Annotated in this window: 45 protein-coding genes; 31 read left to right on the forward strand and 14 right to left on the reverse strand. The window is 71.1% G+C overall.

Annotated elements, in window-relative coordinates; translation table 11 throughout:
- Positions 1-86 precede the first annotated feature (86 nt).
- The gene (locus ACFXB5_RS22660) at positions 87-2,048 is read left to right on the forward strand and encodes a TerD family protein (protein WP_385210723.1); all 1,962 of its coding nucleotides are present in this window, start codon (positions 87-89) and stop codon (positions 2,046-2,048) included.
- Positions 2,049-2,299: 251 nt separating this feature from the next.
- Complete coding sequence (locus ACFXB5_RS22665) at positions 2,300-3,304, forward strand: TerC family protein (protein ID WP_385210726.1); 1,005 nt, start codon at positions 2,300-2,302, stop codon at positions 3,302-3,304.
- A gap of 90 nt (positions 3,305-3,394) precedes the next feature.
- On the opposite strand, the gene ACFXB5_RS22670 is transcribed toward ACFXB5_RS22665, so the two are convergent.
- The 3 genes from ACFXB5_RS22670 to ACFXB5_RS22680 all read right to left on the reverse strand — a co-directional run bounded on the left by ACFXB5_RS22670 (position 3,395) and on the right by ACFXB5_RS22680 (position 6,233).
- On the reverse strand, positions 3,395-4,705 hold the full coding sequence (locus ACFXB5_RS22670) for an MFS transporter (RefSeq protein WP_385210808.1): 1,311 nt from the start codon (positions 4,703-4,705) through the stop codon (positions 3,395-3,397).
- A gap of 120 nt (positions 4,706-4,825) precedes the next feature.
- On the reverse strand, positions 4,826-5,482 hold the full coding sequence (locus ACFXB5_RS22675; protein WP_385210728.1) for an MBL fold metallo-hydrolase: 657 nt from the start codon (positions 5,480-5,482) through the stop codon (positions 4,826-4,828).
- A 4-nt stretch (positions 5,483-5,486) separates the two neighbouring features.
- Positions 5,487-6,233: a maleylpyruvate isomerase family mycothiol-dependent enzyme gene (locus ACFXB5_RS22680; protein ID WP_385210731.1), complete on the reverse strand. Its 747-nt coding sequence runs from the start codon at positions 6,231-6,233 to the stop codon at positions 5,487-5,489.
- 229 nt (positions 6,234-6,462) lie between these two features.
- Between ACFXB5_RS22680 and uvrA the strand changes: the two genes are divergently transcribed.
- The gene (gene uvrA / locus ACFXB5_RS22685; RefSeq protein ID WP_385210734.1) at positions 6,463-9,480 is read left to right on the forward strand and encodes an excinuclease ABC subunit UvrA; all 3,018 of its coding nucleotides are present in this window, start codon (positions 6,463-6,465) and stop codon (positions 9,478-9,480) included.
- A gap of 188 nt (positions 9,481-9,668) precedes the next feature.
- On the opposite strand, the gene ACFXB5_RS22690 is transcribed toward uvrA, so the two are convergent.
- Together ACFXB5_RS22690 and ACFXB5_RS22695 are read right to left on the reverse strand one after the other, a co-directional pair.
- The gene (locus tag ACFXB5_RS22690; RefSeq protein WP_385210737.1) at positions 9,669-10,619 is read right to left on the reverse strand and encodes a carbohydrate kinase; all 951 of its coding nucleotides are present in this window, start codon (positions 10,617-10,619) and stop codon (positions 9,669-9,671) included.
- Positions 10,616-11,674, reverse strand: a complete 1,059-nt coding sequence (locus ACFXB5_RS22695) for a LacI family DNA-binding transcriptional regulator (RefSeq protein ID WP_385210740.1) — start codon at positions 11,672-11,674, stop codon at positions 10,616-10,618. The genes ACFXB5_RS22690 and ACFXB5_RS22695 overlap by 4 nt, the downstream gene beginning before the upstream one ends.
- A gap of 252 nt (positions 11,675-11,926) precedes the next feature.
- Here ACFXB5_RS22695 and ACFXB5_RS22700 point away from each other — a divergent pair, with 252 nt between their 5' ends.
- The 13 genes from ACFXB5_RS22700 (at position 11,927) to pgi (ending at position 28,182) form a co-directional block, all read left to right on the forward strand.
- The gene (locus ACFXB5_RS22700; RefSeq protein WP_385210743.1) at positions 11,927-12,352 is read left to right on the forward strand and encodes a ubiquinol-cytochrome c reductase iron-sulfur subunit; all 426 of its coding nucleotides are present in this window, start codon (positions 11,927-11,929) and stop codon (positions 12,350-12,352) included.
- Between the two features lie 124 nt (positions 12,353-12,476).
- The gene (gene uvrC / locus ACFXB5_RS22705; protein WP_385210746.1) at positions 12,477-14,717 is read left to right on the forward strand and encodes an excinuclease ABC subunit UvrC; all 2,241 of its coding nucleotides are present in this window, start codon (positions 12,477-12,479) and stop codon (positions 14,715-14,717) included.
- Positions 14,714-15,649 carry an RNase adapter RapZ gene (rapZ, locus tag ACFXB5_RS22710; RefSeq protein WP_020872202.1) on the forward strand — a complete coding sequence of 312 codons (936 nt, stop codon included), beginning with the start codon at positions 14,714-14,716 and terminating at the stop codon, positions 15,647-15,649. Before uvrC ends, rapZ begins: the two co-directional genes overlap by 4 nt.
- Positions 15,646-16,665 carry a uridine diphosphate-N-acetylglucosamine-binding protein YvcK gene (yvcK, locus tag ACFXB5_RS22715; protein ID WP_201853456.1) on the forward strand — a complete coding sequence of 340 codons (1,020 nt, stop codon included), beginning with the start codon at positions 15,646-15,648 and terminating at the stop codon, positions 16,663-16,665. The genes rapZ and yvcK overlap by 4 nt, the downstream gene beginning before the upstream one ends.
- Entirely contained in the window at positions 16,656-17,645 is a 990-nt protein-coding gene (gene whiA, locus ACFXB5_RS22720; RefSeq protein WP_030840944.1) for a DNA-binding protein WhiA, read from the forward strand. Before yvcK ends, whiA begins: the two co-directional genes overlap by 10 nt.
- Before the next feature lie 324 nt (positions 17,646-17,969).
- Positions 17,970-20,936, forward strand: coding sequence for a M14 family zinc carboxypeptidase (locus ACFXB5_RS22725; protein WP_385210750.1), 2,967 nt, complete (start codon positions 17,970-17,972; stop codon positions 20,934-20,936).
- A gap of 176 nt (positions 20,937-21,112) precedes the next feature.
- A complete protein-coding gene (gene gap, locus ACFXB5_RS22730; RefSeq protein WP_037949670.1) occupies positions 21,113-22,117 on the forward strand; it encodes a type I glyceraldehyde-3-phosphate dehydrogenase in 1,005 nt (334 codons plus the stop codon).
- Between the two features lie 83 nt (positions 22,118-22,200).
- Positions 22,201-23,403 carry a phosphoglycerate kinase gene (locus ACFXB5_RS22735; protein WP_385210753.1) on the forward strand — a complete coding sequence of 401 codons (1,203 nt, stop codon included), beginning with the start codon at positions 22,201-22,203 and terminating at the stop codon, positions 23,401-23,403.
- Positions 23,404-23,408: 5 nt separating this feature from the next.
- Complete coding sequence (gene tpiA / locus ACFXB5_RS22740) at positions 23,409-24,185, forward strand: triose-phosphate isomerase (protein WP_385210756.1); 777 nt, start codon at positions 23,409-23,411, stop codon at positions 24,183-24,185.
- A gap of 113 nt (positions 24,186-24,298) precedes the next feature.
- Entirely contained in the window at positions 24,299-24,526 is a 228-nt protein-coding gene (secG, locus tag ACFXB5_RS22745) for a preprotein translocase subunit SecG (RefSeq protein WP_014059875.1), read from the forward strand.
- Positions 24,527-24,745: 219 nt separating this feature from the next.
- Positions 24,746-25,081, forward strand: coding sequence for an RNA polymerase-binding protein RbpA (locus ACFXB5_RS22750; protein ID WP_009718803.1), 336 nt, complete (start codon positions 24,746-24,748; stop codon positions 25,079-25,081).
- A 158-nt stretch (positions 25,082-25,239) separates the two neighbouring features.
- A complete protein-coding gene (locus ACFXB5_RS22755) occupies positions 25,240-26,478 on the forward strand; it encodes an MFS transporter (RefSeq protein WP_385210758.1) in 1,239 nt (412 codons plus the stop codon).
- A gap of 51 nt (positions 26,479-26,529) precedes the next feature.
- Positions 26,530-28,182: a glucose-6-phosphate isomerase gene (gene pgi / locus ACFXB5_RS22760; protein WP_385210811.1), complete on the forward strand. Its 1,653-nt coding sequence runs from the start codon at positions 26,530-26,532 to the stop codon at positions 28,180-28,182.
- 76 nt (positions 28,183-28,258) lie between these two features.
- Here pgi and pgl read toward each other — a convergent pair whose 3' ends face one another.
- From pgl to tkt, 5 genes are read right to left on the reverse strand one after another with little or no spacing between them, the layout of a single operon-like run.
- Positions 28,259-29,041: a 6-phosphogluconolactonase gene (gene pgl, locus ACFXB5_RS22765; RefSeq protein WP_385210761.1), complete on the reverse strand. Its 783-nt coding sequence runs from the start codon at positions 29,039-29,041 to the stop codon at positions 28,259-28,261.
- Positions 29,038-30,204, reverse strand: a complete 1,167-nt coding sequence (opcA, locus tag ACFXB5_RS22770) for a glucose-6-phosphate dehydrogenase assembly protein OpcA (RefSeq protein WP_385210764.1) — start codon at positions 30,202-30,204, stop codon at positions 29,038-29,040. Before opcA ends, pgl begins: the two co-directional genes overlap by 4 nt.
- Positions 30,201-31,724 (reverse strand): glucose-6-phosphate dehydrogenase, encoded by a 1,524-nt coding sequence (gene zwf, locus ACFXB5_RS22775; protein WP_201853479.1) that lies wholly within the window; start codon positions 31,722-31,724, stop codon positions 30,201-30,203. The genes opcA and zwf overlap by 4 nt, the downstream gene beginning before the upstream one ends.
- 4 nt (positions 31,725-31,728) lie before the next feature.
- Positions 31,729-32,847: a transaldolase gene (gene tal, locus ACFXB5_RS22780; protein ID WP_385210766.1), complete on the reverse strand. Its 1,119-nt coding sequence runs from the start codon at positions 32,845-32,847 to the stop codon at positions 31,729-31,731.
- A 44-nt stretch (positions 32,848-32,891) separates the two neighbouring features.
- Positions 32,892-34,970 carry a transketolase gene (gene tkt, locus ACFXB5_RS22785; protein ID WP_201853483.1) on the reverse strand — a complete coding sequence of 693 codons (2,079 nt, stop codon included), beginning with the start codon at positions 34,968-34,970 and terminating at the stop codon, positions 32,892-32,894.
- A 384-nt stretch (positions 34,971-35,354) separates the two neighbouring features.
- On the opposite strand from tkt, the gene ACFXB5_RS22790 reads away from it, so the two are divergent.
- The 3 genes from ACFXB5_RS22790 to ACFXB5_RS22800 all read left to right on the forward strand — a co-directional run bounded on the left by ACFXB5_RS22790 (position 35,355) and on the right by ACFXB5_RS22800 (position 37,978).
- Positions 35,355-36,305, forward strand: coding sequence for a heme o synthase (locus ACFXB5_RS22790; protein WP_385210769.1), 951 nt, complete (start codon positions 35,355-35,357; stop codon positions 36,303-36,305).
- 24 nt (positions 36,306-36,329) lie between these two features.
- Positions 36,330-36,755 (forward strand): hypothetical protein, encoded by a 426-nt coding sequence (locus ACFXB5_RS22795; RefSeq protein ID WP_385210772.1) that lies wholly within the window; start codon positions 36,330-36,332, stop codon positions 36,753-36,755.
- Between the two features lie 86 nt (positions 36,756-36,841).
- Positions 36,842-37,978: an amidohydrolase gene (locus ACFXB5_RS22800; protein WP_385210775.1), complete on the forward strand. Its 1,137-nt coding sequence runs from the start codon at positions 36,842-36,844 to the stop codon at positions 37,976-37,978.
- Here the strand turns inward: ACFXB5_RS22800 and ACFXB5_RS22805 are convergent.
- The 3 genes from ACFXB5_RS22805 to ACFXB5_RS22815 all read right to left on the reverse strand — a co-directional run bounded on the left by ACFXB5_RS22805 (position 37,948) and on the right by ACFXB5_RS22815 (position 40,745).
- Entirely contained in the window at positions 37,948-38,940 is a 993-nt protein-coding gene (locus tag ACFXB5_RS22805; protein ID WP_385210778.1) for a heme A synthase, read from the reverse strand. The genes ACFXB5_RS22800 and ACFXB5_RS22805 overlap by 31 nt on opposite strands.
- A 108-nt stretch (positions 38,941-39,048) precedes the next feature.
- Complete coding sequence (locus ACFXB5_RS22810; protein WP_385210781.1) at positions 39,049-39,822, reverse strand: ABC transporter permease; 774 nt, start codon at positions 39,820-39,822, stop codon at positions 39,049-39,051.
- On the reverse strand, positions 39,819-40,745 hold the full coding sequence (locus ACFXB5_RS22815; protein ID WP_385210784.1) for an ABC transporter ATP-binding protein: 927 nt from the start codon (positions 40,743-40,745) through the stop codon (positions 39,819-39,821). The genes ACFXB5_RS22810 and ACFXB5_RS22815 overlap by 4 nt, the downstream gene beginning before the upstream one ends.
- A gap of 195 nt (positions 40,746-40,940) precedes the next feature.
- Here ACFXB5_RS22815 and ACFXB5_RS22820 point away from each other — a divergent pair, with 195 nt between their 5' ends.
- The 11 genes from ACFXB5_RS22820 (at position 40,941) to dapD (ending at position 49,761) form a co-directional block, all read left to right on the forward strand.
- Positions 40,941-41,741, forward strand: a complete 801-nt coding sequence (locus ACFXB5_RS22820) for a helix-turn-helix transcriptional regulator (protein ID WP_385210787.1) — start codon at positions 40,941-40,943, stop codon at positions 41,739-41,741.
- A complete protein-coding gene (gene sufB, locus ACFXB5_RS22825) occupies positions 41,738-43,159 on the forward strand; it encodes a Fe-S cluster assembly protein SufB (RefSeq protein ID WP_044577211.1) in 1,422 nt (473 codons plus the stop codon). Before ACFXB5_RS22820 ends, sufB begins: the two co-directional genes overlap by 4 nt.
- Before the next feature lie 92 nt (positions 43,160-43,251).
- Positions 43,252-44,421: a Fe-S cluster assembly protein SufD gene (gene sufD / locus ACFXB5_RS22830; protein ID WP_385210790.1), complete on the forward strand. Its 1,170-nt coding sequence runs from the start codon at positions 43,252-43,254 to the stop codon at positions 44,419-44,421.
- Positions 44,418-44,741: a bifunctional 3-phenylpropionate/cinnamic acid dioxygenase ferredoxin subunit gene (locus tag ACFXB5_RS22835; protein WP_385210792.1), complete on the forward strand. Its 324-nt coding sequence runs from the start codon at positions 44,418-44,420 to the stop codon at positions 44,739-44,741. Before sufD ends, ACFXB5_RS22835 begins: the two co-directional genes overlap by 4 nt.
- Before the next feature lie 7 nt (positions 44,742-44,748).
- Positions 44,749-45,513, forward strand: a complete 765-nt coding sequence (sufC, locus tag ACFXB5_RS22840; protein ID WP_037949644.1) for a Fe-S cluster assembly ATPase SufC — start codon at positions 44,749-44,751, stop codon at positions 45,511-45,513.
- A complete protein-coding gene (locus ACFXB5_RS22845; protein WP_020872229.1) occupies positions 45,510-46,766 on the forward strand; it encodes a cysteine desulfurase in 1,257 nt (418 codons plus the stop codon). Before sufC ends, ACFXB5_RS22845 begins: the two co-directional genes overlap by 4 nt.
- 11 nt (positions 46,767-46,777) lie before the next feature.
- On the forward strand, positions 46,778-47,242 hold the full coding sequence (gene sufU, locus ACFXB5_RS22850; protein WP_020872230.1) for a Fe-S cluster assembly sulfur transfer protein SufU: 465 nt from the start codon (positions 46,778-46,780) through the stop codon (positions 47,240-47,242).
- Positions 47,239-47,577, forward strand: a complete 339-nt coding sequence (locus ACFXB5_RS22855; RefSeq protein WP_201853501.1) for a metal-sulfur cluster assembly factor — start codon at positions 47,239-47,241, stop codon at positions 47,575-47,577. The genes sufU and ACFXB5_RS22855 overlap by 4 nt, the downstream gene beginning before the upstream one ends.
- A gap of 128 nt (positions 47,578-47,705) precedes the next feature.
- The gene (locus tag ACFXB5_RS22860) at positions 47,706-48,026 is read left to right on the forward strand and encodes a multidrug efflux SMR transporter (protein ID WP_138911207.1); all 321 of its coding nucleotides are present in this window, start codon (positions 47,706-47,708) and stop codon (positions 48,024-48,026) included.
- Positions 48,026-48,595, forward strand: coding sequence for a TetR/AcrR family transcriptional regulator (locus ACFXB5_RS22865; RefSeq protein WP_385210797.1), 570 nt, complete (start codon positions 48,026-48,028; stop codon positions 48,593-48,595). Before ACFXB5_RS22860 ends, ACFXB5_RS22865 begins: the two co-directional genes overlap by 1 nt.
- 176 nt (positions 48,596-48,771) lie before the next feature.
- Positions 48,772-49,761, forward strand: a complete 990-nt coding sequence (gene dapD, locus ACFXB5_RS22870; protein ID WP_385210800.1) for a 2,3,4,5-tetrahydropyridine-2,6-dicarboxylate N-succinyltransferase — start codon at positions 48,772-48,774, stop codon at positions 49,759-49,761.
- Positions 49,762-49,828: 67 nt separating this feature from the next.
- Here the strand turns inward: dapD and ACFXB5_RS22875 are convergent, their stop codons facing one another.
- Complete coding sequence (locus ACFXB5_RS22875) at positions 49,829-51,655, reverse strand: endonuclease/exonuclease/phosphatase family protein (protein WP_385210802.1); 1,827 nt, start codon at positions 51,653-51,655, stop codon at positions 49,829-49,831.
- A 426-nt stretch (positions 51,656-52,081) separates the two neighbouring features.
- On the opposite strand from ACFXB5_RS22875, the gene ACFXB5_RS22880 reads away from it, so the two are divergent.
- Positions 52,082-53,593, forward strand: a complete 1,512-nt coding sequence (locus ACFXB5_RS22880) for a hypothetical protein (RefSeq protein ID WP_385210805.1) — start codon at positions 52,082-52,084, stop codon at positions 53,591-53,593.
- Positions 53,594-53,760 lie beyond the last annotated feature (167 nt).

A 53,760-nucleotide genomic window follows, 5' to 3' on the forward strand; every position in this document is an offset into this window, starting at 1 on the left:
GCTCGCCGGGCCGACGCGCTCACCGCACCACCGCATCACCACTCACACGTACGGCACACAGCGGAACACAACGAGGGGACGCAGCCATGACGGCCGAGCTGGTCCGAGGGCAGAACCACCCGCTGCCCCAGACCCGTTTGGAGATCCGGATCTCTGCGGGCAATCCGATCGTGGCCGGGGCGACACTCGGCGATGAGCGGGGCACGGTGCACGGCGCCGAATGGGTCGCGCATCCCGCCTCGCCCCAGCTGGCCGGGATAGAGGTGCCCAAACAGGCGGCGGCCGACCACCGGCTCGCCGTGGACCTCGGCGCGATGCCCGAGCACATCCACCGGGTCACCGTGCTGCTCGCGCTGCCGACCGGCGTCGGCGGCCCGGCCCGGTTCGGCGCCATGGCCGCGCCGTTCGTCGCCGTCACCGGCCTCGACGGCTCCGAGATCGCCAGCTACACCATCACCGATCTGGACTCGGAGTCCGCGGTGGCGGCCCTGGAGCTGTACCGCAGGCAGGACGCCTGGAAGGTGCGCGCCATCGGCCAGGGGTACGCGGGCGGGCTGGCCGCCATGCTGCACGACCAGGGGCTGGAGCAGGGCACCGACCTCGCGGCGCGGATCAACGAGGCGGTGGCCCGTGGCATGGCCCGCTCGGTCGCCCAGCCCCCGCCCCGCCCGGAGGGCGACGGCCGGGTGCGCACGGCCGCCGCGGGCGGCGGCACCGACCCGGCCCCGGCTCAGCCGCAGACCCCGCCGCAGCAGCCGCAGACCCCGCCCCAGCAGCCGCAGGGCACGCCCGCCGCCGGAGGGCCCATCGACTACCAGCACCCGAGCCGCCGTACGGCCGCGCCGCCCACACCCCCGCCCACGGCGCCGCCCGCCGCGCCCGGACAGCCCGCCCGGCCGGTCGCGGGCGACGCCTCCGGCTGGTCCATGGACGAGCGGCTCTACAACCAGGTCTGGGGGATGTTCGAGGACCTGGCCCGGACGACCGCCGCCTACCGCAGCGCGGTGGACTTCGCCGAGTCCCGCATGGAGCAGGAGCTGGACCGGGTGCTCTCCGACCCGCGCACCCGGGTGGGCCCGGCCGCCGACTCCGCGCGCGCCGAGGCGCGCGCCAAGCAGACCGACCTCGTCGAGCAGGCCCGGATCGCCCTCGACCGCGATCTGGCGCAGCTCATCTCCGAGGCCGAGGTGGTGGAGCCCGCGCTGCCGTACGCCTACGCCCGCTGGGACAGCCCGGTGTGGCAGGCGTATGAGGTGCCGATGGAGGTCCCGATGGCCCTGCGCCTGGGCGATCTGCACCTTCCGGAGCGCGCCGATCTGCGCATCCCCATGCTGGTGCGGCTGCCGCTGGAGCGGGGGCTGTGGATCGACGCCGGGCGTTCGGGCTCGTTCGACGGGCCGGCCGACTCCGGTGAGCTGCGCAGGCTGGCCGCGGACGCGGCGGTGGCGATCGCGGCGCGGATGCTGGCCGTCTATCCGGCGGGGGAGTTCGCGGTGCATGTGATCGACCCGGCGGGTTCGGCCGCGGGGTCGTTCGCCCCGCTGGTGGGGTCGGGTGTGCTGGCCGAGCCGCCGGCGGCCGGGGCCCAGGGGGTCTCGGCGGTGCTCGCCGCGCTGACCCAGCGTGTCGACCTGGTGCAGATGGCGATCCGCAGCCGGGCCACGGACGCGCTGCCGCCGGATATGGACACCGCCGAGCAGCTGCTGATCGTCCATGACTTCCCGCACGGCTTCGACGACCGGGCCGTCACCCAGCTGCGCTATCTGGCGGACGAGGGGCCCTCGGTGGGCGTGCATCTGATGATGGTCGCCGACCGCGAGGACGCGCGGGCCTACGGTCCGGTGCTGGACCCGCTGTGGCGGTCGCTGATGCGGCTCACGCCGGTGGCCGACGACCACCTCGCCGACCCCTGGGTGGGCCATGCGTGGACGTATGAGCCGCCGACGGTGCCGCCGGGCAGCCGGGTGCTGGACCAGGTGCTGGGGGAGGTGGGGAGGGCCGCGCAGGCTCTGAGGGCCGCGCGGGCCCGCCAGTCCTATGGCGGCTGACCAGGGCTGACCAGGGCTGACCGGGCTCTGAACAGGACTTTTGCCTTTCTCTTTACTCTCTCATGGGGATTCCTGTACTCTCTTTTACGCGGAGGGGAGTACTCCTTAGCGGTGTTCCCGTCACCACGGATTCCGTCCGGCACCAGGAGGCCGGACGGAATCCCGGGACTCCGGTCCATGGGCGGTCCATGGGCGGAAGAGACCTCCGGCAGCGACGACGCTGAGACTGCCGTACGAATGCCGGAGGAACCGTGGACGTATCCGTGACCATGTGGGGGCTGACGATCATCGGCCTCTGCGCCCTGATCGCCGTCGACTTCTTCATAGGCGGCCGCAAACCGCATGAGGTCTCCATGAAGGAGGCCGGGATCTGGACCGCCGTCTGGGTCGCCCTCGCCGGGCTCTTCGGGCTCGGGCTGCTGGTCTTCGCGGGCGGCCAGCCCTCCGGCGAGTTCTTCGCGGGCTTCATCACCGAGAAGTCGCTGAGCGTCGACAACCTCTTCGTCTTCGTCCTGATCATGGCGAAGTTCGCCGTGCCGACGATCTACCAGCAGCGCGTGCTGATGGTGGGGGTGCTCATCGCCCTGGTGCTGCGCGCGGTCTTCATCGCCGCCGGCGCCGCGATCGTCTCGACCTTCGCCTGGGTCTTCTACATCTTCGGCGCCTTCCTCATCTGGACGGCCTGGAAGCTCATCCAGGAGGCGCGGGCCGATGAGGAGGAAGAGGAGTTCGAGGAGAACCGGCTGCTCAAGGCGGTCGAGAAGCGAGTCCCGTCCACCGACCGGTACCACGACACCAAGCTGTTCATCGTGGAGAACGGCAAGCGGCTGATGACCCCGATGCTGATCGTCATGCTGGCGATCGGCACCACCGACGTCCTCTTCGCGCTGGACTCGATACCCGCGATCTTCGGCCTCACCCAGGATCCGTACATCGTCTTCACCGCCAACGCCTTCGCGCTGATGGGCCTGCGCCAGCTGTACTTCCTCATCGGCGGCCTGCTCAAGAAGCTGGTCCACCTCTCGTACGGGCTGTCGATCATCCTCGGCTTCATCGGCGTCAAGCTGGTGCTGCACGCGCTGCACGAGTCCGGGGTGCATGTCCCGGAGATCAGCATCCCGGTCTCGCTCGGGGTCATCTGCGCGGTGCTCGCCGTCACCACGGCCACGAGTCTGTACGCCTCGAAGAAACAGGCCCTGGCGGCGGCGGGGAGCGGGGAGGACCGGGCCCGGGACAAGGACAGCGTCGACGTCTGACGGCACCCGCGGCGTCACCGCCCTGACGGCGCCCGAGAGCGCCCGGCGGCGTCCGACAGCCGTCCACAGTCCCGGATCCGGGAGACGGGCTCACACAGCCGCCTCCCCGGCCTCCAGAGGCCGTACGGCCGACCGTCCACCATCCGGACGGTCGGCCGTCGGCCGTGTCTCCGGCAGCAGGGCGAAGCAGCCCAGGCTCAGCAGCGCCACGGCGGTCAGATACGCGGCGACGCCCCAGGGCGGGCCGTCGCCGTGGGAGACCGCCGTCGCCACGATCGGGGTGAGCGCCCCGCCCAGGACACCCGCGAGGTTGTAGCCGAGCGCCGCCCCCGTACAGCGCACCCGCGCCTCGAACAGCTCGGGCAGATAGGCCGAGGTCACGGCGAACATGGTGATGAAGGCGAGCAGCGCGCCCAGGAAGCCGAGGAACATCAGCGGCGGCTTACCGGTGCGCAACAGCGCGGCCAGCGGAAACATCCACACCACGATGGCCACGCAGCCCACCAGGCACATCGGCCGCCGCCCGAAGCGGTCGCCGAGATGGGCCGCCAGGGGCGTCAGGGCGCCCAGGACCGCCACGGCCGCCATGATGCAGCCCAGCAGGGTGGTGCGGGCGACCCCGAGCCGTTCCGTGCCGTACGCCAGCGACCAGGTCGTGACCGCGTAGAAGACGGCGTAACCCACCGCCAGCCCGCCCGCGGTCAGCAGGACCAGCCGCCAGTGGCCGCGCACCACCTCGGCCAGCGGCGCGGCGGCCTGCTCACCGCGCTCGGCCAGCTCCCGGAACCGCGGGGACTCGGTCACCTGGGCCCGCAGCAGCAGCCCGGCGCCCGCCAGCAGCCCCGCGCCCCAGAACGGCACCCGCCACCCCCAGGACCGGAACTCGCCATCGCTCAGCGTGGCCGACAGGGCCAGCATCGTGCCGTTGGCCAGCAGAAAGCCGATGGACGGGCCGACTTGCGGAAAGCCCGACCACAGCCCGCGCCGTGCGGCGGGCGCGTGCTCGGCGGTCAGCAGCACCGCGCCGCCCCATTCGCCGCCCAGCCCCAGCCCCTGCAGGAAGCGCAGCACGAGCAGCAGGACGGGGGCGGCGATGCCGATCGAGTCGTAGGTCGGGACGAAGCCCACGGCGACGGTGGCGAGACCGGTGAGCAGCAGCGAGGCGATGAGCACCGGACGGCGCCCGTGGCGGTCGCCGAGGGGCCCGAAGAGCATCGAGCCCAGCGGCCGGGAGATGAAGCCGACGGCGAAGGTGCCGAAGGCGGCGAGGGTGCCGGCCAGCGGCGAGAAGGTGGGGAAGAACAGCGGGCCGAGGACGAGCGCCGCGGCCGTGCCGTAGACGAAGAAGTCGTAGAACTCGATCGCGGTGCCGGCCATGGACGCGGCCGCGAGGCGGGCCATGGACGGTGAGCGGTCATGCTGCGGTGAGCGGTCGTGCTGCATGACGCGACAACCGGCCCGGCCCGCCGGGGGTCACGGGGCGTACGGAGGCGCGCGGCGCTCCGGGGCGTGCGAGCGCCGTTACCAGCCGCGCTCGCGCCACTCGCCGAGGTGCGGGCGCTCGGCGCCGAGGGTGGTGTCGTCGCCGTGGCCGGGGTAGACCCAGGTCTCGTCGGAGAGCTGGTCGAAGAGCTTGGTCTCGACGTCGTTGATCAGGCTCTCGAACGCCTTGGGATCCTTACGGGTGTTACCGACCCCGCCCGGGAAGAGGCAGTCGCCGGTGAACACGTGCGGATGGCCGTGCGGATCGTCGTAGATCAGGGCGATGCTGCCCGGGGTGTGGCCGACCAGATGGCGGGCGGTCAGCTCGACCCGGCCGACCCGCAGCGTGTCGCCGTCCTCGACCAGGACATCGGTGCGCGCCGGGATGCCCTCCGCGTCGTAACGGCCCGCGTAGGTACGGGCGCCCGTGGCCTCCATCACCTCGCGCAGCGCGCCCCAGTGGTCGGGGTGGCGGTGGGTGGTGACCAGGGACGCGATCCCGCTCTCGCCGATGAGGGAGAGCAGGGTGTGCGGCTCCGCGGCGGCGTCGATCAGCAGCTGTTCGTCGGTGGCCCGGCAGCGCAGCAGATAGGCGTTGTTGGACATGGGGCCCACCGCGACCTTCGAGATCATGAGATCGGGCAGTTCATGCACGTCGGCCGGTCCGCCGACCGTCACCACTCCGCTGTAGGTCATGGCCTCAGCCTAGTGCGGGCAGGGCGGGCAGGGGACCGTCGGGGCAGGATAGACCGGCGCCGTCCGTACGGCCGGTGAGCCAGCCCAGCAGGGCGGCGGGGGAGCCGGTGACGGTGACCGGGGATTCCCCGGGGGCGGCGGGGCGGCCGGTGTGCCGGACGTCCGCTTCGCCGGGCCCGGTGGCCAGTCGCAGCGGGGGAATATCCGGGTGCCCGGCGAACCTTGTACCAGTGAGCACGGTGAGCTGGCTCTCGACGAAGGTGGCGGGGAGATCCGCCACGGTGCGGCCGATGCCGAGATCGACATGGTGCAGCTCGACCTCGGTGAGGCGGCGCAGCGGCAGCCCGGCGGCCGGCTCCCGGACACCGCCGCGCAGGGCCACCTCGTACGGCAGGCGCTCCGGGGGCAGCGCGGCGACCGCCGCGTCGAAGCGGGCGGCGCTGGTGCGCAGGTCGTCCAGGTGGACGGCGAGCGGCCGGGCGGCATCCCGCCGGATGTCGGCGTCGCGCGTCTCCGCGTCGGGGTACATCGGAGTCTCTTCGCCGGTCCGGGCCCAGGTGAGGAGGTTCACCATCGCGTCCGCGTTGCGGGCCAGGTGGGCCAGGACATGGCCGCGGGTCCAGCCCGGGAGCTCCGATGGACGGGCGAGGGAGGCGTCGTCGAGGGCGGCGACGGCGGTCAGCAGCCGGTCCGTCGCCTCCTGAACGGCGGCGGCGTCCCGGGCGTAGTCGGCCCCGGCGTAGTCGGTCATGACCCGACCGTAGTGCGCACCACACGATCGGGTGAAGTCGGCTCCCGTGTCCCGCAAATCGAATGTGCGTGCTATAGGCTCGGCGTGTTGCATCCTTAAGACATCGTCGTCGTGCCCCCATACCCTGGGTTGGGGGCTTCGCTCCGCTCCGCCTCTGCTCCGACCGGCAGGGCCGCCCCGCGAGCGGGCTCGGCGCACCCCGACCCTCTCAAGAAAGGTGCCGACCGGCGTGGCCGACCGTCTCATCGTTCGTGGCGCTCGCGAGCACAACCTCAAGAACGTCTCACTCGACCTTCCTCGCGACTCGCTCATCGTCTTCACCGGGCTGTCCGGGTCGGGCAAGTCGTCCCTCGCGTTCGACACGATCTTCGCCGAGGGGCAGCGCCGGTACGTCGAGTCGCTCTCCTCCTACGCCCGCCAGTTCCTGGGGCAGATGGACAAGCCCGATGTGGACTTCATCGAGGGCCTGTCCCCCGCGGTGTCGATCGACCAGAAGTCGACCTCGCGGAATCCGCGCTCGACGGTCGGCACCATCACCGAGGTCTATGACTACCTCCGGCTGCTGTTCGCCCGTATCGGCAAGCCGCACTGCCCCGAGTGCGGCCGTCCGATCGCCCGCCAGTCGCCGCAGGCGATCGTGGACCGGGTGCTTGAGCTCCCCGAGGGCAGCCGCTTCCAGGTGCTCTCGCCGCTGGTGCGCGAGCGCAAGGGGGAGTTCGCCGACCTCTTCTCCGATCTCCAGACCAAGGGCTACAGCCGCGCCCGGGTGGACGGCGCCACCATCCAGCTGTCCGACCCGCCGAAGCTGAAGAAGCAGGAGAAGCACACCATCGAGGTGGTCGTGGACCGCCTCACCGTCAAGGACAGCGCCAAGCGCCGGCTGACGGACTCGGTGGAGACCGCCCTCGGCCTCTCCGGCGGCATGGTGATCCTCGACTTCGTGGACCTGGAGGAGGACGACCCGCAGCGGGAGCGGATGTTCTCCGAGCATCTCTACTGCCCGTACGACGACCTGTCCTTCGAGGAGCTGGAGCCGCGCACCTTCTCCTTCAACTCGCCCTTCGGCGCCTGCCCGGAGTGCACCGGCATCGGCACCCGGATGGAGGTCGACCCGGAGCTGATCATCCCGGACGAGGAGAAGTCGCTGGACGAGGGCGCCATCCACCCCTGGTCCCACGGCCACACCAAGGACTACTTCGGCCGTCTGGTCGGCGCGCTCGCCGACGCGCTCGGCTTCCGTACCGACGTGCCCTGGGCCGGGCTTCCGCAGCGCGCCAAGAAGGCGCTGCTCAACGGGCACCGGACCCAGATCGAGGTCCGTTACCGCAATCGCTACGGCCGCCAGCGGGCGTACACCACGGCCTTCGAGGGCGCGCTGCCCTATGTGAAGCGGCGCCACTCGGAGGCGGAGAGCGACGCCAGCCGGGAGCGGTTCGAGGGCTATATGCGCGAGGTGCCCTGCCCCACCTGTGAGGGCACCCGCCTGAAGCCGATCGTCCTGGCCGTCACCGTGCAGGACAAGTCCATCGCGGATGTCTCGGCGATGTCGATCAGCGAATGCGCCGAGTTCCTGCGCGGCATGGAGCTGAGCGCGCGCGAGAAGACCATCGCCGAGCGGGTCCTCAAGGAGGTCAACGAGCGGCTGCGGTTCCTGGTCGACGTCGGCCTGGACTACCTCTCGCTCAACCGCGCCGCGGGCACCCTCTCCGGCGGCGAGGCCCAGCGCATCCGGCTGGCCACCCAGATCGGCTCCGGACTGGTGGGTGTGCTCTATGTGCTGGACGAGCCGTCCATCGGCCTGCACCAGCGAGACAACCACCGGCTGATCGAGACGCTGGTGCGGCTGCGCGACCTCGGCAACACCCTGATCGTCGTGGAGCACGACGAGGACACCATCAAGACCTCGGACTGGGTGGTGGACATCGGCCCGGGCGCGGGCGAGCACGGCGGGAAGGTGGTGCACAGCGGGCCGCTGAGCGAGCTGCTGGTCAACCAGGAGTCGGTGACCGGGCACTATCTGTCCGGCAAGAAGGCCATCCCGCTGCCGGCGGCGCGCCGGTCCATGGACCCCAAGCGGCGCCTCACGGTCCACGGCGCCCGGGAGAACAACCTCCAGGACATCGACGTGTCCTTCCCGCTCGGGGTGCTCACCGCCGTCACCGGTGTCTCCGGATCGGGTAAGTCCACGCTGGTCAACGACATCCTCTACACCCATCTGGCCCGCGAGCTGAACGGCGCGCGGGCGGTTCCCGGGCGGCACACCCGGGTCGCCGGCGACGATCTCGTGGACAAGGTGGTGCATGTCGACCAGTCGCCCATCGGCCGCACCCCGCGCTCGAACCCGGCCACGTACACCGGCGTCTTCGACCATGTGCGCAAGCTGTTCGCGGAGACGATGGAGGCCAAGGTCCGCGGGTACCAGCCCGGGCGGTTCTCCTTCAACGTCAAGGGCGGCCGCTGCGAGAACTGCTCCGGTGACGGCACCATCAAGATCGAGATGAACTTCCTGCCGGATGTGTATGTGCCGTGCGAGGTCTGCCACGGCGCGCGCTACAACCGGGAGACCCTGGAGGTGCACTACAAGGGCAAGTCCATCGCCGAGGTGCTGGACATGCCCATCGAGGAGGCGCTGGACTTCTTCGAGGCGGTGCCCACCATCGCCCGCCATCTGCGCACCCTCAACGAGGTCGGGCTGGGCTATGTCCGGCTCGGGCAGCCCGCGCCGACCCTCTCCGGCGGTGAGGCCCAGCGCGTCAAGCTGGCGAGCGAGCTCCAGAAGCGGTCCACCGGCCGCACGGTGTATGTGCTGGACGAGCCGACCACCGGTCTGCACTTCGAGGACATCAGCAAGCTGATCAGCGTGCTCTCCGGCCTGGTCGACAAGGGCAACACGGTGATCGTCATCGAGCACAACCTCGATGTGATCAAGACGGCCGACTGGGTCGTGGACATGGGCCCCGAGGGCGGCAGCGGCGGCGGTCTGGTGATCGCCGAGGGCACCCCGGAGGACGTGGCCTCGATCACGGTCAGCCACACCGGGAAGTTCCTGCGGGACATGCTGGGCGACCGGGTGAGCGACGCCACGGTGCCCGCCGCGCGCAAGGGCGGCGTGACCACCAAGAAGGCGCCCGCCAAGAAGGCCGCCGCGAAGTCCACGGCGGCCAAGAAGACCGCGGCGAAGAAGACCGTGGCCAAGAAGGCGGCGGCCAAGACCACGGCCGCCTCCAAGCGGACGGCCGCGAAGTAGCCCAAGCCGCTGTGCCCGCGCCCCCCGCCCGAGATGACCCGGCCCGCGCCGTCCGCGGCGGCAACGGTGCGGCCCAATCCCCCCGGCCCCCCCCCACGCGCCGGCCGCCGACCCCCCCACCGCCGCGGGCCCCGCCCCGCCCCGGCCCGGCCCCGGGCGCGGCGCGAGCGGAGCCGGAACGGTTGGGCTCAGACCAGCTCGGACGCGTAGGGCGGCTCCGCGCCCGCGCGGGAGCAGGTGATCGCGGCGGCGCGGGCGGCGAAGCCCAGCACATCCCGCCAGGCCGCCTCGTCCAGCTTGGCCAGCGCGGGCGCCGACAGGGACTGGTGACCCGCCAGCCGGTGCAGCAGCGCGGCGTTCACGGTGTCGCCCGCCCCGATGGTGTCCACGATGTCCACCCGCTCGCCCGGCACCGAGATCACCGAGCCGTCCTGGCGCCGTACGCTCAGCCCCTCCCCGCCATGGGTGAGCACCACGGCCGCCGGGCCCGCCGCCAGCCACGCGCCCACGGCCCTCTCGACATCCCCCGCGTCCTCCGAGTCGGCCAGCCACCTGGCGTCCTCTATGGACAGCTTCAGCAGGCCGATATGGGGCAGCCAGCCGTGGAAGCGGGCCCGGTAGGCATCGGCGTCGGGGATCAGACCGGTGCGGATATTGGGGTCCAGCGTGGTGAAGACCCCGCGCGCGGCCTCGCGCCGCAGCAGCTCCTCGTACGCGCTCGCGCCCGGCTCCAGCACCAGCGAGCAGGTGCCCAGCGACAGCGCGCTCACCCCCTCGGGAAGGGACGGCGGCAGGGTGAAGAGCCGGTCCGCGGTGCCCTGCACATAGAAGCCGTACCCGGCCGAGCCATCGGCCCCGATGGAGGCCACGGCCAGGGTCGTGGGCTCCTCGCCGCGCTGCACCAGCGCGGTGTCCACGCCGTCCTTCCGCAGGCCCTCCAGCAGCGCCTCCCCGAAACCGTCCGTGGAGACCCGCGAGCAGAACGCGGTGGGCGAGCCGAGCCGCCCGAGGGCCAGCGCGGTGTTGTACGGGCCGCCGCCGCGCGCGGGCCGCAGCGCGGGCAACTGGCCCCCCGCCGCGGGGTTCGACGTGCGCTCGGGCACGAGGTCGATCAGGGCTTCTCCGGCGACGACGATCACGAGACGGGGTCCTTTCCGGCGATTCCGGGAGTTCCGGGGAGCGGTCGGTCGAGGCCTTCGGCCACACAGCCGCACGAGGTGCGGTGGACGAAGGCACAGGGCAGCCGGACGGTGCGCGGCGGCCGCCCCGGATTCTCCAGCCGCTCGAGCAGCAGCCGGACGGCGGTGGCGCCGACCTCCCGGCTGGGCTGGGAGATCGCGGTGAGCCCGGGGGAGAAGACATCCGCCCAGGAGAAGTCGTCGAAGCAGACCAGCGCGAGATCGTCCGGCACGCTCAGCCCTGCCGTGCGCAGGGCGCGCAGCGCACCGATGGTCATGGCGTTGTTCGCGGTGATGATCGCGGTGGGCGGCTCGGGGGAGGCCAGCAGCCGGTGGACGGCGTCCTCCGCGCCCCGCGCCTCGGAGTGGCCCTCGGCCAGCAGCCCGGGGCGGAACGGCAGCCCGTGCCGCTCCAGCCCGGCCCGGTAGCCCGCGATCCGCTCGGTGGTGGTGCTCAGCCCCGGCAGCCCCGCGACCAGTCCGATGCGGGTGTGGCCGAGATCGGCGAGATGGTCGACCAGCTGTTCGACGGGGCGGGTGTTCTCGGCGCACACCTGGTCATGGGCGTCGCCGACCAGCCGGTCGAGGAAGACGGCGGGGATCTTACGGCGGGCCAGATACTCCAGCAGCCCGGCGGGCCCGGCCGACGGGGCGACGAGCACGCCGTCCACCCGTCGCTCATGCAGCAGCCGGACGACGGTCAGCTCATGCTCGGGGTCGTCATGCGGATCGGCGATCAGCAGACCGTAGCCCCGCTCCAGGGCGCCGGCCTCGACGCCCTGGAGGATCTCGGTGAAGTACGGATTGCTGATCGCCGAGACGGCCAGGCCGATCGAGCGGGTGCGCGCGGTCACCAGGGAGCGCGCCAGCGTATTGGGGATGTACCCGAGCTCGTCGATGGCGTCCAGCACGGCCTTACGGGTGCCGGGGCGGACCGGTCGGGTCTCGTTGAGCACATGCGAGACGGTGGCCACGGACACCCCGGCGCGACGGGCGACATCGACCATGGTTGCCATCCGCTGCGGTCCTTAACGTCGAGATCGTCGGGGGAGTCGGTCCAAGGAGGAGCCGGTCCAGGGGGGAGCCGGTCCAAAGGGGGAGTTCGGGTCCGTCGGGCTGCCGAGCCCTGCCAGGGGCACGTAACGTACCGCATCGGGCGGCTGACGTAAACGTTTGCGCAAACGCTTACGTCCCCCCTGGGGGCGGTGGCGAACGGAAGGATCTGTGCCGGTATGGTCGGAGGGCCCTCACACCCTCAGGAGCCGCAGATGTCCAGCCAGCCCGCCTCCCGTCGAACCGTGCTGTGCCGCGCCGCGCTGGCCGGAGCCGCCGGGCTCGGGGTGGCGGCCTGCTCCCCGGGTGGATCGGGCAAGAAGGCGTCCCCGACGCCCACCGCCCCCGTCGAGCTCGGCTCGGCCGGTGTGGTGCCGGTCGGCGGCGCCAAGATCTACCGAGAGCACCGGGTGGTGGTCGCCCAGCCCGCCAAGGGGGAGTTCACGGCGTTCAGCGCGGTGTGCACCCACGCCGGATGCGTCGTCGACACGGTCGAGGACGGCAAGATCAACTGTCCCTGCCACGGCAGCCAGTTCGACGCCCGCACCGGCAAGGTCGTCCAGGGGCCCGCGGAGCGGCCGCTGCCGTCGGTCCCGGTCACGGCGAAGGGCGGACGGCTCATCGCGGGCCCCGACGCCTGAGGGGACGGCTCATCGCGGGACCCGACGCCTGAGCGGGCGGCGGAATCCCCAAATCCCCTGGACCTCACCGAACCGCGCCCCGAGGGCACCGGATGTGTCACTCCCCGCAAGTAGGGTGGTGACCATGGCCGACCCGAGCAGCTACCGCCCCAAGCCGGGACAGATCCCCGACTCGCCGGGGGTCTACAAGTTCCGTGACGAGCACGGCCGGGTGATCTACGTCGGAAAGGCGAAGAGCCTGCGCCAGCGGCTCTCGTCGTACTTCCAGGACCTGGCGAACCTCCACCCGCGGACCCGCACCATGGTCACCACGGCCGCCGCCGTGGAGTGGACCGTGGTCTCCACCGAGGTCGAGGCCCTGCAGCTCGAGTACTCCTGGATCAAGGAGTTCGACCCCCGGTTCAACGTCAAGTACCGCGACGACAAGAGCTACCCCTCCCTCGCCGTGACCCTCAACGAGGAGTTCCCCCGGGTCCAGGTGATGCGCGGCGCCAAGAAGAAGGGCGTGCGCTACTTCGGCCCGTACGCCCACGCCTGGGCCATCCGCGAGACCGTCGACCTGATGCTGCGCGTGTTCCCCGTCCGGACCTGCTCCGCCGGGGTGTTCAAGCGCTCCGCCCAGATCGGCCGCCCCTGTCTGCTCGGCTATATCGGCAAGTGCTCGGCCCCCTGCGTCGGCCGTGTCACCGCCGAGGAGCACCGCCAACTGGCCGAGGAGTTCTGCGACTTCATGGCCGGCCGCACCGGCACCTATCTGCGCCGCCTGGAGGAGCGGATGCACGAGGCCGCCGAGGACATGGAGTACGAGAAGGCGGCCCGGCTCCGTGACGACATAGGCGCGCTCAAGCGCGCCATGGAGAAGAACGCGGTGGTGCTCGCCGACGCCACCGACGCCGACCTGATAGCGGTCGCCGAGGACGAGCTGGAGGCGGCCGTCCAGATCTTCCATGTGCGCGGCGGCCGGGTGCGCGGTCAGCGCGGCTGGGTCACCGACAAGGTCGAGGCCGTCGACACCGCCGGGCTGGTCGAGCATGCCCTCCAGCAGCTGTACGGGGAGGAGCGCGGCGACGCCGTCCCCAAGGAGGTCCTGGTGCCCGCCGTGCCGGAACCGGCCGAGCCGGTCGCCCAGTGGCTCGCCGAGCGCCGGGGCTCCCGGGTCGATCTGCGCATCCCGCAGCGCGGCGACAAGAAGGACCTGATGGAGACCGTGCAGCGCAACGCCCAGCAGGCGCTCGCGCTGCACAAGACCAAGCGCGCCTCCGACCTCACCACCCGCTCCCGGGCGCTGGAGGAGATCGCCGAGGCCCTGGGGCTGGACTCCGCTCCGCTGCGCGTGGAGTGCTTCGACATCTCCCATCTCCAGGGCGATGACGTGGTGGCCTCCATGGTGGTCTTCGAGGACGGGCTCCCCCGGAAGAGTGAGTACCGCCGCTTCCAGATCAAGAGCTTCGCCGGGCAGGACGATGTCCGCTCCATGCACGAGGTCGTGAGTCGCCGCTTCCGCCGCTATCTGCAGGAGAAGCAGAAGACGGGGGAGTGGCAGGAGGAAGCCACCGGGGCTCCTGAGGTTTCCGGAGCCACCGAGGCATCCGGGATCGCCGGGGCTCCCGGGGCCACCGAAACATCCGGGGCTCCCGGGGTTCTCGGGGCTCCCGGGGTTCCCGGGGCCGTCGAGACTCCCGGGTCCACCGGGTCCACCGGGTCCACCGGGTCCACCGGGCAGCCCCTCGATGGACCAGACGGACCAGACGGACCAGACGGACCCGATGGACCCGACGGCCTCGACCAGGGGCCCTCCGGCCCGATCGACGAGGAGGGCAGGCCGAAGCGGTTCGCCTACCCGCCCCAGCTCGTCGTGGTCGACGGCGGCAAGCCGCAGGTGGCCGCCGCCCAACGGGCCCTTGACGAGCTCGGCGTCGACGATGTCGCCGTCTGCGGCCTCGCCAAGCGGCTCGAGGAGGTGTGGCTGCCGGACGAGGAGGACCCGGTGGTGCTGCCCCGCAGCAGCGAGGGGCTCTACCTCCTTCAGCGGGTCCGTGACGAGGCCCACCGCTTCGCCATCACCTACCAGCGCAGCAAACGCGCCAAGTCGTTGAAGGCCGGGCCGCTGGACACCGTTCCGGGCCTCGGTGACAGCCGTAAGCAGGCCCTGCTGAAGCACTTCGGTTCGGTCAAGCGGCTCCGCGCCGCCACCGTCGAGCAGATCTGCGAGGTGCCCGGCGTGGGCCGTAAGACGGCCGAGACGGTCGCCGCGGCGCTCGCCGGGGCCGCCCCGGCCGCGCCCGCCGTGAACACCGCCACAGGAGAGATCATTGAGGACGAGGCCGCCGGCGCGGCGTCGTCGAACGGGGGGACCAGACCATGACCGAGCACGAGAACCATGGAGACGGAGCGCAGGTGAATACGGGCACGTCGGGCGAGCCCGCCGAGGCGGCGGCCATCCCCGAGCTGGTGATCATCTCTGGAATGTCGGGCGCGGGCCGCAGCACCGCCGCCAAGTGTCTGGAGGACCTCGGCTGGTTCGTCGTGGACAACCTGCCGCCCGCGCTGATCCCCACCATGGTCGACCTGGGCGCCCGCTCCCAGGGCAATGTGGCCCGGATCGCCGTGGTGGTGGACGTCCGCGGGCGCCGCTTCTTCGACAACCTCCGCGAGTCCCTCGCCGACCTCGCAGCCAAGAACGTCAAGCGGCGCGTGCTGTTCCTTGAGGCGTCCGACGAGGCGCTGGTGCGCCGCTTCGAATCCGTGCGCCGCCCGCACCCCCTCCAGGGCGACGGCCGGATCGTGGACGGCATCGCCGCCGAGCGCGATCTGCTGCGCGAGCTGCGCGGGGACGCCGATCTGGTGATCGACACCTCCAGCCTCAACGTCCATGAGCTGCGCGCCAAGATGGACGCCCAGTTCGCGGGCGAGGAGGAGCCCGAGCTGCGGGCCACCGTGATGTCGTTCGGCTACAAGTACGGGCTGCCGGTTGACGCCGATCTGGTGGTGGACTGCCGCTTCCTGCCCAATCCGCACTGGGTCCCCGAGCTGCGCCCCTTCACCGGGCTCAACGAGGAGGTCTCCAGCTATGTCTTCAACCAGCCCGGCGCCAAGGAGTTCCTGGACCGCTACGCGGAGCTGCTCCAGCTCATCGCCGCGGGCTACCGACGCGAGGGCAAGCGCTATGTGACCATCGCCGTCGGCTGCACCGGCGGTAAGCACCGCAGCGTCGCGATGTCCGAGCGGCTCGCCCCGCGGCTGGCCGCCGAGGGAGTGGAGACCGTCATCGTCCACCGGGACATGGGGCGCGAGTGACCATTCGTAGCAACCGGCTGCGACGGCTGGTCGGGGCGCGGACGAACCGGGGTGCGCAGCCCAAAGTCGTCGCCCTGGGCGGCGGCATGGGCCTGTCGGCGTCGCTGGCCGCGCTGCGCCGGATCACCGGCGATCTGACCGCCGTCGTCACCGTGGCCGATGACGGGGGCTCCAGCGGACGCCTCCGGGACGAGCTGGGCGTGCTGCCGCCCGGCGATCTGCGCAAGGCCCTGGCCGCGCTGTGCGGCGACGACGACTGGGGTCAGACCTGGGCGCGGGTCATCCAGCACCGCTTCGTCAGCGAGGGCGATCTGCACGGCCACGCGGTGGGCAATGTGCTGATCGTCGCCCTGTGGGAGCAGCTGGGCGACCATGTGCAGGCACTCGACCTGGTCGGCAGGCTGCTGGGCGCCCACGGCCGGGTGCTGCCCATGTCGGCCGTCCCCCTGGAGCTCCAGGCGTACGTCCGGGGCCATGACCCGGCGCGCCCGGACGAGGTCTCCACCGTCGCCGGGCAGGCCACCGTGGCGCTCACCCCCGGCGAGGTGCAGTCGGTCCATCTGGTGCCGCACGATCCGCCGGCCGTCCCCGAGGCCGTCGAGGCGGTCATGGACGCCGACTGGGTGGTGCTGGGACCCGGCTCCTGGTTCTCCTCCGTGATCCCCCATCTGCTGGTCCCCGATCTGCTCAAGGCGCTCACCGAGACCAAGGCCCGGCGCGTGCTCTCGCTGAACCTCGCCCCTCAGCCGGGAGAAACCGACGGCTTCTCCCCGCAGCGTCATTTGGAGGTTTTGGCCCGACACGCCCCTAAACTCGCCTTCGACGTGGTGCTGGCCGACGAGGCCGCCGTCCCCGACCAGAGCAGTCTGTGCGACGCCGCCAAGCGGCTGGGCGGCACAGTCGAGCTGGCGCCGGTGGCCGCGACCGACGGTGCCCCGAAGCATGACCCGGAGCTTCTGGCGGCCGCGTACGACCGTATTTTTCGGATGCATGGAAGGATCGGCCCATGGCGATGACGGCAGCGGTGAAGGACGAAATCTCCCGGCTCCCCGTCACCCGGACCTGCTGCCGGAAAGCGGAGGTCTCGGCGATCCTGCGGTTCGCGGGCGGGCTGCACCTGGTCAGCGGGCGCATCGTGATCGAGGCGGAGCTGGACACCGGGATCGCGGCCCGCAGGGTCCGCAAGGACATCCTGGAGATCTTCGGCCACTCCTCGGATCTGGTGGTGATGGCCCCCGGTGGGCTGCGCCGCGGCAGCAGGTACGTGGTGCGGGTGGTGGCGGGCGGTGACCAGCTGGCGCGGCAGACCGGCCTGGTCGACGGCCGCGGCCGGCCGATCCGCGGACTGCCGCCGCAGGTCGTCTCCGGCGCCACCTGCGACGCCGAGGCCGCCTGGCGCGGGGCCTTCCTCGCCCATGGCTCGCTCACGGAGCCCGGCCGCTCGTCCTCCCTGGAGGTGACCTGCCCCGGTCCGGAGGCCGCGCTCGCCCTGGTCGGCGCCGCTCGCCGGCTGCAGATCGCCGCCAAGGCGCGCGAGGTGCGCGGGGTGGACCGGGTGGTCGTCCGGGACGGTGATGCCATCGGCGCGCTGTTGACGCGGCTGGGGGCGCATGAGTCGGTCCTCGCCTGGGAGGAGCGGCGGATGCGCCGCGAGGTGCGGGCCACCGCCAATCGCCTCGCCAACTTCGACGACGCCAATCTGCGCCGCTCGGCCCGCGCCGCCGTCGCCGCCGGGGCCCGGGTGCAGCGCGCTCTGGAGATCCTGGGCGAGGAGGTGCCCGAGCACCTCGCCGCGGCCGGGCGGCTGCGCATGGAGCACAAGCAGGCGTCCCTGGAGGAGCTGGGGGCTCTCGCCGACCCGCCGCTGACCAAGGACGCCGTCGCGGGCCGTATCCGCCGGCTGCTGGCCATGGCCGACAAGCGCGCCCAGGACCTGGGCATCCCCGGCACCGAGTCAAGCCTGACCGAGGAGATGGCCGACGGCATGGTCGGCTGACCGGTCCTACGAGCTGACTGCCGCGCGAGTTTACGGCCCCACGAGCTGGCCGGTCCCGCGAGCCGACGGGCCCCATCAGCTGACGGTCCTACGAGCCGCCCGCCCCGCGAGCCGCCCGCCCCCATCAGCTGACGGCCCGACAAGCCGTACGAGAGCCGAGAGCCGTACCCCAACGTCCCTGGATCACATGAGCGATCCGGGGGCGTGGTGCGTCGCGGGGCATGTGACAGCCGTTCCGCGCGCCGCTGTTGACATGACCATGTGTCGTGACAAGTCTGGAGCGCTGCGCACCCGCGTGTCTTCGAACGACAGCCAGGGGGGCTCATGAAGCTCAGACGCACGGTGAGATCGAGCGGCGCGGTGGTGGCTCTGGCCGCGCTGTTCCTGGGGGGACTGGCCGCGGCACCCGCGGCCCCCGCGCAACCGCCGCCGGACGCCGCCGGTGACGGGCTGTCCGTATGGAGCGCCCAGGTCACCAAGGATCAGATTCCGCTGCTGCTCCGCGCCGGAGCGGACGGCACCGAGCTGGGGCGGCAGGTGCCCGACAAGGGCACCGGCCCGGTCGAGCTCTACCTCACCGCCAAGCAGGCCACCGAGTTGCACGGCAAGGGCGTGCGGCTCATCGAGAAGAAGGTCTCCGCACAGAGCCGCGACCGGCTGAAGGCCGCGGGCGACGGAGTCTTCCGCCCCTACAGCGGCGAGGGCGGGCTGAAGCAGGAGATCGTCGAGACCGGCCGGGCGCACCCCGGCCTCACCAAGATCGTCAGCATCGGCAAGACCGGCCAGGGCAAGGACATCCTCGCCCTCAAGCTGAGCAAGGGCGCCGCGAAGACCCGTGACGGCAGCAAGCCGTCGGTGCTCTACATGTCCAATCAGCACGCCCGTGAGTGGATCACGCCGGAGATGACCCGCCGGCTGATGCACTACTACCTCGACAACTACGGCAAGGACGACCGCGTCACCAGGATCGTGGACCGTACGGAGCTGTGGTTCGTGCTGTCCGCCAACCCGGACGGCTACGACTACACGCATCAGAGCCCGGCCAACCGCCAGTGGCGCAAGAACCTGCGCGACAACAACGGTGACGGCAAGATCACCTCGGGCGACGGTGTCGACCTCAACCGCAACTTCCGCTACAAGTGGGGCTACGACAACGAGGGTTCGTCCGCCGACCCGGCCGATGAGACCTACCGGGGCCCGGCCGCCGCCTCGGAGCCGGAGACCAGGGCGCTGGACGCCTTCGAGAAGCGCGTCGGCTTCACCTACGGCATCAACTACCACTCGGCCGCCGAACTGCTGCTGTACGGCGTCGGCTGGCAGGTTGCCACCCCGACCCCCGACGACGTCCTCTACAAGTCCCTCGCCGGGACCCCGGAGCACTCCGCGATCCCCGGCTACCACCCGCAGGTCTCCTCCGAGCTGTACACCACCAACGGCGAGGCCGACGGTCACGCGGCGAACGTCAACGGGATGATGATGTTCACCCCGGAGATGTCGACGTGTCAGACCGCCTCCAACGTCGACCCGGACGACGCCTGGCAGCCGCGCGACTGCGCGTCCGTCTTCACCTTCCCGGACGACGAGAAGCTGATCGCGCAGGAGTTCACCAAGAACATCCCGTTCGCGCTCTCCGTCGCCGAGACCGCCGAACACCCCGACCGGCCCTCGTCATCGGTCGGTATGAGCGCGCGGGACTTCACCCCGGACGCCTTCAGCACGTCGTACGCGCGCGGCGGTGACCAGGACGTCTCGGTGACCGTCCGCAAGAGCGTTCGCGACAAGAAGCTCAACTACCGGGTGGACGGGGGCCGTACCCACACCGCCCCACTGAAGGCGTGGCAGGGCGGTGAGGCCTACGGCGGTGAGGACAACATCCGCTTCGACCAGTACCGCGCCGCCGTCAAGGGCGCGGACCCCGGACAGAAGGTCAAGGTCTGGTTTTCCGGTCGTACGAAGAACGGCGAGCGGACCGCCAGTGAGCCGTTCACCTTCACCGTCGCCGAGCGGCCCCGCGCCGACACGCTGGTGATCGCCGAGGAGGGCGGCACCTCCCCGGCCCGGCACACCGCCGCGTACACCCGGGCACTGGCCGACAACGGCCGTAAGGCCGCCGTCTGGGACGTGGCCACCCAGGGGGCGCCGTCCGCGCTCGGAGTGCTGAGCCACTTCAAGACCGTGCTCTGGTACACCGGCGCCGAGCGGCCCGGCGGCCCGACCCTGCTCGCGGTGCGCGACTTCCTCAACGAGGGCGGCAAGCTGATCACCACCGGTGAACGGGCGGGCGGCAGCTCCGAGGTGGGACCGGCCGACACCGACGACTTCAGCCAGTACTACCTGGGCGCCGACAGCCGGCTCACCCTGAAGTCGCCCACGTCCTTCCAGGGCGCCGGCGCGCTCGCGGGCACCGGCGCGAACCTCGGCGACGCCCCGGGCAACCCCCTGGACGCCGCGGGCGCCTACACCGTCACCTCCGATGTGCTGCCGCCCGAGGACTTCCCCCAGTTCCGCAGCGCGGGCGCGGGGGAGTACCCGAACACGCGCACCCCGTACCAGCCTTATGAGGGCGACTGGATGGCTGCCGCGGGCCACCGTGACAACTCCTGGATGCGGCTGTCCCGCACGGTGGACCTCGGCGGTGTGTCCGCCGCCGACAAACCGGCCCTGGACTTCCGGCTCAGCTATGACACCGAGCCCGGCTACGACCATGTGATCATCGAGGCGCGCACCGCGGGCCAGGACGACTGGACCACCCTCCCCGACGCGGGCGGCGGCTCCTCCACCAAGGTGCCCACCGAGTGCGAGGGGGGCTTCCTGCTCAATCTGCACCCGTTCCTGAAGCACTACCTGACCCCCGGCGACGACGGCTGCACCGCGAAGGGCAGCACGGGCTCCTGGAACAGCCTGACGGGCTCCTCCGAGGGATGGCGGCCGGTCTCGCTGGACCTGAGCGGCTACGCGGGCAAGAAGGTCGAGCTGGCCATCTCGTACGTCACCGACCCGGGCACCGGCGGCCGGGGCGCCTTCGTGGACGACACCGAACTCACCGTCGGCGGCACCGCCGAGGACTCCGAGGGCTTCGAGACCGCGCTCGGCCCGTGGTCGGTGCGGGGGGCGCCGGAGGGCAGCCCGGCGAACGCCGGGGACTGGTCCCGTTCCCGGGAGCTGTTCCACACCGTCGCGGGCGTCACGACCCGGGACACCGTGCTGCTGGGATTCGGCCTGGAGCATGTCCCGGACGCCGCCCAGAGGGCCCGGCTGGTGGGCGACGCGCTACGTGCGCTGCGTCGTTGACAGCGCGTGACACATCGTGACTGAATCGGCGGTCCGTACCACTTTCCGGTGGTCATGGGCCGCCGATGCCAATGTCACGTACGTCCCGTGATAGCGGTAGGGTCGGAGGCGGTCGGGGACATCCCATTACACGTTCGCCGGCGTCCAGACCGGCACACCAACGAGGAGATCGGTTCGTGACGATCCGCGTAGGCATCAATGGCTTCGGCCGCATCGGTCGCAACTACTTCCGCGCGCTCCTTGAGCAGGGCGCGGACATCGAGATCGTCGGTGTCAACGACCTGACCGACAACGCCACCCTGGTCCACCTGCTCAAGTACGACTCCATCCTCGGCCGGCTGAAGCACGAGGTCAGCCACACCGAGGACACCATCACGGTGGGAAACCAGACCTTCAAGACGATGGCCGAGCGCGACCCGGCCGCCCTTCCGTGGGGCGAGCTCGGCGCCGACATCGTGGTGGAGTCCACCGGCATCTTCACCAAGCGTGAGGACGCGGCCAAGCACCTTGCCGCCGGCGCCAAGAAGGTCCTGATCTCCGCGCCCGCCAAGAACGAGGACATCACCATCGTGATGGGCGTCAACCAGGACAAGTACGACCCGGCGAACCACCACGTCATCTCCAACGCCTCCTGCACCACCAACTGTGTGGCGCCGATGGCCAAGGTCCTCGACGAGAGCTTCGGCATCGTCAAGGGCATGATGACGACGGTCCACGCGTACACCAACGACCAGCGCATCCTGGACTTCCCGCACAAGGACCTGCGTCGCGCCCGCGCGGCGGCCGAGAACATCATCCCGACCTCCACCGGTGCCGCCAAGGCCACCGCGCTGGTCCTCCCGCAGCTCAAGGGCAAGCTGGACGGCATCGCGATGCGCGTCCCGGTCCCGACCGGGTCGGTCACCGACCTCGTCCTGGAGCTCGACCGCGAGGTCACCAAGGACGAGATCAACACCGCCTTCCAGAAGGCCGCCGAGGGTCAGCTCAAGGGCATCCTCGAGTACACCGAGGACCCGATCGTCTCCTCGGACATCGTCAACTGGCCCGCGTCCTGCACCTTCGACTCCTCCCTGACCATGGTCCAGGGCAAGCAGGTCAAGGTCGTCGGCTGGTACGACAACGAGTGGGGCTACTCCAACCGCCTCGTCGACCTGACGGTCTTCGTCGGCGGCCGGCTCTGACCGCTGTCCCGATGAGCTAGGAAACGGGGCCCGCTACGACGCCGTCGTAACGGGCCCCGATCCATGATCAAGGAGTCATCCCTGTGAAGACGATTGACGATCTTCAGGTCGCCGGGCAGCGGGTCTTCGTCCGTGCCGATCTGAACGTCCCGCTCGACGGCGAGACGATCACCGACGACGGCCGGATCCGCGCCGCCGTCCCGACGATCACCAAGCTCCTGGACCGGGGCGCCAAGGTGATCGTCGCCTCGCACCTGGGCCGCCCCAAGGGCGCCCCGGACCCCCAGTACTCGCTCGCCCCGGTCGCCCGGCGGCTCGGCGAACTCCTCGGCAAGCAGGTCGCCTTCGCGACCGACACCGTGGACGACAGCGCCCGGGCCACCGTGGCGGGGCTCGGCGACGGCGAGGTCGCGCTGCTGGAGAACCTGCGCTTCAACGCCGGTGAGACCAGTAAGGACGACGCCGAGCGCGGCGCCTTCGCCGACCGGCTCGCCGCCCTCGCCGACCTCTATGTGGGCGACGGTTTCGGCGCGGTCCACCGCAAGCACGCCTCGGTGTACGACCTCCCGGCGCGGCTGCCGCACGCCGCGGGCGACCTGATCGCCGCCGAGCTCTCGGTGCTGAAGAAGCTCACCGAGGACGTCAAGCGGCCCTACGCGGTGGTCCTCGGCGGCGCCAAGGTCTCCGACAAGCTCGGCGTGATCGACCACCTCCTGGAGAAGGCCGACCGCATCCTGATCGGCGGCGGCATGGCCTACACCTTCCTCAAGGCCCAGGGCCACGAGGTCGGCGGCTCGCTGCTGCAGGAGGACCAGGTCCCGGCGGTCCAGGACTATCTGCGCCGGGCCAAGGAGCGCGGTGTGGAGTTCGTGCTCCCGGTCGATGTCACGGCCGCGCCCGAATTCCCGGACCTGAAGACCAAGGCCCCCGCGAACCCGCGGCTCGTCGCCGCGGACGCGATCCCGGCCGACCTCCAGGGCCTGGACATCGGCCCGGAGACCCGCAAGCTCTACGCCTCGAAGCTGGCCGACGCGGCCACCGTCTTCTGGAACGGCCCCATGGGCGTCTTCGAGCACCCCGACTACGCCGAAGGCACCCGGGCCGTGGCCCAGGCGCTCCTGGACAGCCCGGCCTTCACCGTGGTCGGCGGCGGCGACTCCGCCGCGGCCGTGCGCATCCTGGGCTTCGACGAGAACGCTTTCGGCCACATCTCGACCGGCGGTGGAGCGAGCCTCGAATTCCTCGAGGGCAAGACGCTCCCCGGCCTCGCCGCACTGGAGGACTGAACACCGTGAGTGACCGTATGCCGCTGATGGCGGGCAACTGGAAGATGAACCTCAACCACCTCGAGGCCATCGCCCACGTCCAGAAGCTCGCCTTCGGGCTCGCCGACAAGGACTACGAGGCCGTGGAGGTCGCGGTGCTGCCGCCCTTCACCGATCTGCGGTCCGTGCAGACCCTGGTCGACGGCGACAAGCTGAAGATCAAGTATGGCGCCCAGGACATCTCGGCGCATGACTCCGGCGCCTACACCGGCGAGATCTCCGGCCCGATGCTGGCCAAGCTCAGGTGCGCCTACGCCGTCGTCGGGCACTCGGAGCGGCGCCAGTACCACGACGAGACCGACGAGCTGTGCAACGCCAAGGTCAAGGCGGCCTTCCGCAACGACCTCACCCCGATCCTGTGCGTCGGCGAGGGCCTCGACGTCCGTAAGGCGGGCAACCAGGTCGCGCACACCCTCGCCCAGGTGGACGGCGGCCTGAAGGACGTCCCGGCCGAGCAGGCCGAGACCATCGTGATCGCCTACGAGCCGGTCTGGGCGATCGGCACCGGCGAGGTCGCGACCCCCGAGGACGCCCAGGAGGTCTGCGGGGCCATCCGCGGCCGGCTCGCCGAGCTCTACGGCCAGGAGGTCGCCGACAAGGTCAGGATCCAGTACGGCGGCTCGGTGAAGTCAGGGAACGTCGCCGCGATCATGGCCAAGCCGGATGTGGACGGCGCCCTGATCGGCGGCGCGTCGCTGGACGCGGAGGAATTCGTCAAGATCGTTCGTTTCCGCGACCAGTGAGTAGGCCCTAGCGCGCGCGTCGTCGTACCCTGTCGGGGGTCGAGGCGGCGGAAATCGCACCGTCCGGCCCCCGACGTCCGTACAAGCCCGAGAAGGTTGGTCCAGCTGTGATCATGGGGTTCTCGATCGCCCTCATCATCTTCAGCCTGCTGTTGATGATGTTGGTGCTCATGCACAAGGGGAAGGGCGGCGGCCTGTCCGACATGTTCGGTGGCGGCATGCAGTCCTCGGTGGGCGGCTCCTCGGTCGCCGAGCGCAACCTGGACCGCATCACCGTGGTGGTCGGGCTGCTGTGGTTCGTCTGCATCGTCGTGCTCGGGCTGCTGATGAAGCTCGACTGAGGGTCCGCCGGCGGGGCCCGTCCGGGGCCCGGCTGACGCCCGATAACTGACGTACCGTCGTCAGCGGGGCCCATATGCGGCCTATGATGGCATGGCGTCCTCCGTGACGGGTGTAACTCCTCTCACTGGACGCGCGTTGGGCCTTACGTAGACTGGGGCGCCGGGCGGCGAAGCTGACAATCGAGGCTTCGCGGCACCATCACGCAGGGAGTTACGACCGTGGCAAGTGGCAACGCGATCCGTGGAAGTCGGGTCGGGGCGGGGCCGATGGGAGAAGCCGAGCGAGGCGAATCGGCGCCGCGCCTGCGCATCTCCTTCTGGTGCTCGAACGGGCATGAGACCGTGCCGAGCTTCGCCAGCGACGCGCAGATCCCTGACACGTGGGACTGCCCCCGCTGCGGCTTCCCGGCCGGCAAGGACCGGGACAACCCGCCGGACCCGCCGCGCACCGAGCCGTACAAGACGCACCTGGCGTACGTACGGGAGCGGCGCAGCGACGCCGACGGCGAGGCGATCCTCGCCGAGGCACTCGCCAAGCTCCGGGGCGAGATCTAGGCACACAACGCGGTACGACGGCCCGGCCGGGCACCTCCTTCGAGGGGTGCGCGGCCGGGCCGTTGTCAGTGGTGCGGGCTACGGTCGTGGGGTGCTGGATCACCGGGGGAGCCGTTCCGCCGGGCGGGGGCCGGCGCATGGGGCGGAGGGGGATCGTCATGGCCGCGGTGGACGCCGGTGAGGTGGGTGCCGGGAAACCGGCGGGGCCCGCGTGGCGCGGGGGGTTCGGGCGGCTGTGGGCGGCCGCGGTCGTCTCCCGGTTCGGGGACGCGCTGCGGGGTGCGGCGCTGCCGCTGCTGGCCGTCTCGCTGACCGATTCGCCGGTGCTGGTCTCGCTGGTGACCGCCTGCGGCTTCCTGCCCTGGCTGCTGTTCGGGCTGATCGGCGGGGCGGTCGCGGACCGGGTGGACCAGCGGCGGGCGATGTGGGCGGTGGACGGCGCGCGGGCCGTCCTGATGGCGGGGTTCGCCGTCGCGGTGTGGCTGGACCGGGCCACTATCGGGCTGCTGCTCGCCCTCGCCTTCGCCCTCACCACGCTCCAGACCCTGTTCGACAACGCCGCCACGGCGCTGCTGCCGTCCGTGGTGGGGGAGCGGGCGCTGGGCCGGGCCAACGCCCGGCTGATGACCGGGCAGGAGGTCATGGGCCGGTTCGTGGGCGCCCCGCTGGTGCCGGTGCTGCTCGGCCTCGGCGCCGCGATGCCGTACGCGGCGGACGCGGTCACCTATCTCGCCGCCGCCGCGCTGGTCGCCTCACTGGGGGCGGCACCCCCCGAGCGGGCCCCGCGCCCGCCGGGCGGGTCGCTGCGGCGCGATATCGCCGAGGGCCTGGCCGCGCTGTGGCGGGATCGCACGCTGCGGGCGCTGTGCGCCTCCACCACGCTGTGCAACATCGGCATCGGCGCGCTCATCGCCACCCTGGTACTGCACATCACCGGCTGGCTGGACGCCGGGAACACCGGCTACGCGGCCGTCATCACCGTCTACGGGATCGGCAGCGTGGCCGGGGGTCTGGTGGCCGCCCGGCTCACCGAGAAGCTGGGGCGCGCCCGTGCCCTCGTGGTGTGCGGCATCGCGCAGATCGGCGCCCTGGTCGCCCTCGGGGCGATACGGAGCCTGCCGGTCGCGGTCGCCGCCATGGGCCTCTTCGGCTTCGCGGGGATCGTCTGGAACGTCACCGAGGTGACGATGATGCAGCAGCGCAGCCCCGACGGGGCACTCGGGCGGGTGAGCTCCGCGTTCCGCACCCTGTCGATCGCGGGCGCCCCGCTCGGCGCGCTGCTGGGCGGGGTGATGGCCCAGGCGTGGGGGCTCAATACCCCAGCGCTGGGGGCCGCCGCGCTCTTCGTCTGCGGGGTGGCGGCCCTCGTTCCGGGAATGCGGTCCGTCATCAATTAGGTTGGTGGCCACGGGGGCCAGGTACCGACGAGAAGTGGGCTGATGTCCGAGATGAACATGGAAGGCCGCACCAGGCTGGACCAGCTGCCGGAGTGGCACGCGCTGGCCGCACACCGCAAGGAGCTGGGCGACGCTCATCTGCGCGACCTGTTCGCGGGCGACCCGGAGCGCGGGAGCCGTCTCACCCTTCAGGTCGGCGATCTCCACGTCGACTACTCCAAGCACCTGGTGACCGACGAGACCCTGCGGCTGCTGCGCGAACTGGCGAGCGCCACCAAGGTGGCCGAGCTGCGCGACGCCATGTTCCGCGGCGAGCGGATCAACACCACCGAGGACCGCGCGGTGCTGCACATCGCGCTGCGCGCACCGCGCTCCGCGGAGATCAGGGCGGACGGCGAGGACGTCGTCGGCGAAGTGCACGCCGTGCTCGCCAAGATGGCCGTCTTCACCGACCGCGTCAGGTCCGGCGACTGGACCGGCCACACCGGCAAGCGGATCAAGAACGTTGTCAACATCGGCATCGGCGGCTCCGATCTGGGCCCGAAGATGGCGTACGAGGCGCTGCGCTCCTACAGCGACCGCTCGATGACGTTCCGGTTCGTCTCCAATGTGGACGGCGCGGATCTGCACGAGGCGGTGCGCGACCTGGACCCGGCCGAGACGCTGTTCATCGTCGCTTCCAAGACCTTCACCACCATCGAGACCATCACCAACGCCGTCTCCGCCCGCGACTGGCTGCTGACCGGGCTCGGGGCCGGTCAGGAGGCCGTCGCCAAGCACTTCGTGGCGGTGTCGACCAACGCCGAGAAGGTCGCCGAGTTCGGCATCGACACGGACAACATGTTCGGGTTCTGGGACTGGGTCGGCGGGCGCTACTCCTACGACTCGGCCATCGGCCTCTCCCTGATGGTCGCCATCGGCCCGGACTGCTTCCGCGAGATGCTGGCCGGTTTCCACCTGGTCGACGAGCACTTCTCCACCGCCCCGCCGGAGCGGAACGTCCCGCTGCTGATGGGCCTGCTGGGCATCTGGTACGGCAACTTCCACGGGGCCCAGGCGCATGCCGTCCTGCCGTACAGCCACTATCTTTCGCGGTTCACCGACTATCTGCAGCAGCTGGACATGGAGTCCAACGGCAAGCATGTGGACCGGGACGGCAACCGCGTCGGCTGGCAGACCGGCCCCATCGTCTGGGGCACCCCCGGCACCAACGGCCAGCACGCCTACTACCAGCTGCTCCACCAGGGCACCAAGCTGGTCCCGGCCGATCTGATCGGCTTCGCGCGGCCCGTGAAGGACCTGCCGGCCGGGTTGGAGTCCCACCACGATCTGCTGATGGCCAACCTCTTCGCCCAGGGCCAGGCGCTGGCCTTCGGCAAGACCGCCGAGGAGGTCGCCGCCGAGGGAGTGCCCGAGGAGCTGGTGCCGCACAAGACCTTCGACGGCAACCGCCCGACCACCACGATCCTCGCCCATGAGCTGACCCCGTCGGTGCTGGGCCAGCTGGTCGCCCTCTATGAGCACAAGGTCTTCGTCCAGGGCGCGGTGTGGAACATCGACTCCTTCGACCAGTGGGGGGTGGAGCTGGGCAAGGTGCTCGCCAAGCGCGTCGAGCCCGCCCTGACCGAGGGCGCCGAGGTGCCCGGTCTGGACGCCTCCACCGAGCACCTGGTCGCCACCTACCGCTCGCTGCGCGGCCGCTGAGGTCCTTGGGCGCATAGATGAACGATCCCCCGGGCGCTTCGGGGGCCCGGGGGTTGGTGTGTGTGCCATTCGAGGGTTACGGCGAGGCCGGGGGGTACAGCTCGCGCGGCAGCCCCGCCGCCGCGGCCCGGTCCAGCAGCCACAGCGTCCGGCGGCGGCCGCGCGCGCCCGCCGCCGGAGCCTGCAGCTCCCCGGCGCCCGACAGCGCGATCGTGACCGCCTTCGCCTTGTCCTCACCGGCCGCCAGCAGCCACACCTCCCGTGCCGCGCGGATCGCCGGCAGGGTCAGCGAGATCCGCACCGGCGGCGGCTTGGGCGCACCGCGCACCCCGACCACCATCCGCTCGGTCTCCCGGACGGCGGGCAGCTCGGGGAAGAGCGAGGCCACATGGGTGTCCGGGCCGACGCCGAGCAGCAGCACGTCGAACGACGGCACCGCGCCGTGGTTCTCCGGCCGCGCGGCCCGGGCCAGCTCGGCCGCGTACACCTCGGCCGCCGCGTCCACATCGCCGCCGTGGGGCCCGTCGGACGCGGGCATCGCGTGCACCCGCGCCGGGTCCAGCTCCACCGCGTCCAGCAGCGCCTCGCGGGCCTGTGTGACATTGCGGTCCGCATGGCCGTCGGGCAGGAATCGCTCATCGCCCCACCACAGGTCCAGCCGCGACCAGTCGACCGCGTCGCGCGCCGGGGAGGCGCCGAGCGCGGCCAGCAGGCCGTTGCCGTTGCGCCCGCCGGTCAGGACGACCGAGGCCGAGCCACGGGCGGCCTGGGCGTCCACGATCTTCGTGATCAGCCGGGCCGCCGCGGCCTGGGCCATCAGCTCCTTGTCGCGGTGGACGACCACCTGTGGTGCGGTCATTTGTCCGCCTTCCCGTCCGCCTTCTGCTCCTGGGACTTCTGCTCCTGGGACTTCGGGGGGTGGGGCTTGGGAACCGGCGGCTGGGCCGGTGCCTGCGGCGGGTTCTTCGGCGAGCCCGGAGCGTGCTCCGACGGCGTCTCCGGGTCCCGGGTCGGCAGCGGCGGCAGGTCCGCGCCGGGCGGCACCACCTGGGTCGCCGGGGCGGCCTTGGCGTCCCGCTCCAGCGTCCCCACGCCGCCCTTGCCCAGCTTGCTCACGCCGAACTTCACCGACGACTCGTAGATCTCGTCGGGGTCCAGCCGGCGCAGCTCCTCGGCGATCAGCTCCGACATCTCACGCCGCTGCAGCGCCACATGCCGGTCGGGCTGGCCCGGCATCGCCAGCTCGGCCAGCGAGCCGTTCGCCCGGTCCAGGCAGATCACGCCGTCGGCCGTCTCCAGCCGCACCGCGGTCAGCCCGGGGCCCTCCGAGACCTGCCGGTCCACCGGCACCCCCAGCCGCTGGGCGAGCCACAGCGCGAGCAGCTCGCTGCTCGGGTTGTACGCCTCGCCCTCGACGACCGCGGAGGTGATCGAGGAGTGCCGCTGGTCCAGGGCCGCGGCCAGGACGCTGCGCCACGGGGTGATCCGGGTCCACGCCAGATCGGTGTCGCCCGGGGTGTAGGTCGCGGCCCGCAGCCCCAGGGACGCCACCGGGTCCTCGGTGGCCTGGGCGTCGGTGATCCGGCGCTGGGCCAGCTTCCCGAGCAGATCCTCGGCGGGGTGCTCAGGGGCGTCCTCCGGCCACCACACCACCACCGGGGCGTCCGGCAGCAGCAGCGGCAGGACCACCGAGTAGGCGTGGTTGGCGAGTTCGCCGTGCAGCCGCAGCAGCACCGTCTCGCCGGTGCCGGTCTCGCCGCCGACCCGCACCTCGGCGTCCATCCGGGCCATCTTGCGGTCGCGCGGCGACCGGCCCGGCCGCTTGATGACGACCAGGGTGCGCGAGGGGTGTTCCTTGGACGCCTCGCTCGCCGCCCGCAGCGCGTCGTAGTGGTTGCCCTCGTCGGTGACGATGACGAGGGTGAGCACCATGCCCACGGCCGGGGTGCCGGTGGCCCTGCGTGCCTGGACCAGAGCGGAGTTGATCCGGCTGGACGTGGTGTCCGTGAGATCGATGTTCATGGCCGCCGCCAGCTCCGTCCGTCTCGTGCGAGCATCTCGTCCGCGGCTTTCGGCCCCCAGGTCCCGGAGGTGTACTGCTCGGGCCTGCCGTGCTGGTCCCAGTACTCCTCGATCGGGTCCAGGATCCGCCAGGACTGCTCGACCTCCTCATGGCGGGGGAAGAGGTTCGCCTCGCCGAGCAGGACGTCCAGCAGCAGCCGCTCGTACGCCTCGGGGCTGGACTCGGTGAAGGACTCGCCGTACTGGAAGTCCATCGTCACGTCCCGGATCTCCATGGAGGTGCCGGGCACCTTGGAGCCGAACCGGATGGTGACGCCCTCGTCCGGCTGCACCCGGATGACCAGGGCGTTCTGCCCGAGCTCCTGGGTGTCGGTGGTATCGAAGGGGGAGTGCGGGGCGCGCTGGAAGACCACCGCGATCTCGGTGACCCGCCGCCCCAGCCGCTTGCCGGTGCGCAGGTAGAAGGGGACACCCGCCCAGCGGCGGTTGTCGATCTCCAGCTTGATCGCGGCGTAGGTGTCGGTCTTCGAGTGGGGGTCGATGCCCTCCTCCTCGAGGTAGCCGTGCACCTCCTCGCCGCCCTGCCAGCCGGGGGCGTACTGGGCGCGCACCGTGTGCTTGCCCAGGTCCTTGGGCAGCTTGACCGCCCTGAGCGCCTTCAGCTTCTCGGTGACCAGGGAGGACGCGTCGAAGGAGGCGGGCTCCTCCATGGCGGTCAGCGCGAGCAGCTGCAGCAGGTGGTTCTGGATGACGTCGCGGGCCGCGCCGATGCCGTCGTAGTAGCCCGCGCGCCCGCCGATGCCGATGTCCTCGGCCATGGTGATCTGTACATGGTCGACGTACGACCGGTTCCAGATCGGCTCGAACATCGTGTTGGCGAAGCGCAGCGCCAGGATGTTCTGGACCGTCTCCTTGCCCAGGTAGTGGTCGATCCGGAAGACGTCACTGGGCCGGAAGACCTCGTGGACGACCTGGTTGAGATCCTGGGCGCTCTTCAGGTCGTGGCCGAACGGCTTCTCGATGACCGCGCGCCGCCAGGAGTCGCCCTGTCCGTGCGACAGCCCGTGCTTCTTGAGCTGCTGGACGACGCTGGGGAAGAACTTCGGCGGGACCGACAGATAGAAGGCGAAGTTGCCGCCGGTGCCGCGCGCCTTGTCGAGTTCCTCTATGGTCGCCCGCAGCCGGACGAACGCCTCGTCGTCGTCGAACACGCCGGGGACGAAGCGGAACCCCTCGGCCAGCTGCTGCCAGACCTCCTCGCGGAACGGGGTCCGCGCGTGTTCCTTGACCGCGTCGTGCACGACCTGGGCGAAGTCCTCGTTCTCCCAGTCGCGGCGGGCGAAGCCGACGAGTGAGAAGCCCGGGGGCAGCAGCCCGCGGTTGGCCAGGTCGTAGATGGCCGGCATCAGCTTCTTACGGGACAGGTCGCCCGTGACGCCGAAGATCACGAGGCCGGACGGCCCCGCGATGCGCGGGAGCCGCCGGTCTCGTGGGTCACGCAGCGGATTGCTGCTGCTCACGTTTTCACGCCTCCGAGGGTGCGAGGCGCTTGAGCTCCGCCTCGGTGGACTTCAGCAGGTCGTTCCACGAGGACTCGAACTTCTCGACGCCCTCGTCCTCCAGCACCTGGACGACGTCGTCGTAGGAGATCCCGATCCCGGCCAGCGCGTCGAGGTCGGCCTTGGCCTGCTCGTACGTGCCGCGCACGGTGTCACCGCTGATCTCGCCGTGGTCGGCGACCGCCTCCAGGGTGGCCTCCGGCATGGTGTTGACGGTGCCGGGGGCGACCAGATCCACGACGTACATGGTGTCCTTGTACGCCGGGTCCTTGACACCGGTCGAGGCCCACAGCGGACGCTGCTTGTTGGCGTTCGCCCGGTCCAGGACGGCCCAGCGGTCGGAGCTGAAGACCTCTTCGTACGCCTGGTACGCGAGGCGGGCGTTGGCGACGGCGGCCTTGCCGCGCAGCGCCTTGGCCTCATCGGTGCCGAGCTTGTCGATGCGCTTGTCGATCTCGGTGTCCACGCGGGAGACGAAGAAGGACGCCACCGAGTGGATCTTCTGCAGGTCGAGACCCGCGGCCTTGGCCTTCTCCAGACCGGCCAGGAAGGCGTCCATGACCGCGCGGTACCGCTCCAGGGAGAAGATCAGCGTGACATTGACGCTGATGCCCAGGCCGATCACCTCGGTGATCGCGGGCAGCCCTGCCTCGGTCGCCGGGATCTTGATGAACGTGTTGGGCCGGTCCACCAGCCAGGCCAGCTGCTTGGCCTCGGCGATGGTGGCGGCCGTGTTGTGGGCCAGGCGCGGGTCCACCTCGATGGAGACCCGGCCGTCCTGGCCGCCGGTCGCGTCGTACACCGGCCGGAGGATGTCGGCCGCGTCGCGGACGTCCGCCGTGGTGATCATGCGGACGGCTTCCTCGACGGTGACCCCGCGGACCGCGAGGTCGGCCACCTGCTGCTGGTAGCCGTCGCCGCCGGAGATCGCCTTCTGGAAGATCGACGGGTTGGTGGTGACGCCTACGACATGCTGCTGGTCGATCAGCTCGGCCAGATTGCCGGAGGTGATCCTCTTGCGGGAGAGGTCGTCGAGCCAGATCGCGACGCCTTCGTCGGCCAGCCGCTTGAGTGCGTCTGTCATGGGGTGTGTTCTCCTACTCGTCGCACTTACGTCGTCTGTGGAGGTCAGCGCCCGGCGTCGGCGAGGGACTCGCGGGCGGCGGTGACCACGGCCTCGGCGGTGAGGCCGAACTCCCGGAAGAGCACCTTGTAGTCGGCCGAGGCGCCGAAGTGCTCCAGCGAGACGATGCGGCCGGCCTCGCCGACGTAGCGGTACCAGGTCAGGCCGATACCCGCCTCGACGGCCACCCGAGCCTTGACGGACGGCGGCAGCACTGTCTCCCGGTACCCCTTGTCCTGCTCCTCGAACCACTCGACCGAGGGCATCGACACCACGCGGGTGGGAATCCCGGCGGCCTGGAGCTGCTCGCGCGCCTCCACGGCGAGCTGCACCTCGGAACCGGTGCCGATGAGGATGACCCGCGGCTGACCGCCCTCGGCCTCGAAGAGGACGTAGCCGCCCTTGGCGGCGTTCTCGTCGGCCTCGTAGGTCGGCACGTTCTGCCGGGTCAGGGCCAGGCCGTGCGGAGCCGGGTTCGCGGTGTGGCGGCGGGTGATCTCCCGCCAGGCGATGGCCGTCTCGTTGGCGTCGGCCGGGCGGACCACGTTCAGGCCCGGGATGGCGCGCAGCACGGACAGGTGCTCCACCGGCTGGTGAGTCGGGCCGTCCTCGCCGAGGCCGATGGAGTCGTGCGTCCACACGTAGGTGACCGGCAGCTTCATCAGCGCGGCGAGCCGGACGGCCGGGCGCATGTAGTCGGAGAAGACCAGGAAGGTACCGCCGTAGACACGGGTGTTGCCATGCAGGGCGATGCCGTTCATGGTCGAGCCCATGGCGTGCTCGCGGATGCCGAAGTGGATCGTGCGGCCGTACGGGTCGGCCTCCGGCAGCGGGTTGCCCTTCGGGAGGAAGGACGAGGACGCGTCGATCGTGGTGTTGTTGGAGCCCGCGAGGTCGGCGGAGCCGCCCCACAGCTCGGGGAGCACCCCGCCGAGCGCCTTGAGTACCTGGCCGGACGCCTTACGGGTGGCGACGTCCTTGCCCGGCTCGAAGACCGGCAGCGCGCTCTCCCAGCCCTCGGGCAGCTCGCCCGCGGTGATCCGGTCGAACAGGGTGGCCCGCTCGGAGTTGGCGTTCCGCCACTCCTGGAGCTTCTTGTCCCAGGCGGCGTGGGCCTCGCGGCCGCGCTCGACCAGGGCGCGGGTGTGGTTGATGACGTCCGTGTCGACCGCGAAGTGCTGCTCGGGGTCGAAGCCGAGGACGCGCTTGGTGGCGGCGACCTCGTCGGCGCCGAGCGCCGAGCCGTGGGACGCCTCGGTGTTCTGCGCGTTCGGGGCAGGCCAGGCGATGATCGTACGGGCCGCGATGATCGAGGGGCGCTCGGTCTCGGCCTGCGCCGCCTTGAGCGCCGCGTGCAGCGCGTGGATGTCGAAGTCGCCGCTCTCGGACTGCTCGATGCGCTGGACGTGCCAGCCGTACGCCTCGTAGCGCTTCAGCACGTCCTCGGAGAGCGCGGTCGCGGTGTCGCCCTCGATCGAGATGTGATTGTCGTCGTACAGGGCGACGATGCTGCCCAGCTTCTGGTGGCCGGCCAGCGAGGACGCCTCGGCGGAGATGCCCTCCTCCAGGTCGCCGTCGGAGACGATCGCCCAGATGGTGTGGTCGAACGGAGAGGCGCCCTCGGGCGCCTCCGGGTCGAACAGGCCACGCTCGTAGCGGGCCGCCATCGCCATGCCCACCGCGTTGGCGATGCCCTGGCCCAGCGGGCCGGTGGTGGTCTCGACACCGGTGGTGTGGCCGAACTCGGGGTGACCCGGGGTCTTGCTGCCCCAGGTGCGGAACGACCGCAGATCGTCGAGCTCAAGACCGAAGCCCGCCAGGTACAGCTGGACGTAGAGGGTCAGGCTGGTGTGCCCGGGGGAGAGGACGAAGCGGTCCCGGCCCGCCCAGCCCGCGTCGGAGGGGTCGTGCCGCATCAGCTTCTGGAAGAGCAGGTACGCGGCGGGCGCGAGGCTCATGGCCGTGCCAGGGTGGCCGTTACCGACCTTCTGTACGGAGTCCATGGCCAGGACTCGGGCCGTGTCGACGGCTCGCTGGTCCAGATCGGTCCACTCGAGGTCTGTGGTAGTCGGCTTTGTGCTCACCCTGAGTCAGGGCTCCTCTCCACAATGTCGAAATCCGGTGACCGTATGTACACCGGCGGTGTCGAGCCTACCCCTGGAACAACGGTCATCTTTTCGAGTTCCGCCCAACGGGATAAGGAACGAATTCCGAGGTTGCCGCATTCCCTCCGGGGCCCGTCCGAAGGGCGTCCCGAGCCCTGCGGAAGGCGCCGTTCCGGGTCCTGCCCGAGCCCGTCGTCCCCCGGGCGTGGCCGCCTTACGGGCGCCTTGCCGTGCCGCTACAACACGAGGGACCCCGGCGGCGGGCGGCGTATCCGCTACGTCTAGAGTGGCGTGGTACGCGCAAGTCTTTACCGGCTCTTCATGTCCGGTGCTTGCTGGTTCTTGCTTCCACCAGGGGTGTGCGTGACGGCCGTCGAATCCCGTCCTGCGGGGGTGCTCGAGACGAGCGAAACGAGCTCCGGTCACCGGCCGTTCGGGGCCCGTGTCAAGGCGTTCGTGGCGCTGACGAAGCCGCGCGTCATCGAACTGCTGCTGATGACGACGGTGCCGGTCATGTTCCTGGCCGCCCAGGGCGTCCCGGACCTGTGGCTGGTGGTCGCCACCTGTGTCGGCGGCTATCTGTCGGCCGGCGGCGCCGCCGCGTTCAACATGTATTACGACCGGGACATCGACGCGCTGATGGAGCGCACCGCGCAGCGCCCGCTCGTGACCGGCATGGTCTCGCCGCGGGAATGCCTCGTCTTCGCCTTCGTGCTCGCGGCGGGGTCGACGGCCTGGTTCTGGGCGCTGGTCAACCCGCTGTCCGCGATGCTGTCGCTCGGTGCGCTGGCCTTCTACGTCGTCGTCTACACGATGTGGCTCAAGCGCCGCACCTCGCAGAACATCGTCTGGGGCGGCATCGCGGGCTGCATGCCCGTGCTCATCGGCTGGTCCTCGGTGACCAACGAGGTCTCCTGGGCCGCCGTCATCCTCTTCCTCGTCATCTTCTTCTGGACGCCGCCGCACTACTGGCCGCTGTCGATGAAGGTCAAGGACGACTACGAGCGGGCCAGCGTGCCGATGCTGCCGGTGATCGCGGGCAACAAGGCGGTCGCGCGCCAGATCGTCCTCTACAGCTGGGCCATGGTCGGCGTCTCGCTGCTGCTGTGGCCGCTGGGCTACACCGGCTGGTTCTACCCGGCCGTCGCGGCCGTGCTGGGCGGGTTCTGGCTCAAGGAGGCGCACGGTCTCCAGGCGCGCGCCCGGGCCGGGGTCACGGGCGCGAAGCTCAAGGAGATGCGGCTGTTCCACTGGTCGATCACCTATGTTTCGCTGCTGTTCGTCGCCGTGGCCGTGGACCCTTTCCTGCGGTGATTACCGGCGGGTAGCATCGGCTGTATGGCAGACACCACTCAGCCGGAGACACCCGAGAGCGGCGAGTCCGCCGCCCAGCCCTCCGCGCCGGAAGCACCGGCCAAGCCGCCGAAGCCGCCCAAGCCGTCCAAGGACGAGAAGCTGGCCGAGCGGCTCGCCCGCCAGATCACGGCCTTCGCCGGGAGCCACGGCGGCGCCGAGGGGCAGATCGCGCACATCGGGCGCGGCGCCGTCCGGATCGCCCTCGTCGGCGCCGACGGCGAATGGGGCGTCCTCGTGGCCCCCTCCCAGGACGGCGCGCGCCGCGCCGCCGAGATCGCCGGGCTGACCGTCAAGGACGACTTCGACGGCGAGCTCGCCGCCAAGGTCCGCACCGGTCCGTACGAGTGGACGCGCATGGCCGGCATCCAGCTCGGCGGACCCGGCAACCCTCCGGCAGCCGCCTCGTAGAACGCCTGAGAACGGGTCCGGCGACACCTCGTGCCCCTTCCGTCCGTTAAGCCCGTCGATGCCGGAGGGCGAGGAGGCGGGCGGCGATGCACGAGGCGACGGACTCCCCGGACACCGTGGGCCCGCCGACCGGCCCGGTCCCCCGTGACGGGCCGGGCCCGGCGGCGGGGCCGATCACCCTGCCGCCGCTGGTCGACCAGCACAGCCACGGCACGGTCGACGGCGAGCTCGGAATCGGCTCGTTCGAAACCCATCTGGCGGCCGCCGCCGGGTCCGGCGCGGCCCCGGCCGGCACCACCTTCTTCGACAGCTGGACCGGCCTCGCGGTGCGCCGCTGGTGCCCCCCGCTGCTGGGCATGGAGCCCCACTGCGCGCCCGTCAGCTATCTCGCCCGCCGCCGTGAGCTGGGCGCCTACCGCGCCGCGCGGCTGCTGCTGCGCGGCGCCGGCATCGGCACCTTCCTGCTGGAGTCCGGCGCCCGGGACGACCTCAGCACCCCGGACGAACTGGCCGCGGCCGCCGACGGCACGGTCCTCGAGGTGGTCCGGCTGGAGCCGCTGGCCGAGCAGGTCGCCGACACCTCCGGCACGGTCGACGCCTTCATCGGCAACACCGCGGAGGCGCTGTACGCGGCGGCCCAGCACGCGAGCGCCTTCGCCATGGGGATCGCCTTCTGCGACGAGATCCCGCCCGACCCGCGCGAGGTGCGGCGCGCCGCCGCCCGCTGGCTCGCGCTCACCGTCCGCCCGGCCCGGGACCGCGCCCCCGACCCCGCGCTCGCCCAGCATCTGCTGTGGAGCGCCGTGGCGACCGGCCTTCCGGTGCAGCTGCACTGTGCCGATCCGCAGTCGCTCATCGGCTTCCTGCGGGCCACGGCGGGCTTCGGCACCGATCTGGTGTTGCTGCCGGACCGGCCGCACCACCGGCGGGCGGCCCAGCTCGCCGCGGCCTTCCCGCATGTCTACGCGGACGCCGGGCCGTGGCCCGGGGAGACCCTGGGCGAGGCGCCGTTCGGCAAGCTGCTGTTCTCGACGGGCGCGCGGGCGCTGCCGGAGCTGTATGTGACCGCGTCCCGGCTGTTCGGCCAGTCAATGGCCCGGCTGGCGGAGGAGTGGGTCGGCGAGGGGATCTGCACCCGGGCCGAGGCCCAGCGGATCGCCGGCCTGGTCGCGGCCGGGACCGCGCGCCGGGTCTACCGGCTGGACGCGGCGGGCTCGGGCTGAACGGTCTCGGCCCCGCCGGGGGGGGCGGGCACGGCCGCCGGAAGCGCGGCGCGCTCGCGCTGGGCGAGCAGCACCCGCAGCACCGCGATCCACACCAGGCAGGAGCCGAGCATGTGGGTGCCGACGACGACCTCGGGCAGATGGGTGAAGTACTGCACGTACCCGATCACGCCCTGCGCGAGCAGTACGACGAGGAGCTCCAGGACCGTACGGCGCTGGGCGGCGGGTGCCTTCACGGCCCGCAGTGTGAACCACAGGGCGACGGTGAGGCCCAGCACGATGTAGACGAAGTCCACATGCAGCTGGGTGATCTCCTGCCAGTTCAGCGGGATGCGGTGCACCTTACGGGCGTCACCGGCGTGCGGGCCCGCGCCGGTGACCACCGTGCCGATGACGATGAGCGCGCCGGTGGCGGCGATCAGCAGCCGGGTCAGCTGGCGCACCGGCACGGCCACGAGCTCCCGCGGCTCGGCGTCGCCTTCGCGCGCCCGCCACCAGGTCAGCACGGCGACCGTGAGCAGCGCGGAGGACAGCAGGAAGTGCGAGCTGACGATGTACGGGTTGAGCCCGGTGAGCACCGTGATGCCGCCGACCACGGCATTGCCCATGACGATCCAGAACTGGGCCCAGCCGAGCCGGGTGAGGGGGCGGCGCACCGGCGTCCGGGCGCGGGCGGCGATGATCAGCAGGCCGATGACGGCGCACAGGACGTACGTCAGCATGCGGTTGCCGAACTCGATGGCGCCGTGGATGCCCATGTCGGAGGTCGGCGTGAGGCTGCCGGAGGTGCACTTGGGCCAGGTGTCACAGCCCAGACCGGACTGGGTGAGCCGGACCGCGCCCCCGGTCACGACGATGACCACGGCCATCACCACGGTGGCCAGCGCGGCCCGCTCCACGAAGCGCGCGGAGGGCTGCCAGCGCCGGGCGATCAGCTCGAACGGATTCAGCGAATTCGGCACCCGCCCATCGTAGGCCGCCGCTTGTGCAGCTTTTCACGAGGGGGTTGTGTTCCGGTAAAGCCGCAGGCCGTAAGGGCGCCCCGGGCTATTCCCAGCGGAAGACCCGGGCTATTCCCAGCGGAAGAAGCGGGCCGCCGCGCCCAGCCCCAGCACCGCCCAGACCACCAGGATCCCCAGATCCCGCCACGGCGTCCCGGTCCCGTCCTGGAGGACGTCCCGCAGCCCGCCCGAGAGCGCCGAGATCGGCAGCAGCTCCAGCGCGCTCCGCACGCCACCCGGGAACTTGTCGAGCGACACGATGACGCCACCGGCCACGAGCAGCAGCAGGAAGACCAGATTGGCGGCGGCCAGGGTCGCCTCGGCCTTCAGGGTGCCCGCCATCAGCAGCCCGAGGCCGGAGAACGCCGCGGTGCCGAGGATCAGCAGCAGCGCCACGGAGAGCGGGTCGCCGTGCGGCGACCAGCCGAGCGCCAGCGCGATCGCGGTCAGCAGCACGATCTGCATGACCTCGGTGACCAGCACCGCACAGGTCTTGGCGGCCATCAGCCCCCACCGCGGCAGCGGTGAGACGGCGAGCCGCTTGAGCACGCCGTAGCGCCGCTCGAAGCCGGTGGCGATGGCCTGTCCGGTGAACGCCGTGGACAGCACGGCGAGCGCCAGCACACCGGGCGCCAGGAAGTCCACGGTGCTGCCGTCGGAGCCGGTGTCGACGATGTCGACGGTGCTGAAGAGCACCAGCACCAGGGACGGGATGACGACGGTCAGCAGCAGCTGCTCGCCGTTGCGCAGCAGCATCCGGGTCTCCAGCGCGGCCTGCGCCCGGATCATCCGCGGCAGCGGGGCCGCCCCCGGCTTGGGGAGAAAAGTGCCCGTGGCGGTCACGCTCGCAGCTCCTTACCGGTGAGCTCCAGGAAGACGTCCTCGAGGGTGTGCCGCTCGACCGAGATCCGGTCCGGCATCACCCCGTTCTGCGCGCACCAGGAGGTGACGGTGGCCAGCATCTGGGGGTTGACCTTGCCGGTGACGCGGTACGAGCCGGAGGTCAGCTCGGCGGCCGTGGAGTCGGCGGGCAGCGCCTTGAGCAGCGAGGCCAGGTCGAGCGCGGGGCGGCCGATGAAGCGCAGGGTGTTCTCGGCGCCGCCCCGGCACAGCTCCTCCGGTGTGCCCCGGGCGATCACCTTGCCGCCGTCGATGATCGCCACATCGTCGGCGAGCTGCTCGGCCTCGTCCATGTAGTGGGTCGTCAGCATCACGGTGACCCCGTCGTCCCGCAGATCGCGGATGAGGTCCCAGGTGGCGCGGCGGGCCTGTGGGTCGAGTCCGGCGGTCGGCTCGTCGAGGAAGACCAGCTCGGGGCGGCCGACGACGGCCATGGCGAGCGCGAGCCGCTGCTGCTGCCCCCCGGAGAGCCGCCGGTAGGTGGTCCGGCCGCAGGAGCCGAGGCCGAGCCGCTCGATCAGCAGATTCACATCCACCGGATGCGCGTGGAGGGAGGCGGTGTGGCGCAGCATCTCTTCTGCGCGCGCGCCGGAATAAACGCCTCCGGACTGGAGCATCACCCCGACCCGGGGGCGCAGCGCCGGGGCGTCCGCGACCGGGTCGAGCCCGAATATCCGGACCGTCCCGGCGTCGGGGCGGCGGTACCCCTCGCAGGTCTCGACGGTGGTGGTCTTACCGGCTCCGTTGGGGCCCAGAACGGCGGTCACGGTGCCCCGGCCGACGGACAGATCGAGCCCGTCGACCGCGGTCTTCGGGCCGTACCGCTTGACCAGGGCGACGATGTCGACCGCGGGCTCTTCTCGCATGTCCGGCAGTCTACGAATCCCGGGGCCGTCCGTGGGCGGCAGGGCCGAAAGCCGCGGCGCACGACGATCGGGCCCGGACGCGTCGCCGCAGGTGAGCCCCGGTCTCGGAGTTAGGTAGACCTAAGTGATGCACCACACCGGAACCGGTGAACTCCTCGCTTGTGGATCGCGGGAGAATTACGCAACAATGGCGTTGTGAAATACGCGAGCGAGGCTCCGAACGAACGCGCGGCCGAAGCGGCCGCGCGGTCCGGCACGCCCGCGTCCGCGCCGGAAGAGCAGCACGGCACCCGCAACCGGGTGGCGCGCTCCATCCTCGACCACGGCCCCTCCACCGCGGCGGAGCTCGCCCTGCGGCTGGAGCTGACCCAGGCGGCCGTCCGCCGTCACCTGGACACCCTCGTCGCCGACGGCGTCGTCGAGCCCCGAGAGAAGAGGGTGTACGGGGCGCGGGGGCGCGGCCGCCCGGCCAAGGTCTTCGCGCTCACCGACTGCGGTCGCGATGCCTTCGACCAGGCCTATGACAAGCTCGCCGTCGACGCTCTCCGCTGGATCGAGCAGAGCGCCGGAGGCGGCGAGGCAGGGCGTGCCGCGGTCGCGGCGTTCGCCCGCGCCAGGCTCGCCGCCCAGGCGGAGGAGTACCGCGGCGCCGTCGAGGCCGCCGCCCCCGGCGGCCGCACCGAAGCGCTCGCCGGAGCACTCTCCGCGGACGGGTACGCTGCTACGGCGCGCAGCGCGCCGGTCGGCGAACAGCTCTGCCAGCACCACTGCCCGGTCGCCCACGCAGCCGAGCGATATCCGCAGCTGTGTGAGGCGGAGACCGAGGTCTTCTCCCAGCTGCTCGGAACCCATGTGCAGCGTCTGGCCACCATCGCCCATGGCGACGGGGTGTGCACGACGTTCGTTCCGAAGACCGGCAAGGTCGAGAAGACCGACCCCAGCACCACCAAGACCACCACCGCATCTGCCAGCACGGCCGGGAGGAACCCCGAATGACTCTCCCCACGGAGACCGCTCACCCCGAGCTCGAGGGTCTGGGCAACTACGAGTACGGCTGGGCCGACTCCGACGTGGCCGGCGCCTCGGCCAAGCGCGGCCTCTCCGAGGAGGTCGTACGCGACATCTCGGCGAAGAAGTCCGAGCCGGAGTGGATGCTCAAGCTCCGTCTGAAGGGCCTGCGGCTCTTCGGCAAGAAGCCCATGCCCACCTGGGGCTCGGATCTGTCGGGTATCGACTTCGACAACATCAAGTACTTCGTCCGCTCCACCGAGCAGCAGGCCGCCTCCTGGGAGGAGCTGCCCGAGGACATCAAGAACACGTACGACAAGCTGGGCATCCCGGAGGCCGAGAAGCAGCGCCTCGTCGCGGGTGTCGCGGCCCAGTACGAGTCCGAGGTCGTCTACCACCAGATCCGTGAGGACCTGGAGGAGCAGGGTGTCATCTTCCTGGACACCGACACCGCGCTCAAGGAGCACCCGGAGCTCTTCAAGGAGTACTTCGGCACCGTGATCCCGGCGGGCGACAACAAGTTCGCCTCGCTGAACACGGCGGTCTGGTCCGGCGGCTCGTTCATCTACGTGCCGAAGGGCGTGCACGTGGAGATCCCGCTGCAGGCGTACTTCCGCATCAACACCGAGAACATGGGCCAGTTCGAGCGGACGCTGATCATCGTCGACGAGGACGCCTACGTCCACTACGTCGAGGGCTGCACCGCGCCGATCTACAAGTCGGACTCGCTGCACTCCGCGGTCGTCGAGATCATCGTCAAGAAGGGCGCCCGCTGCCGCTACACGACCATCCAGAACTGGTCGAACAACGTCTACAACCTGGTCACCAAGCGCGCCGTGGCCTACGAGGGCGCGACCATGGAGTGGGTCGACGGCAACATCGGCTCCAAGGTGACCATGAAGTACCCCGCCGTCTACCTGATGGGTGAGCACGCCAAGGGCGAGACCCTGTCCATCGCCTTCGCGGGCGAGGGCCAGCACCAGGACGCCGGCGCCAAGATGGTCCACATGGCCCCCCGCACCTCGTCGAACATCGTCTCCAAGTCGGTGGCGCGCGGCGGTGGCCGCACCTCCTACCGCGGTCTGATCGAGATCGGCGAGGGCGCCGAGGGCTCCAAGTCCAATGTGCTGTGCGACGCCCTGCTCGTCGACACGATCTCCCGCTCGGACACCTACCCGTATGTGGACGTCCGCGAGGACGACGTGTCCATGGGCCATGAGGCGACCGTCTCCAAGGTCAGCGACGACCAGCTCTTCTACCTGATGAGCCGCGGTCTGTCCGAGGACGAGGCCATGGCGATGATCGTGCGCGGCTTCGTCGAGCCGATCGCGCGCGAGCTGCCCATGGAGTACGCGCTGGAGCTCAACCGGCTGATCGAGCTGCAGATGGAGGGCGCGGTCGGCTGACGCCACCCCCCTCCCCGCCCGGCGGGGGCCGAAGTCCTCCGCCGGGCACCCCACTCAGGCCCATCAGGCAGAAAGAGAGCAGTACGACAGCCATGGCTGAAACCATCCCGGCCGGATCCACCACGGACGGCGTCATCCAGGTGGGCCAGCCCACCGATGCCCGGGTGAGCGCGCCCGCGTCGTACGACGTGGCCGACTTCCCGGTGCCCCACGGCCGCGAGGAGGACTGGCGGTTCACCCCCCTGGAGCGGCTGCGCGGTCTCCACGACGGCACGGCCGTCGCCGACGGCGGCGTCAAGGTCGAGGTGACCGCCCCCGCGGGCGTCACGGTCGAGACCGTGGGCCGTGACGACGCGCGCCTGGGGAAGGCCGGCAAGCCGGTGGACCGGGTGGCGGCGCAGGCGTACAGCTCCTTCGAGAAGGCGTCGGTCGTCTCGGTGCCCAAGGAGACGGTGCTCACCGAGCCGGTGCGGATCGCCGTGCACGGCGAGGGCGGCACCGCCTTCGGCCACCAGGTGATCGAGATCGGCGCCTTCGCCGAGGCGGTCGTGGTCATCGACCACACCGGTGACGCCACGGTCGCCGCCAATGTGGAGTACCTGATCGGCGACGGCGCCAAGCTCACCGTGGTCTCGGTCCAGGACTGGGACGACACCGCGGTCCACGCCGGTCAGCACACCGCGCTGGTCGGCCGGGACGCCACCTTCAAGTCCGTGGTCGTCACCTTCGGCGGCGATCTGGTGCGGCTCCACCCGCGGGTGGTCTACGGCGCCCCGGGCGGTGAGGCCGAGCTCTACGGCCTGTACTTCACCGACAACGGCCAGCACCAGGAGCACCGGCTCTTCATCGACCACGACACCCCGCACTGCCGCAGCAACGTGGCCTACAAGGGCGCGCTGCAGGGCGCGGAGGCGCACGCGGTGTGGATCGGCGATGTGCTGATCCGGGCCGCCGCGGAGGGCACCGACACCTACGAGCTCAACCGCAACCTGGTCCTCACCGACGGCGCCCGCGTCGACTCGGTGCCGAACCTGGAGATCGAGACCGGTGAGATCGTCGGCGCCGGTCACGCGAGTGCGACCGGCCGCTTCGAGGACGAGCAGCTGTTCTACCTGATGGCGCGCGGCATCCCGGCCGATGAGGCCCGCCGGCTGGTGGTCCGCGGCTTCTTCGCCGAGCTCGTCCAGCAGATCGGGGTCCCCGAGCTGGAGGAGCGGCTCATCGACAAGATCGAGGCCGAGCTGGAGGCGTCCGTAGGATGACCCCGACCTTCGTACGCGTCTGCGCGCTGGACGAACTCGAGGAAGACACCCCCAAGCGGGTCGAGCTCGAGGGCGTGCCGGTCGCTCTGGTGCGCACCGAGGGCGAGGTGTTCGCGGTCAACGACATCTGCTCGCACGCGAACGTCTCGCTGTCCGAGGGCGAGGTGGAGGACTGCCAGATCGAGTGCTGGCTGCACGGCTCCAGCTTCGACCTGCGCACCGGAAAGCCGTCCGGCCTCCCCGCGACGCGCCCGGTCCCCGTATACCCCGTAAAGATCGAAGGGGACGATGTGCTCGTCTCCGTCACCCAGGAGTCCTGAGGCACCCATGGCCACGCTTGAGATCCACGACCTGCACGTTTCCGTCGACGCCGAGGGCGGACCCCGCGAGATCCTGCGCGGTGTCGACCTGACCGTGAAGCAGGGCGAGACGCACGCCATCATGGGCCCCAACGGCTCCGGCAAGTCCACCCTGGCCTACTCGCTCGCCGGTCACCCGAAGTACACGGTCACCGGCGGCACCGTGACGCTGGACGGCGAGGACGTGCTCGCGATGTCCGTCGACGAGCGCGCCCGCGCCGGTGTCTTCCTCGCCATGCAGTACCCGGTCGAGGTCCCCGGCGTCTCGGTCTCCAACTTCCTGCGTACCTCCGCGACCGCGATCCGCGGCGAGGCGCCCAAGCTGCGCACCTGGGTGAAGGAGGTCAAGGAGGCCATGGAGCGCCTCCACATCGACCCCTCCTTCGCCGAGCGGAATGTGAACGAGGGCTTCTCCGGCGGTGAGAAGAAGCGCCACGAGATCCTCCAGCTGGAGCTGCTGAAGCCGGCCATCGCGATCCTCGACGAGACCGACTCCGGCCTCGACGTGGACGCGCTGCGGGTGGTCTCCGAGGGCGTCAACCGGGTCCGCGAGTCCGGCCAGGTGGGCACCCTGCTGATCACCCACTACACCCGCATCCTGCGGTACATCAAGCCCGACCACGTCCACGTCTTCGCGGCGGGCCGGATCGCCGAGTCCGGCGGTCCCGAGCTCGCCGACAAGCTGGAGGAAGAGGGCTACGAGGAGTACGTGAAGGGAGGCGCGTCCGAGTGACACAGTTGCCGGGCCTTCTCGACACCGAGGCGATCCGCAAGGACTTCCCGATCCTGGACCGGGTCGTCCACGACGGCCAGCGGCTCGTCTACCTGGACAACGCGGCGACCTCGCAGAAGCCGCGCCAGGTGCTGGACGTGCTGAACGACTACTACGAGCGCTCCAACGCCAATGTGCACCGGGGCGTCCATGTGCTCGCCGAGGAGGCCACGGCGCTGTACGAGGGCGCCCGCGACAAGGTCGCCGCCTTCATCAACGCTCCCAGCCGCGATGAGGTGATCTTCACCAAGAACGCGTCGGAGTCCCTCAACCTGGTCGCCAACATGCTCGGCTGGGCCGATGAGCCCTACCGGGTGGACCAGGACACCGAGATCGTCATCACCGAGATGGAGCACCACTCCAACATCGTTCCGTGGCAGCTGCTCTCGCAGCGCACCGGCGCGAAGCTGAAGTGGTTCGGCCTCACCGAGGACGGCCGCCTCGACCTGTCGGAGATTGAGCAGATCATCACCGAGAAGACCAAGGTCGTCTCGTTCGTGCTGGTCTCCAACATCCTCGGCACGGTCAACCCGGTCGAGGCGATCGTCCGCCGCGCCCAGGACGTCGGCGCCCTCGTGGTGATCGACGCCTCCCAGGCCGCCCCGCACATGCTGCTGGACGTGCAGGCGCTGCAGGCCGACTTCGTGGCCTTCACCGGCCACAAGATGTGCGGTCCGACCGGTATCGGGGTGCTGTGGGGCCGCCAGGAGCTGCTGGAGGACCTGCCTCCGTTCCTCGGCGGCGGCGAGATGATCGAGACCGTCTCGATGCACTCGTCCACCTACGCCCCGGCGCCGCACAAGTTCGAGGCCGGTACGCCCCCGATCGCCCAGGCCGTCGGCCTCGGCGCGGCCGTGGACTACCTCACCTCGATCGGCATGGACAACATCGCCCGCCATGAGCACGCCCTCACCCACTACGCGGTCGGCAGGCTCCTGGAGGTGCCGGACCTGCGCATCATCGGCCCCACCACGGCCGAGGAGCGCGGTGCCACGATCTCCTTCACGCTCGGCGACATCCACCCCCACGATGTGGGCCAGGTGCTGGACGAGCAGGGGATCGCGGTCCGGGTCGGTCACCACTGCGCCCGCCCCGTATGCCTGCGCTACGGAATTCCGGCGACCACCCGAGCGTCGTTCTATCTGTACTCCACGCCTGCCGAGGTCGACGCCTTGGTGGAGGGCCTGGAGCACGTACGGAACTTCTTCGGGTAGGGGCGTGCCGCGTGAAGTTGGATTCGATGTACCAGGACGTGATCCTGGACCACTACAAGAACCCCCACGGCCGGGGGCTGAGGAACGGCGACGCAGAGGTACACCACGTCAATCCCACCTGCGGCGACGAGATCACGCTCCGGGTTCGGCTTGACGGCGACACCATCAAGGACGTGAGCTACGAGGGCCAGGGCTGTTCCATCAGCCAGGCCAGCGCCTCGGTGCTCAATGAGCTGCTGGTGGGCAAGGAGCTGGCCGAGGCCCGCAGAATCCAGGAGACCTTCCTGGAGCTGATGCAGTCCAAGGGCAAGGCCGAGCCGGACGACGCCATGGAGGAGGTGCTGGAGGACGCGATCGCGTTCGCCGGTGTCTCCAAGTATCCGGCCCGGGTGAAATGCGCCCTGCTGAGCTGGATGGCCTGGAAGGACGCCACGGCGCAGGCACTGGGCGAGACCGCCGGAGGGAAGACCGCATGAGTGACAACGTGACCACCACCACCAAGCCCGCCAGCGAGGAAGAGGTCCGCGAGGCCCTGTACGACGTCGTGGACCCCGAGCTGGGCATCGACGTGGTCAACCTCGGGCTGATCTACGGCATTCACATCGATGACGCCAACATCGCGACCATCGACATGACGCTCACCTCGGCGGCCTGTCCGCTGACCGATGTCATCGAGGACCAGGCCAAGTCCGCGACCGACGGCATCGTGAACGAGCTGCGGATCAACTGGGTCTGGATGCCGCCGTGGGGCCCGGACAAGATCACCGACGATGGGCGTGAGCAGCTTCGGGCGCTCGGCTTCAACGTCTGACGGGCTCCCCTGGGCTTGTCGAACCGGCCCCCGCGCTTCGGCGCGGGGGCCGTTTCGTATGTCGTGGGTCCTCGTATGTCGTGGATCGTTGCGTACGCCCGTACGCATCGTTGTGTACACTCGTACGCATGGGATATGTGACGCTCTCCGGGGCCATCCTGGCCGAGATCCTGGCGACCACCTCGATGAAGTACAGCGAGGGCTTCAGCAGGCTCTGGCCCTCGCTGGCCACCGGCGTGGGCTATCTGGTGTCCTTCGTGCTGCTCGCGCACACGCTCAAGTCCATCTCCGTCAGCACCGCCTACGCCATATGGGCCGGGGCCGGGACCGCCGTCATCGCCGCGATCGGCATGCTCTTCCTGGGGGAGGCGATGACCGCCGCCAAGGTGCTCGGCGTGCTGCTGGTCATCGCCGGCGTGGTGGTGCTCAATCTGAACGGCGCCCACTGATGGGCCGCCGCTACGACCCCGAGCGGCGGCAGCGGATCATCGACGCCGCGGCCGCCGTGGTCCGCGAGCGCGGCATCGCGGGGCTCGGCCACCGGGCCGTGGCCGCCGCGGCCGATGTGCCGCTGGGCTCGACGACCTACCACTTCGCGACCCTCGACGACCTGATGATCGCGGCGCTCCGCCAGATCAACGCGGAGTGGCTGGCGGAGGTGGAGGCCTGGGTGGAGGGCGTCGATCCGGCCGCACCGCCCGCGGACGAGCTGGCCCGGTGGCTGGGGGAGCAGTTCACGGGCGACCGGGCGCGGCTGGAGCTGGAGTACGAGCTGTACTTCGCCGCGCTGCGCCATGAGGGGCTGCGGCCGCTCGCCGCCGAGTGCCTGGACGAGATGGCCCGGATGCTGACGCGACTGATGCCCGACGCTGCCACGGCGCGCGTCGTGGTGGCCCTGATCGACGGGCTGACCCTGCAGGTGCTGCTGGCGGACCGCCCGTACGACCAGGAGGACACCCGCGCGGCGCTGGCGCGGGTCATGGGCGGGGACGGCGACGACGGGCCGCCCGCTGGCTGAGACCGCGGACCGCAGACCGCACGCGGACCACTCGATGAGACCGCACGGGCCGCCCGCTCGCTGAGACCGCAGACCGTACGGACCGCCCGCTCGACGAGACCGCACGGCGGACCGCCCGGGACCGCTCGCTGAGACCGGTTCGCCTCCCGGGCCCGGCTCCGGTTAGCGTTCTGACCATGACCGATGCACCCACCACCGCCCCCACCGGCGCCGTCGCCGCCGGTCTCGCCACCCTCACCGAGGACGGCACCGTCCTGGACACCTGGTTCCCGGCCCCCGAGCTGACCGCCGAGCCCGGCCCGGCCGGCACCGAGCGGCTCGACGCCGAGCACACCACGCGGCTGCTGGGCGAGACCGCCCTCAAGGCGGTCGGACCGGACCCCCGGCGCGGCGTCGAGGTCGTCGCCGTCCGCACGGTCATCGCCTCGCTCGACGAGAAGCCCAGGGACGCGCACGACGCCTATCTGCGGCTGCATCTGCTCAGCCACCGGCTGGTCAAGCCGCACGGCCTGAGCCTGGACGGCCAGTTCGGCCTGCTGGCCAACGTCGCCTGGACCTCGCTCGGCCCGGTCGCCACCGACCAGGTGGAGCGGGCCCGGCTCGCCGCCCGCGCCGAGGGGCTGCAGCTGTCGGTGACCAGTGTCGACAAGTTCCCCCGGATGACCGACTACGTCGTCCCCGCCGGTGTCCGCATCGGCGACGCCGACCGGGTCCGGCTCGGCGCCCACCTCGCCTCCGGGACCACGGTCATGCACGAGGGCTTCGTCAACTTCAACGCCGGGACGCTCGGCACCTCCATGGTCGAGGGCCGGATCAGCGCGGGCGTCGTGGTCGGCGACGGCTCCGACATCGGCGGTGGCGCCTCGATCATGGGCACGCTCTCCGGCGGCGGCAAGCAGACGATCACCATCGGCGAGCGCTGCCTGCTCGGCGCCGAGGCGGGCCTGGGTATCTCGCTCGGCGACGACTGCATCGTCGAGGCGGGGCTGTATGTGACGGCGGGCACCCGCGTCACGCTCCCGGACGGCAAGATCGCCAAGGCTCTGGAGCTGTCCGGCGTCAACAACCTCCTCTTCCGCCGCAACTCCATCACCGGCACGGTCGAGGCGCTGCCCCGGACCGGCTCCTGGGGCGGTCTGAACGAGGCGCTGCACAGCCACAACTGAGTCCGGGCGCGCTGGGTTTCGTCGCCGGGTGCGGGGGCAGCAGCCCCCCCACCCCGCAGAGCGCCCCTCAGGGGCGCACCCGCACCACCTGCGGGTCGTGGTCGCTGGACTGGTCCGAGAACTCGGCGTTGATGTGCACGATGTCGTAGTCGGCGCGGCGCAGCGCGGGGCTGGTCAGGATGTGGTCCAGCACCTGCGAATTGCCGTTGTAGACATAGCCGTAGCGCTCGTCCTCCGGCAGCCGGGTCACCAGATCCGTCAGCACGCCACCCTTGGTGAGGTCGGCCAGCGCGGGCGAGAACTGGTAGTCGTTGAGGTCGCCCGCGACGACCACCGACGCCTTCGGGTCGGCGTTCAGCAGCGACTTGACGAAGGTGTTGACCGCCGTGGCCTGCCCGGTGCGCTGGGTCTCGGAGGAGCGGGCCGGGGGCTGGAAGCGGCTGTCCAGGCCCTGGTCGCCGCCCTTGGAGTTGAAGTGGTTCGCGACCACGAAGACCGGGCGGCCCCGGAAGGAGAACTGCCCGACCAGCGGCTTGCGGCTGGCCTTCCAGACGCCGTTCGCCGGGTCGATACGGCCGGGGGAGGCGGACAGCGTGGCCTTGCCGTCCTTCTTCTCGACCTTCACGGGGGTGGTGGAGTCGCCGCCGGGGATGTCGGTGAAGGAGACCCGCTCGGGGTTGTAGAGGAACGCCACACGGATGTTGCCGCCCGGCTCACCGCCGTCCTGGTCGTCCACCGGGTTGATCTGCCGCCACTCGTACGCGGGACCGCCCGCCGCCTTGATCGCGTCGGTGAGCTTCTTCAGCGTGGCGTCGGCGCCGACCACCGAGTCGTTCGTCGCGCCGTTGTCGTCCTGGACCTCCTCCAGGGCGACGATGTCCGGCGAGGCGAGGTGCTCCACCAGACCGGTGGCCAGCCGGTCGAACTTCGACTGGGCGGTCTTGGGGGAGAGGTTCTCCACGTTGTAGGTGGCGATGGAGAGTTCGTCCGCCTTCTGCTCGCGGGTGGTCTCCCGCTGCGGGCCGTGGTCGGCCAGTTCGCCCATCGCGGTGGCCGCGATCGTGTAGCCGCCGAAGTTGTCGTAGTCCATCGGCCCGGCCGTGGTGCCGGTCAGCGCGTCGCCGACGTCCGCCACCGGGAAGGGGTGCTGGGCGTAGGGGAGGAGCGAGACCACCTTCACCCGGCCCGCGTTCGGGTCGCGGTATGAGCCGTAGAGGGCGCCGCCGCGCGCGGTGCGCTGGTGGTGGGGCTCGGCGGTGACCCACAGCTCCTTGTAGGTGTTGGTCGCGCCGACCACGGGGGCGTTCTCGACCGAGACCCGCATGCCCTCCAGCGACTCGTAGCGGTCCAGCGCGTACGAGCGCGGCCGCAGCGTCAGCCCCTCGATGGAGTCGCCACCGGCGTCCGGGGTGTAGCGGTCGGGGATCGTGGAGGGGTTGAGCCGGTAGGCGGCGGGCAGCGCGTTGCCGGAGGACTGGACGGTCCAGGTCGTCTTGGAGAGCTCGGTGAGCGACTGCCCACCGGCGTCCTTGCCGCCCGGGTAGTACTCGGACACCGTCCCGGAGACCAGCACCGAGTCGCCCACGGCGACCGAGGGCGTGGTCGACCCGGTGAAGACGAAGATCGCCTCGCTGGTGGCCGCGTCCTTGTCGGGCCGGGTGTCCTGGATCCAGAAGCCGCGCGAGGAGCCGAAGGCGCGTATCGCCGTGACCGTGCCGGGGACGTCGCTCACCTGCTGTCCGGCGAGCGGGGATATCCGGGTGCTGCCCTGGATGTCATGGATGCGGACCTCGGCGGCCGAGGCCGACGAGGGCACCGCGAGCAGCCCGGCCGCGAGGGCCGAGGCGGCGACGGCGGTGAGGGCGACGGGTCCGCGCGGGGCGCGAAGGGACATGGTGGTGGCCTCCGGAAAGGAGTGAACGGCGAGAAATACGCCTCTACGCGCGTCAATCTCTTTCCTCACCACGGAAGTTGTCAAGGGAGGACGAGTGGCCCGGGAATGGCGGAAGCGGGACGGAAACATGAACGAGGGCCGCGGGATGTGGTGCGGGAGGGTGCGGGATGTGGTGCGGGAGGGGGCGCGGGACGGGGCGCAGACCACATCGGGACGAAAGTGCCGTCCCGTTCCGTCTACGCTGGGGTCCGGGCCGTATCCGCGCACCCGCGCCGGTACACCCCGCATCGCCGTACCCCCATGGCTCCGCGGTCCCGTGGACCCATGACCCCACAGCCCCATAGCCGCACAGCCGCATAGCCCCGCATTCGCGCCCGCGACCTCCGCGCCCGCGACTTCCGTGCCCTCGAGGAGTGACGTCCGCCCATGCCAGAAGAGCGCCCCACCATGCCGCCCGTGCGGCTTCGCACTGACGCGGAACTCGCGCGGGACGCACTCGCCGCGCCGCTGCTCGCCCGCGCGGTCCGGCTCGCCCGCTGGGCCGAGCAGGGGAAGTCGGTGGCGTCGGGCGGGGCGCTGCCGGAGGGCGAGCTGCGGGAGGCGACCGAGCTGCTGGAGCTCGCGGGGGACGAGGACGGGCCGCTGTACGCGGCGCAGGCGTGGCAGCTGGCGGTGGACACCGGGCTGGTCGAGATCGAGGAACCGTCGGGGGCCGACGGCGACATTGACGGCGACCGCGCGGACGGTGAGGCGACGGCCGAGGACGAGTTCTTCGCCGTCGCGACCAGCGGCGAGGAGCTGCGGCTGATCACCGAGGGCGGCCCCCGCGACATCCTGGAGATCTGGCTCGACGGTTTCGAGACGGTGCTGGCCGACGCCGCCGCCCCCGACCTGAGCGACATCGCCGCCCAGATCGGCGAGAGCGGTGAGCTCGACCTCGACGCGCTCGACTGGAACCCGGAGGAGGAGGCCGAGCTCCTCGACGGGGTGCTGGGCAACCTCTATCTGCTGACCGCCTTGGACGAGGAGGCCGCCACGGCCCCCGTACCGCTGCCCGCGCTCGCCGCCTCCATGATCGTCCCCGAGGACATGGACGAGCCCACCGACGACATCCTCGAAGAGGTCTCCGAGGCGATGGTGCGGCTGGACGACCAGTTCCGGCTGCTCGCCCCGACCGGCCTCGTCGACTACCAGCCGGTGGACGAGGCACTGATCCAGGAGGTCGACGGCGAGGGCCGGATCCAGGAGCCCGAGACGGCCCAGGAGCTCGAGGACGAGGACGTCTCCCGCTACGGCATGGTGCGGCTCACCCCGCTCGGCGTCTACGCCGTACGGGCCCGGATGCTCGAGGCGGGCATCGACGCCCCGGCCGTCGGCGACCTGGCCGACAGGGGCGCCGACATCCTGCTGGACGCCCTCCCCGGCCACCCCGAGCCCGCCGCGCGGGCCGAGGCCGAGCAGTGGCTGGCCCGCCGTACGCCCGAGGAGGCCGCCCGCGAACTGCTGGCCGCCGCCCGCGGCGACGACGAGGACGCGCCGCTGCGCCGCCTCACCTGCCAGCAGACCCTCTCGCTGACCGGCACCGAGGCCGAGCCCGCCCTGCGCGAGGTGCTCGACGACCGCCACCTGGGTGGGCTGGCCCGCGTCTGGCTGGCCGAGCACGGGGTGGCGGGCGTCCCGGAGCCGTCGGAGGAGATGGTCTTCTGGCTCACCGTGGACACCCTCGCGGCCCAGCTCGCCTCCGAGGGCGACTCGGCGGAACTGCGCGACCTGGTGCGGGGCCTGGTCGACCAGTCGGGGAGCTTCTTCGACTCGGCCTGGCGGGTGGACCACCCGGCGACGGCGGACGTGCTGGAGGCGATGGGGCGGCTGCATCCCGACAAGAAGGCCGCCAAGGAGGCCCGCAAGGCCGCCTTCAAGGCCCGCTCCCGGGCGTAGCCGCGCCCCGGAACAGCCGCGGGCGTGCCGCCGGGCGTCTGGCCTCCCCCGCCGCGCGGGAGGACGCCTGCGGCGGGCTGTTCCCCACCCCGCCCCTTCCCGAAACTGGGGCTCTGCCCCAGGCCCCGCCCGGGGTTCTGCGCCAGGCCTCGCCCGGGGTTCTGCGC

The organism is Streptomyces sp. NPDC059455 (genome assembly GCF_042750115.1).
In the GTDB taxonomy this organism is placed as follows: Bacteria; Actinomycetota; Actinomycetes; order Streptomycetales; family Streptomycetaceae; genus Streptomyces; species Streptomyces endocoffeicus.

Bases quoted from the DNA above. Each gene is read 5' to 3' on its own strand.
- dapD (WP_385210800.1), top strand. From the start codon at position 48,772: ATGACCGATGCACCCACCACCGCCCCCACCGGCGCCGTCGCCGCCGGT.
- sufB (WP_044577211.1), top strand. From the start codon at position 41,738: ATGACTCTCCCCACGGAGACCGCTCACCCCGAGCTCGAGGGTCTGGGC.
- tal (WP_385210766.1), bottom strand. From the start codon at position 32,847: ATGACAGACGCACTCAAGCGGCTGGCCGACGAAGGCGTCGCGATCTGG.
- ACFXB5_RS22660 (WP_385210723.1), top strand. From the start codon at position 87: ATGACGGCCGAGCTGGTCCGAGGGCAGAACCACCCGCTGCCCCAGACC.
- uvrC (WP_385210746.1), top strand. From the start codon at position 12,477: ATGGCCGACCCGAGCAGCTACCGCCCCAAGCCGGGACAGATCCCCGAC.
- ACFXB5_RS22865 (WP_385210797.1), top strand. From the start codon at position 48,026: ATGGGCCGCCGCTACGACCCCGAGCGGCGGCAGCGGATCATCGACGCC.
- ACFXB5_RS22880 (WP_385210805.1), top strand. From the start codon at position 52,082: ATGCCAGAAGAGCGCCCCACCATGCCGCCCGTGCGGCTTCGCACTGAC.
- ACFXB5_RS22755 (WP_385210758.1), top strand. From the start codon at position 25,240: ATGGCCGCGGTGGACGCCGGTGAGGTGGGTGCCGGGAAACCGGCGGGG.
- rapZ (WP_020872202.1), top strand. From the start codon at position 14,714: ATGACCGAGCACGAGAACCATGGAGACGGAGCGCAGGTGAATACGGGC.
- ACFXB5_RS22800 (WP_385210775.1), top strand. From the start codon at position 36,842: ATGCACGAGGCGACGGACTCCCCGGACACCGTGGGCCCGCCGACCGGC.
- ACFXB5_RS22860 (WP_138911207.1), top strand. From the start codon at position 47,706: ATGGGATATGTGACGCTCTCCGGGGCCATCCTGGCCGAGATCCTGGCG.
- ACFXB5_RS22700 (WP_385210743.1), top strand. From the start codon at position 11,927: ATGTCCAGCCAGCCCGCCTCCCGTCGAACCGTGCTGTGCCGCGCCGCG.
- pgi (WP_385210811.1), top strand. From the start codon at position 26,530: ATGAACATGGAAGGCCGCACCAGGCTGGACCAGCTGCCGGAGTGGCAC.
- ACFXB5_RS22680 (WP_385210731.1), bottom strand. From the start codon at position 6,233: ATGACCGACTACGCCGGGGCCGACTACGCCCGGGACGCCGCCGCCGTT.
- ACFXB5_RS22815 (WP_385210784.1), bottom strand. From the start codon at position 40,745: ATGCGAGAAGAGCCCGCGGTCGACATCGTCGCCCTGGTCAAGCGGTAC.
- ACFXB5_RS22795 (WP_385210772.1), top strand. From the start codon at position 36,330: ATGGCAGACACCACTCAGCCGGAGACACCCGAGAGCGGCGAGTCCGCC.
- whiA (WP_030840944.1), top strand. From the start codon at position 16,656: ATGGCGATGACGGCAGCGGTGAAGGACGAAATCTCCCGGCTCCCCGTC.
- sufC (WP_037949644.1), top strand. From the start codon at position 44,749: ATGGCCACGCTTGAGATCCACGACCTGCACGTTTCCGTCGACGCCGAG.
- pgl (WP_385210761.1), bottom strand. From the start codon at position 29,041: ATGACCGCACCACAGGTGGTCGTCCACCGCGACAAGGAGCTGATGGCC.
- ACFXB5_RS22875 (WP_385210802.1), bottom strand. From the start codon at position 51,655: ATGTCCCTTCGCGCCCCGCGCGGACCCGTCGCCCTCACCGCCGTCGCC.
- ACFXB5_RS22675 (WP_385210728.1), bottom strand. From the start codon at position 5,482: ATGACCTACAGCGGAGTGGTGACGGTCGGCGGACCGGCCGACGTGCAT.
- ACFXB5_RS22695 (WP_385210740.1), bottom strand. From the start codon at position 11,674: ATGGCAACCATGGTCGATGTCGCCCGTCGCGCCGGGGTGTCCGTGGCC.
- sufD (WP_385210790.1), top strand. From the start codon at position 43,252: ATGGCTGAAACCATCCCGGCCGGATCCACCACGGACGGCGTCATCCAG.
- opcA (WP_385210764.1), bottom strand. From the start codon at position 30,204: ATGAACATCGATCTCACGGACACCACGTCCAGCCGGATCAACTCCGCT.
- ACFXB5_RS22855 (WP_201853501.1), top strand. From the start codon at position 47,239: ATGAGTGACAACGTGACCACCACCACCAAGCCCGCCAGCGAGGAAGAG.
- ACFXB5_RS22835 (WP_385210792.1), top strand. From the start codon at position 44,418: ATGACCCCGACCTTCGTACGCGTCTGCGCGCTGGACGAACTCGAGGAA.
- secG (WP_014059875.1), top strand. From the start codon at position 24,299: ATGGGGTTCTCGATCGCCCTCATCATCTTCAGCCTGCTGTTGATGATG.
- ACFXB5_RS22725 (WP_385210750.1), top strand. From the start codon at position 17,970: ATGAAGCTCAGACGCACGGTGAGATCGAGCGGCGCGGTGGTGGCTCTG.
- ACFXB5_RS22670 (WP_385210808.1), bottom strand. From the start codon at position 4,705: ATGGCCCGCCTCGCGGCCGCGTCCATGGCCGGCACCGCGATCGAGTTC.